Origin of the sequence: Comamonas sp. F1-6, from assembly GCF_039581415.1 — a bacterium.
Lineage (GTDB): Bacteria > Pseudomonadota > Gammaproteobacteria > Burkholderiales > Burkholderiaceae_C > Comamonas > Comamonas thiooxydans.
The window spans coordinates 57,672-112,974 of the sequence record NZ_JBCPWN010000018.1 but is presented as its reverse complement, the minus strand read 5'-3'; the positions used below and the strand labels follow the sequence as shown (position 1 = coordinate 112,974).

The 55,303-nt window shown below is 63.0% G+C and carries 55 protein-coding genes and 1 riboswitch (1 of these 56 running past the window's edge); of the genes, 27 read left to right on the top strand and 28 right to left on the bottom strand.

Annotation, left to right across the window (positions count from 1 at the left end; genetic code table 11):
- Positions 1-815, bottom strand: the 5' portion of a protein-coding gene (locus tag AAIL66_RS17790) for a DMT family transporter (protein WP_122974438.1). It extends 136 nt beyond the left edge of the window; the window shows 815 of its 951 coding nt (coding positions 1-815); it begins with the start codon at positions 813-815; its stop codon lies off the left edge, out of view.
- Between the two features lie 87 nt (positions 816-902).
- Between AAIL66_RS17790 and AAIL66_RS17785 the strand changes: the two genes are divergently transcribed.
- Positions 903-1,847 (top strand): LysR family transcriptional regulator, encoded by a 945-nt coding sequence (locus AAIL66_RS17785; RefSeq protein WP_343497340.1) that lies wholly within the window; start codon positions 903-905, stop codon positions 1,845-1,847.
- Between the two features lie 9 nt (positions 1,848-1,856).
- Here the strand turns inward: AAIL66_RS17785 and AAIL66_RS17780 are convergent, their stop codons facing one another.
- The 3 genes from AAIL66_RS17780 to AAIL66_RS17770 form a co-directional block, all read right to left on the bottom strand.
- Complete coding sequence (locus tag AAIL66_RS17780) at positions 1,857-2,411, bottom strand: hypothetical protein (protein WP_343497339.1); 555 nt, start codon at positions 2,409-2,411, stop codon at positions 1,857-1,859.
- Between the two features lie 294 nt (positions 2,412-2,705).
- On the bottom strand, positions 2,706-3,377 hold the full coding sequence (gene tenA / locus AAIL66_RS17775; RefSeq protein WP_045839930.1) for a thiaminase II: 672 nt from the start codon (positions 3,375-3,377) through the stop codon (positions 2,706-2,708).
- Between the two features lie 126 nt (positions 3,378-3,503).
- Entirely contained in the window at positions 3,504-4,469 is a 966-nt protein-coding gene (locus AAIL66_RS17770; RefSeq protein ID WP_034391379.1) for a LysR family transcriptional regulator, read from the bottom strand.
- A 197-nt stretch (positions 4,470-4,666) separates the two neighbouring features.
- On the opposite strand from AAIL66_RS17770, the gene AAIL66_RS17765 reads away from it, so the two are divergent.
- The 3 genes from AAIL66_RS17765 (at position 4,667) to AAIL66_RS17755 (ending at position 8,446) form a co-directional block, all read left to right on the top strand.
- Positions 4,667-5,860, top strand: a complete 1,194-nt coding sequence (locus tag AAIL66_RS17765) for an acyl-CoA dehydrogenase (protein WP_343497337.1) — start codon at positions 4,667-4,669, stop codon at positions 5,858-5,860.
- A gap of 242 nt (positions 5,861-6,102) precedes the next feature.
- Positions 6,103-7,365: a CaiB/BaiF CoA-transferase family protein gene (locus tag AAIL66_RS17760; protein WP_343497336.1), complete on the top strand. Its 1,263-nt coding sequence runs from the start codon at positions 6,103-6,105 to the stop codon at positions 7,363-7,365.
- Positions 7,366-7,477: 112 nt separating this feature from the next.
- Positions 7,478-8,446, top strand: a complete 969-nt coding sequence (locus AAIL66_RS17755) for a tripartite tricarboxylate transporter substrate binding protein BugE (RefSeq protein ID WP_034380426.1) — start codon at positions 7,478-7,480, stop codon at positions 8,444-8,446.
- Positions 8,447-8,567: 121 nt separating this feature from the next.
- Here AAIL66_RS17755 and AAIL66_RS17750 read toward each other — a convergent pair whose 3' ends face one another.
- The 3 genes from AAIL66_RS17750 to AAIL66_RS17740 form a co-directional block, all read right to left on the bottom strand.
- The gene (locus tag AAIL66_RS17750) at positions 8,568-9,617 is read right to left on the bottom strand and encodes a porin (protein ID WP_034380428.1); all 1,050 of its coding nucleotides are present in this window, start codon (positions 9,615-9,617) and stop codon (positions 8,568-8,570) included.
- Between the two features lie 71 nt (positions 9,618-9,688).
- On the bottom strand, positions 9,689-10,897 hold the full coding sequence (locus AAIL66_RS17745) for a sugar transporter (protein ID WP_059440938.1): 1,209 nt from the start codon (positions 10,895-10,897) through the stop codon (positions 9,689-9,691).
- Between the two features lie 128 nt (positions 10,898-11,025).
- Positions 11,026-11,685: an NAD(P)H-binding protein gene (locus tag AAIL66_RS17740; RefSeq protein WP_343497335.1), complete on the bottom strand. Its 660-nt coding sequence runs from the start codon at positions 11,683-11,685 to the stop codon at positions 11,026-11,028.
- Between the two features lie 108 nt (positions 11,686-11,793).
- Between AAIL66_RS17740 and AAIL66_RS17735 the strand changes: the two genes are divergently transcribed.
- Complete coding sequence (locus AAIL66_RS17735; RefSeq protein ID WP_343497334.1) at positions 11,794-12,705, top strand: LysR family transcriptional regulator; 912 nt, start codon at positions 11,794-11,796, stop codon at positions 12,703-12,705.
- A 144-nt stretch (positions 12,706-12,849) separates the two neighbouring features.
- Here AAIL66_RS17735 and AAIL66_RS17730 read toward each other — a convergent pair whose 3' ends face one another.
- Both AAIL66_RS17730 and AAIL66_RS17725 read right to left on the bottom strand, forming a co-directional pair.
- Positions 12,850-13,986 carry a branched-chain amino acid ABC transporter substrate-binding protein gene (locus tag AAIL66_RS17730; RefSeq protein WP_034353520.1) on the bottom strand — a complete coding sequence of 379 codons (1,137 nt, stop codon included), beginning with the start codon at positions 13,984-13,986 and terminating at the stop codon, positions 12,850-12,852.
- A 239-nt stretch (positions 13,987-14,225) separates the two neighbouring features.
- The gene (locus tag AAIL66_RS17725; protein ID WP_034380434.1) at positions 14,226-14,768 is read right to left on the bottom strand and encodes a 6,7-dimethyl-8-ribityllumazine synthase; all 543 of its coding nucleotides are present in this window, start codon (positions 14,766-14,768) and stop codon (positions 14,226-14,228) included.
- 90 nt (positions 14,769-14,858) lie between these two features.
- Positions 14,859-15,027, bottom strand: a riboswitch (FMN riboswitch).
- 247 nt (positions 15,028-15,274) lie between these two features.
- On the opposite strand from AAIL66_RS17725, the gene AAIL66_RS17720 reads away from it, so the two are divergent.
- Both AAIL66_RS17720 and AAIL66_RS17715 read left to right on the top strand, forming a co-directional pair.
- Positions 15,275-15,886, top strand: coding sequence for a hypothetical protein (locus AAIL66_RS17720; RefSeq protein WP_034380435.1), 612 nt, complete (start codon positions 15,275-15,277; stop codon positions 15,884-15,886).
- A gap of 87 nt (positions 15,887-15,973) precedes the next feature.
- Positions 15,974-16,657 carry a DUF4124 domain-containing protein gene (locus AAIL66_RS17715; protein WP_034380436.1) on the top strand — a complete coding sequence of 228 codons (684 nt, stop codon included), beginning with the start codon at positions 15,974-15,976 and terminating at the stop codon, positions 16,655-16,657.
- A gap of 119 nt (positions 16,658-16,776) precedes the next feature.
- Here the strand turns inward: AAIL66_RS17715 and AAIL66_RS17710 are convergent, their stop codons facing one another.
- Positions 16,777-17,724 carry an SDR family oxidoreductase gene (locus AAIL66_RS17710; protein WP_343497333.1) on the bottom strand — a complete coding sequence of 316 codons (948 nt, stop codon included), beginning with the start codon at positions 17,722-17,724 and terminating at the stop codon, positions 16,777-16,779.
- 109 nt (positions 17,725-17,833) lie between these two features.
- Here AAIL66_RS17710 and AAIL66_RS17705 point away from each other — a divergent pair, with 109 nt between their 5' ends.
- Together AAIL66_RS17705 and AAIL66_RS17700 are read left to right on the top strand one after the other, a co-directional pair.
- A complete protein-coding gene (locus tag AAIL66_RS17705) occupies positions 17,834-18,880 on the top strand; it encodes a CDP-6-deoxy-delta-3,4-glucoseen reductase (RefSeq protein WP_012839448.1) in 1,047 nt (348 codons plus the stop codon).
- Between the two features lie 120 nt (positions 18,881-19,000).
- Complete coding sequence (locus AAIL66_RS17700) at positions 19,001-19,969, top strand: tripartite tricarboxylate transporter substrate binding protein (RefSeq protein ID WP_253233351.1); 969 nt, start codon at positions 19,001-19,003, stop codon at positions 19,967-19,969.
- 114 nt (positions 19,970-20,083) lie between these two features.
- On the opposite strand, the gene folK is transcribed toward AAIL66_RS17700, so the two are convergent.
- Genes folK through hda form a run of 4 tightly spaced genes read right to left on the bottom strand, consistent with a single transcriptional unit; the run spans position 20,084 to position 23,608 of the window.
- Complete coding sequence (gene folK, locus AAIL66_RS17695; RefSeq protein WP_034409546.1) at positions 20,084-20,596, bottom strand: 2-amino-4-hydroxy-6-hydroxymethyldihydropteridine diphosphokinase; 513 nt, start codon at positions 20,594-20,596, stop codon at positions 20,084-20,086.
- Positions 20,589-22,154: a polynucleotide adenylyltransferase PcnB gene (pcnB, locus tag AAIL66_RS17690; protein ID WP_343497332.1), complete on the bottom strand. Its 1,566-nt coding sequence runs from the start codon at positions 22,152-22,154 to the stop codon at positions 20,589-20,591. Before pcnB ends, folK begins: the two co-directional genes overlap by 8 nt.
- Positions 22,151-22,852: an HAD family hydrolase gene (locus AAIL66_RS17685; RefSeq protein WP_012839452.1), complete on the bottom strand. Its 702-nt coding sequence runs from the start codon at positions 22,850-22,852 to the stop codon at positions 22,151-22,153. The genes pcnB and AAIL66_RS17685 overlap by 4 nt, the downstream gene beginning before the upstream one ends.
- Positions 22,853-22,909: 57 nt before the next feature.
- A complete protein-coding gene (gene hda / locus AAIL66_RS17680) occupies positions 22,910-23,608 on the bottom strand; it encodes a DnaA regulatory inactivator Hda (protein WP_003070849.1) in 699 nt (232 codons plus the stop codon).
- Between the two features lie 357 nt (positions 23,609-23,965).
- Between hda and purM the strand changes: the two genes are divergently transcribed.
- A complete protein-coding gene (gene purM, locus AAIL66_RS17675; protein ID WP_034380447.1) occupies positions 23,966-25,018 on the top strand; it encodes a phosphoribosylformylglycinamidine cyclo-ligase in 1,053 nt (350 codons plus the stop codon).
- A gap of 37 nt (positions 25,019-25,055) precedes the next feature.
- A complete protein-coding gene (locus AAIL66_RS17670) occupies positions 25,056-26,114 on the top strand; it encodes an AI-2E family transporter (protein WP_034353554.1) in 1,059 nt (352 codons plus the stop codon).
- A gap of 24 nt (positions 26,115-26,138) precedes the next feature.
- On the opposite strand, the gene AAIL66_RS17665 is transcribed toward AAIL66_RS17670, so the two are convergent.
- Together AAIL66_RS17665 and murJ are read right to left on the bottom strand one after the other, a co-directional pair.
- Positions 26,139-26,987 (bottom strand): transglutaminase-like domain-containing protein, encoded by an 849-nt coding sequence (locus tag AAIL66_RS17665; protein WP_003070846.1) that lies wholly within the window; start codon positions 26,985-26,987, stop codon positions 26,139-26,141.
- Between the two features lie 104 nt (positions 26,988-27,091).
- Positions 27,092-28,657 carry a murein biosynthesis integral membrane protein MurJ gene (gene murJ, locus AAIL66_RS17660; RefSeq protein WP_034353558.1) on the bottom strand — a complete coding sequence of 522 codons (1,566 nt, stop codon included), beginning with the start codon at positions 28,655-28,657 and terminating at the stop codon, positions 27,092-27,094.
- 235 nt (positions 28,658-28,892) lie between these two features.
- Here murJ and rpsT point away from each other — a divergent pair, with 235 nt between their 5' ends.
- The 3 genes from rpsT to AAIL66_RS17645 all read left to right on the top strand — a co-directional run bounded on the left by rpsT (position 28,893) and on the right by AAIL66_RS17645 (position 32,693).
- Positions 28,893-29,186: a 30S ribosomal protein S20 gene (gene rpsT, locus AAIL66_RS17655; RefSeq protein WP_003052598.1), complete on the top strand. Its 294-nt coding sequence runs from the start codon at positions 28,893-28,895 to the stop codon at positions 29,184-29,186.
- A 323-nt stretch (positions 29,187-29,509) separates the two neighbouring features.
- Positions 29,510-31,204, top strand: coding sequence for a malate dehydrogenase (quinone) (gene mqo / locus AAIL66_RS17650; protein WP_343497331.1), 1,695 nt, complete (start codon positions 29,510-29,512; stop codon positions 31,202-31,204).
- A gap of 112 nt (positions 31,205-31,316) precedes the next feature.
- Entirely contained in the window at positions 31,317-32,693 is a 1,377-nt protein-coding gene (locus AAIL66_RS17645; RefSeq protein ID WP_343497330.1) for an MATE family efflux transporter, read from the top strand.
- Between the two features lie 78 nt (positions 32,694-32,771).
- Here the strand turns inward: AAIL66_RS17645 and AAIL66_RS17640 are convergent, their stop codons facing one another.
- On the bottom strand, positions 32,772-33,098 hold the full coding sequence (locus AAIL66_RS17640; protein ID WP_003052588.1) for a DUF3579 domain-containing protein: 327 nt from the start codon (positions 33,096-33,098) through the stop codon (positions 32,772-32,774).
- A 236-nt stretch (positions 33,099-33,334) separates the two neighbouring features.
- Between AAIL66_RS17640 and AAIL66_RS17635 the strand changes: the two genes are divergently transcribed.
- The 4 genes from AAIL66_RS17635 (at position 33,335) to AAIL66_RS17620 (ending at position 36,434) form a co-directional block, all read left to right on the top strand.
- Positions 33,335-34,531 (top strand): aspartate aminotransferase family protein, encoded by a 1,197-nt coding sequence (locus AAIL66_RS17635; RefSeq protein ID WP_343497328.1) that lies wholly within the window; start codon positions 33,335-33,337, stop codon positions 34,529-34,531.
- Positions 34,532-34,549: 18 nt separating this feature from the next.
- Positions 34,550-35,470: an ornithine carbamoyltransferase gene (argF, locus tag AAIL66_RS17630; RefSeq protein ID WP_012839458.1), complete on the top strand. Its 921-nt coding sequence runs from the start codon at positions 34,550-34,552 to the stop codon at positions 35,468-35,470.
- 214 nt (positions 35,471-35,684) lie between these two features.
- Positions 35,685-35,948: a hypothetical protein gene (locus AAIL66_RS17625; RefSeq protein WP_003067103.1), complete on the top strand. Its 264-nt coding sequence runs from the start codon at positions 35,685-35,687 to the stop codon at positions 35,946-35,948.
- 120 nt (positions 35,949-36,068) lie between these two features.
- Positions 36,069-36,434 carry a YkgJ family cysteine cluster protein gene (locus AAIL66_RS17620; RefSeq protein WP_343497327.1) on the top strand — a complete coding sequence of 122 codons (366 nt, stop codon included), beginning with the start codon at positions 36,069-36,071 and terminating at the stop codon, positions 36,432-36,434.
- 146 nt (positions 36,435-36,580) lie between these two features.
- On the opposite strand, the gene AAIL66_RS17615 is transcribed toward AAIL66_RS17620, so the two are convergent.
- The 3 genes from AAIL66_RS17615 to AAIL66_RS17605 are packed head-to-tail and all read right to left on the bottom strand — an operon-like array spanning position 36,581 to position 39,046.
- Complete coding sequence (locus AAIL66_RS17615) at positions 36,581-36,775, bottom strand: hypothetical protein (RefSeq protein ID WP_003067100.1); 195 nt, start codon at positions 36,773-36,775, stop codon at positions 36,581-36,583.
- Positions 36,776-36,788: 13 nt separating this feature from the next.
- Positions 36,789-38,723, bottom strand: a complete 1,935-nt coding sequence (gene feoB, locus AAIL66_RS17610; RefSeq protein ID WP_034380467.1) for a ferrous iron transport protein B — start codon at positions 38,721-38,723, stop codon at positions 36,789-36,791.
- On the bottom strand, positions 38,720-39,046 hold the full coding sequence (locus tag AAIL66_RS17605) for a FeoA family protein (protein ID WP_343484711.1): 327 nt from the start codon (positions 39,044-39,046) through the stop codon (positions 38,720-38,722). The genes feoB and AAIL66_RS17605 overlap by 4 nt, the downstream gene beginning before the upstream one ends.
- 258 nt (positions 39,047-39,304) lie before the next feature.
- Between AAIL66_RS17605 and AAIL66_RS17600 the strand changes: the two genes are divergently transcribed.
- Positions 39,305-39,625, top strand: a complete 321-nt coding sequence (locus AAIL66_RS17600; protein ID WP_045839946.1) for a YkgJ family cysteine cluster protein — start codon at positions 39,305-39,307, stop codon at positions 39,623-39,625.
- 21 nt (positions 39,626-39,646) lie between these two features.
- Here AAIL66_RS17600 and AAIL66_RS17595 read toward each other — a convergent pair whose 3' ends face one another.
- Positions 39,647-40,378: a Stp1/IreP family PP2C-type Ser/Thr phosphatase gene (locus AAIL66_RS17595; protein ID WP_343497345.1), complete on the bottom strand. Its 732-nt coding sequence runs from the start codon at positions 40,376-40,378 to the stop codon at positions 39,647-39,649.
- Positions 40,379-40,604: 226 nt separating this feature from the next.
- Here AAIL66_RS17595 and AAIL66_RS17590 point away from each other — a divergent pair, with 226 nt between their 5' ends.
- The 5 genes from AAIL66_RS17590 to kynU all read left to right on the top strand — a co-directional run bounded on the left by AAIL66_RS17590 (position 40,605) and on the right by kynU (position 45,778).
- Positions 40,605-41,231: a LysE family transporter gene (locus AAIL66_RS17590; RefSeq protein ID WP_224648641.1), complete on the top strand. Its 627-nt coding sequence runs from the start codon at positions 40,605-40,607 to the stop codon at positions 41,229-41,231.
- A 10-nt stretch (positions 41,232-41,241) separates the two neighbouring features.
- Positions 41,242-42,042 (top strand): AraC family transcriptional regulator, encoded by an 801-nt coding sequence (locus tag AAIL66_RS17585; RefSeq protein WP_224648642.1) that lies wholly within the window; start codon positions 41,242-41,244, stop codon positions 42,040-42,042.
- Positions 42,043-42,128: 86 nt separating this feature from the next.
- Complete coding sequence (locus tag AAIL66_RS17580) at positions 42,129-43,508, top strand: amino acid permease (RefSeq protein ID WP_034380481.1); 1,380 nt, start codon at positions 42,129-42,131, stop codon at positions 43,506-43,508.
- A gap of 166 nt (positions 43,509-43,674) precedes the next feature.
- Positions 43,675-44,307: an arylformamidase gene (gene kynB, locus AAIL66_RS17575; protein WP_045839949.1), complete on the top strand. Its 633-nt coding sequence runs from the start codon at positions 43,675-43,677 to the stop codon at positions 44,305-44,307.
- A gap of 163 nt (positions 44,308-44,470) precedes the next feature.
- Complete coding sequence (gene kynU / locus AAIL66_RS17570) at positions 44,471-45,778, top strand: kynureninase (RefSeq protein WP_343497326.1); 1,308 nt, start codon at positions 44,471-44,473, stop codon at positions 45,776-45,778.
- Between the two features lie 34 nt (positions 45,779-45,812).
- On the opposite strand, the gene AAIL66_RS17565 is transcribed toward kynU, so the two are convergent.
- Positions 45,813-47,222: an SLC13 family permease gene (locus AAIL66_RS17565; RefSeq protein WP_343497325.1), complete on the bottom strand. Its 1,410-nt coding sequence runs from the start codon at positions 47,220-47,222 to the stop codon at positions 45,813-45,815.
- 97 nt (positions 47,223-47,319) lie between these two features.
- Here AAIL66_RS17565 and AAIL66_RS17560 point away from each other — a divergent pair, with 97 nt between their 5' ends.
- Entirely contained in the window at positions 47,320-47,895 is a 576-nt protein-coding gene (locus AAIL66_RS17560) for a helix-turn-helix domain-containing protein (RefSeq protein ID WP_343497324.1), read from the top strand.
- 21 nt (positions 47,896-47,916) lie between these two features.
- On the opposite strand, the gene AAIL66_RS17555 is transcribed toward AAIL66_RS17560, so the two are convergent.
- Both AAIL66_RS17555 and ada read right to left on the bottom strand, forming a co-directional pair.
- Positions 47,917-48,918, bottom strand: a complete 1,002-nt coding sequence (locus AAIL66_RS17555; protein WP_343497323.1) for a DNA repair protein — start codon at positions 48,916-48,918, stop codon at positions 47,917-47,919.
- A gap of 80 nt (positions 48,919-48,998) precedes the next feature.
- A complete protein-coding gene (gene ada / locus AAIL66_RS17550; RefSeq protein WP_052052951.1) occupies positions 48,999-49,877 on the bottom strand; it encodes a bifunctional DNA-binding transcriptional regulator/O6-methylguanine-DNA methyltransferase Ada in 879 nt (292 codons plus the stop codon).
- Between the two features lie 155 nt (positions 49,878-50,032).
- Here ada and kynA point away from each other — a divergent pair, with 155 nt between their 5' ends.
- Positions 50,033-50,908, top strand: coding sequence for a tryptophan 2,3-dioxygenase (gene kynA, locus AAIL66_RS17545; protein WP_034380659.1), 876 nt, complete (start codon positions 50,033-50,035; stop codon positions 50,906-50,908).
- Between the two features lie 114 nt (positions 50,909-51,022).
- The gene (locus AAIL66_RS17540) at positions 51,023-52,288 is read left to right on the top strand and encodes an MFS transporter (RefSeq protein ID WP_045839989.1); all 1,266 of its coding nucleotides are present in this window, start codon (positions 51,023-51,025) and stop codon (positions 52,286-52,288) included.
- 61 nt (positions 52,289-52,349) lie between these two features.
- Here AAIL66_RS17540 and AAIL66_RS17535 read toward each other — a convergent pair whose 3' ends face one another.
- The 4 genes from AAIL66_RS17535 to AAIL66_RS17520 all read right to left on the bottom strand — a co-directional run bounded on the left by AAIL66_RS17535 (position 52,350) and on the right by AAIL66_RS17520 (position 55,088).
- Positions 52,350-53,540, bottom strand: coding sequence for an FAD-dependent monooxygenase (locus AAIL66_RS17535; RefSeq protein WP_343497322.1), 1,191 nt, complete (start codon positions 53,538-53,540; stop codon positions 52,350-52,352).
- A 122-nt stretch (positions 53,541-53,662) separates the two neighbouring features.
- Positions 53,663-53,953: an H-NS histone family protein gene (locus tag AAIL66_RS17530; protein ID WP_003052529.1), complete on the bottom strand. Its 291-nt coding sequence runs from the start codon at positions 53,951-53,953 to the stop codon at positions 53,663-53,665.
- A 502-nt stretch (positions 53,954-54,455) separates the two neighbouring features.
- Positions 54,456-54,758, bottom strand: coding sequence for a hypothetical protein (locus tag AAIL66_RS17525; protein ID WP_343497321.1), 303 nt, complete (start codon positions 54,756-54,758; stop codon positions 54,456-54,458).
- A 15-nt stretch (positions 54,759-54,773) separates the two neighbouring features.
- On the bottom strand, positions 54,774-55,088 hold the full coding sequence (locus AAIL66_RS17520) for a hypothetical protein (protein ID WP_343497320.1): 315 nt from the start codon (positions 55,086-55,088) through the stop codon (positions 54,774-54,776).
- Between the last annotated feature and the right edge of the window lie 215 nt (positions 55,089-55,303).

The window sequence follows — 55,303 nt, the reverse complement described above, 5'->3', positions numbered from 1 at the left end:
TAGATAAAGGACAAGCCGGCGATCGCCTGCGCCTGCAGTCTTTGAAATGCCGTGTACATCAGTGTGTACATCCAGGCCGTGTGCACCAGGCCCAGCACCAGCACCGCAGCCCAGACCTTGGGACTGAAGAGTGCCTGGGCGCGCAGCTCCCACACCCAGGGCAGCAAGCTCAGTGCACCAAGCAGCATCTGCAGCATGGCGATCTGCGCCGGCGCAAGCCGCCTGAGCCGCTGGGTGGCCAAGGTGGCCAGGGCATAAAGACTGGCTGCCAGCAGTGCCAGCACAATGCCCAAGGATTGCCCTTGCGACGCCTGCTGGTCAGTCAGCCCGACCAGCCCGCTGCTCAAGCCCACGCCTACCAGCGCCAATACCAGCCAGGGCAGCCGATTGAGCGGCAGAGGCTCGCCCTGCAGCAGGGCCGCCAGCAGCAACAGCAGGAAGGGCTGTACGTGATAGACCACCGTGGCAATGGCAATGCCGCTGTATTCATAGGCACGAAACAGGCACAGCCAATTGACGATGAGCGCCGCAGCCCCCAGCAGCAGCCAGCCGCTCTCGCGCCAGGTCGGTCTGGACCACTGGCCCGACCAAAGCACCCAGGCTGCCAGCCCGAGTCCGCCGAGCAGGCAACGCAACCACACCACCCACAGCACGGGCAGACCGCTCTCCACCACCAGCAGGCCGATGGTTCCGGAAAGCGCCATGGCCAGCACCATGCGCCAGCTACCGCCGGCTGCTGCATTGGGCGGCGAGGTGGCGGCCAAAGCCGGCTTGGAAGCCAGCACTTGCAAAGAGGAAGATGTCTGGGAAGTCATGATGGCATGGTCCCTCAATCACCTCCAAGCATCAATACAGCGCTATTCCACTTACTATTACCCACAGATCAACAATCAAGCTGAACCATGAGCACAGAGCCCGGCCTGCTTCCTGAAATGCTGGTTTTCGCCAAGGTGGTAGAGCTGCGCAGCTTTGCCGCCGCCGCGCGGCAACTGGATCTGACCACCTCGGCCGTCAGCCGCAGCGTGGGCCGGCTCGAAGCCCATTGGGGCGTGCAGCTGCTGCATCGCACGACCCGCTCGCTGTCCCTGACCGAGCTCGGAGCCGAGGTCTATGCAGCCTGCAGCCAGCTGGCACAGACGGCCAGCGATATCCACGCCATTGCCGGCCATTACAGCGGCGTGCCGCGCGGCACGGTGCGACTGACGGCTCCAACCATCTTTGGGGAAATCTGGCTCAGTGCACAGCTGCCTGCGCTGCGCCGCCAATGGCCCGAGCTTGAGGTCGCCGTCAGCCTCAGCGACCAGATGCAGGATCTGGCGCAGCAAGGTCTGGATCTGGCCATCCGCCTGACCCGGCCCGAACAGTTACCACCGCATATGGTGGCGCGCGAGCTGCGCCAGGTGCGCTACATCGCCGTGGCCTCGCCGGCCTACCTCAGGGGTCTGATCAAGCCGCCCGAACATCCACAGGAGCTGGGACGCGAGCATGGCGTGGCATGCATCACGCTGGGCTATGGCGACTTTCAGAGTCGGCTGCAATGGGTGCACGGCCCAATTCGCAGCCCAGAGGCTGTCGTGACCGAAGTCGCCGTTCACTCTCCTTTGTCCATGGACAGCAGCACCGGCATCATTAACTTGGCATTGCAGCATCAGGGCATAGGCCTGGTGGCAGACTTTGCGGCCCAGGCCGTGCTGAGCAGCGGTGCGCTGGTGCAGGTGCTGCCCGACTGGCAGCTGACGGGCAATTACGCGCCGCGCACCGCCTATGCACTGTATATGCCCTCGCGCCACCTGCCGCTCAAGGTACGGGCGCTGATCGACCATCTGGTCGAGGCCGGCAAGCGCTGAGTCCATGACTCAAACCGGCTCAGTTCCAGCAGCCTGAAGGCCAGCCGCATCGACAGTCGCTGCGGCGGTTTGTGGCCAGAAAAGAGCGCGCACTTCAGCGCTGGCATAGGGCAGGATCAGCGCAATCCCGCTCAACATGCCGCCCGCATCGGCAGCAGCGCTGCCCAGACCCGATTGCAAGACAGGGCCGGTAAAACAGGACACCAGCAAGCCGGCAAGCGTTGAGCTCACCGCCAGACTCGGCGCCCAGCTCCTGAAGCTCAGTTGCCCGTAAAAAGAAGCCAGCGTAGTCACAACCACCACCGCCATGGCCAGCAATACTCCGGGCGGATAGCGCTTGATGCCGCCGAATTGCACCATGCTGTCATGCACCGACTTCAGACTCGCCGGGATCAGCGGGAAAAAGGCGTCCAGGCACAGGCCCGCCACAGGGATGAGCATGGAGGCAAGAACAATGGCCCGGTATGCTGATTTCTTCAATGTCCTCTCCCTCGATGCTTTACCGCGCATCGTATCGGGATATCCCCATTCACCCGCTACAAGCTTGTGGACAATACCAACCACTCAACGGGATAAGCGTATCAAGCCATTGTTCTGCAAAGACTTTTCAATGCAAGCTTAATTTTTAAGCAAATCACACTATACGGCTCTTAAAGCCTACAAACTCTGCATTTCATAGCAGCTCACACCTACCAAAATTGGGCTGTAGCCCAGTTTTCCCCACTAAATCACTACAAGCTTGTGGACAAGCCGGAGCAAGCACTTGAATAAGCGACTTAACCCCTTGTCACATTAGAAAAAATGGGGTGCTGATTATTTTTTAATCAGTACCCCGTTCATGCACTAAAACTCAGTCACTCAGCGCAGCGGCCCTTGCCAATCTCCCAGGCGGTAGGCACTGTCCCAGAACATCCATTCCAGCCGGGCCGCATCCTTGTAGGCCGCATGCATGGCCGCGCGCGTGGCCTCGGTGGCCTCCTCGGCCAGGCGATCCACCGTGGCGCAGACGCCGCGCACCGCCGCATGAAACTCCTCGCTGGCATAGGTGTCCACCCAGGCCTGATACGGATTGTCCTTGGCCGAACGCGCATGAATGTCGCGCCCCACCTCGGCATAGATCCAGAAGCAGGGCAGCAGCGCGGCCACGGCCACCGGGTAAGTGGCGCTCCATGCCGTGGCCAGCAGATAGCTGGTGTAGTGATGGCAGGCCGGTGTCAGCGGCGTGGCCGCAAACTGCTCGGGCGTCACGCCGAAGTCACGCATGAAGCCGCCATGCAGAGCGCGCTCCACCACCACGGCCTCATTGGCGGCATTGGCAAACTGCACCACGCCTTCGGCGTTATCGGATTTCGCCGCCGTCACGGCCAGCGCGCGGCCATAGGCGACGAGGTAGTGCGCATCCTGAATCATGTAGTGGCGAAAGCGCTCCCGGCTCAGCGTGCCGGCAGCCAGCTCCTGGTTGAAGGGCAGCTCTAGGGTACTTTGAAACAGTGCCTGGTTGGCGTTCCACAGACTTTGGCTGAAAGACATGATTCGACTCTCCACTACAAGAATTCATAGCAGCCAGCGCTTTACTGGCCGGGCAAGCAATCATTCTTGCCTAGATACCTGCATCGAAGGCCCAAAGCCCGGCGGCCATGCGGTCAAAGCTGTATTTCAAGGATGGCGCTCTGGCTTGCGTCCTGCGGCCTCCTGTGCCTTGTGCTGCAACCACTGGCTGAACACGCGTAGCGCTGGCGACGGTTGTGCCTCGGCCGCCAGCTCGGGCGTGACCAGGTAATAGGCGCGGTTACCGCGCAGCGGCTGGGGACAGGCGACGATGAGATCGCCGCGCGCAATCTCCTGCTCGATCAGCATGGGCGGGATCAGGGCTACGCCCAGACCCTGGCTGGCAGCCACGGCCAGCATGGAAAACAGTTCGAGCCGCATGCCGTCGAGCGCCCGCGGCGCATCGACATGCATCGCGTCGAACCACTGGCGCCAGCCCTGGGGACGCGTGCTTTGCTGCAGCAGCGGCAGGCGCGCAATCACCTCGGGGCCGACCGGCAGCCAGGCACGGCCTGGATCACGCTGCTGGGCCGTGGCCAGCAGTTGCGGGCTGCACACGGGCACGACTTCCTCGTCCATCAGCCACTGCGCCTGCACGCCGGGCCAGCGGACCACCTGCTCGGGCGTGCCCGCGTAGAGAGCGGCATCGAACACCGTGTCGGCAAACAGGAAAGGCCGGGTCTGCACATCGATATGCACAGTGATGTCGGGGTGCTGCTGTGCCAGTTGCGGCAGGCGCGGCAGCAGCCAGCGCGTGGCAAAGGTGGGCACGGCCGCCAGATTGATGGGGCCGCCCTCGCCCTGATGGCTCATCAGATCCAGCGTGTCGCGCTCCAGCCCCTGCAGCCAGCGTCCCACCTGCTTGGCGTAATGCAGTCCCGCATCGGTGAGCAGCACGCCGTGGCGTGTGCGCTTGAACAGCGCCACGCCAACAAACTCCTCCAGCGCAATGATCTGGCGCGAGACGGCACTTTGCGTCAGCGACAGCTCCTGCGCAGCCTTGGTGTAGCTGACATGGCGGGCAGCCGATTCAAAGCAGGCCAGGGCCTGGGTGGAAGGGAGAACTCTGCGCATATCTCTTGTGCTTAGAACGCATCAATCAATCTAAAAACAACGGGGAAACCCTGAATAATTCTTTTATACATGCGTTTTACTCATCCATAGATGATTATTCATCGTTTGCCAGCCCTTGTTCTGCAAACCTAATATGTGTGCAAGCACTCAGGCGGAAATGCGCCTGCAATCCGACACCTTGCATTCAGGAGATGAACATGGCCAATGGCTACCAGTGGGACGACTGCTTCCAACTCGACCAGCAACTGACCGAAGACGAGCGCATGATCCGCGACGCAGCGCGCGAGTACTGCCAGGACAAGCTCAAGCCTCGCGTGCAAGCCATGTTCCGCAACGAGTCCGTGGACGTCAGCATCTTCCGCGAGATGGGCGAGCTGGGCCTGCTGGGCCCCACCATCCCCACGCAATACGGTGGCGCGGGTCTGAACTATGTGAGCTACGGCCTGGTGGCGCGCGAGATCGAGCGTGTTGATTCGGGCTATCGTTCCATGGCCTCCGTGCAATCGTCCCTGGTGATGGTGCCCATCAACGAGTTCGGCACCGAAGCGCAGAAGATGAAATACCTGCCCAAGCTGGCTTCGGGCGAGTTCATCGGCTGCTTCGGCCTGACTGAGCCCGACCACGGCTCCGACCCCGGCTCCATGGCCACACGCGCCTACAAGGTCGACGGCGGCTATCGCCTCAAGGGCAACAAGATGTGGATCACCAACAGCCCCGTGGCCGACGTGTTCGTGGTCTGGGCCAAGGAAGTCTCCGAGGACGGCACCGTGGGCCAGATCCGCGGCTTTGTGCTGGAAAAGGGCATGAAGGGTTTGTCCGCCCCCGCCATCCACGGCAAGGTGGGCCTGCGCGCCTCCATCACTGGTGAAATCGTGATGGACGATGTGTTCTGCCCCGAAGAAAACGCCTTCCCCGACGTGCGCGGCCTCAAGGGCCCGTTCACCTGCCTGAACAGCGCCCGCTTCGGCATTGCCTGGGGTGCGCTGGGTGCGGCAGAAGACTGCTGGCACACCGCCCGCCAGTACACGCTGGACCGCAAGCAGTTCGGCCGTCCCCTGGCCGCCAACCAGCTGATCCAGAAGAAGCTGGCCGATATGCAGACCGAAATCACGCTGGGCCTGCAAGCCGCACTGCGCGTGGGCCGCATGAAGGACGAACACCAGAACGTGATCGAGATCACCTCTCTGGTCAAGCGCAACAACTGCGGCAAGTCGCTGGACGTCGCCCGCATGGCGCGCGACATGCTGGGCGGCAACGGCATCAGCGACGAGTTCGGTGTGGCCCGCCACCTGGTGAACCTGGAAGTGGTGAACACCTACGAAGGCACGCACGATGTGCACGCACTGATTCTGGGTCGCGCCCAGACCGGCATTGCGGCGTTTGCGAACTGATAGCTCCCCCTGAGCGGCTACGCCGCCTCCCCCTCTCTCTTCGGGAGGGGGACGGCAGCTTCGCCGCGAGGCGGCTCTTGCTGGCTGCCCTTACCTCGGGGCAATGCCAACCACCGCTATTCATTTGTTAGCTGGTACCGCTTGATTTGTCTGTGTTTTGGATAGTTTTCATCTCAAAACCCAGACAAATAAAGCGTAAGCAGCTATTTATTTCATTGTTTCGCTTTACGGGGTCATCCGACATGAACGCATCGACAAGCACTTCCACGGGCGCACTGGCAGGCATCAAGGTGCTGGATCTGTCGCGCGTGCTGGCGGGCCCCTGGGCCACTCAGACGCTGGCCGATCTGGGGGCCGACGTGGTCAAGGTGGAGCGCCCGGTTGCCGGCGACGATACGCGCCACTGGGGTCCTCCGTTTCTCAAGGACGATGCAGGCAACGACACGCGCGAAGCCAGTTACTTCACGGCCTGCAACCGCAACAAGCGCAGCCTCACCGTGGACATGGCACACCCCGAGGGCCGGGCCCTGCTGCAGCGCATGGCGCAAGAGGCCGATGTGGTGGTGGAGAACTTCAAGACCGGGGGGCTCGCTCAATACGGTCTGGACTATGAGAGCCTCAAGGCGCTGAACCCGCGCCTGGTGTACTGCTCCATCACGGGTTTCGGCCAGGACGGCCCTTATGCCGAGCGCGCCGGCTATGACCTCATGGTGCAAGCCATGTGCGGCCTGATGAGCATCACCGGCCATGCAGATGGCGAACCCGGCGGAGGCCCTCTCAAGGTTGGCGTGGCCGTGATCGACGTGTTCACGGGGCTCTATGCCAGCAATGCCATCCTGGCCGCGCTCAACGCCCGCGACAATGCGAGAAACGGCACCGGCCAGGGCCAGTACATCGATATGGCGCTGCTGGACGTGGGCATGGCCGTGCTGGCCAACCAGGCTGCAGGGTTTCTGGCCACCGGCCAGGCGCCGGGACGCGCCGGCAACACCCACCCCAGCCTGGCGCCGTATCAGGACTTTCCGACATTGGACGGCAATGTGCTGCTGGCCATAGGCAATGACGGTCAGTTCGCGCGCTTTTGCGCAGCCATCGGCCAGGACGGCTGGGCCCTGGATGCACGCTTTGCCACCAATACCGCCCGTGTACAGAACCGTGCTGCACTGCTGGAGTTGATGAAGCCACAGATGCTTCAGCGCAGCACGGCGGACTGGATTGCGCTGCTCGAAGACAAAGCCGTGCCATGCGGCCCCATCAACACCATTGCCCAGGCCTTTGAAGACCCCCAGGTCAAGGCACGCGGCATTCAGAAAAGCTTGCCGAGAAACGCCTGTGACGGCATTGGCCATATCGCCACCGTCGCCAATCCCATACGTCTGTCGGCCACGCCGGTGACTTACCGCAACGCCCCGCCTGCCCTCGGCCAGCACACCGATGAGGTGCTGCGCGAATTCGGACTTGATGACAACGCCATTGCTGCGTTGCATGAGCAAGGAGTGGTTTGAGGCCTTCACGGCCAAAGCAAGCTCCTGACAACAAAAGAGGGTCCAAGCCCCGAAAACCGCAGGCAATTTCACCAGAGATGCACTGCCAATCACACTTTCCAAGGAGACATTGATGTTCAAGTTCACAGCCACCGTTCTGGCTGCCATGGCTTTTTGCGGCGCTGCACAGGCACAAAGCGCCTATCCCAACAAGCCCATCCGCCTGCTGGTTCCCTTTGCCGCCGGCGGCACGACCGACCTGATCGCCCGCATCATTGCCGAGCCGCTGAGCCGCGAACTGGGCCAGTCCGTGGTGGTGGAAAACAAGGGCGGCGGCGGCGGCAGCATCGGTGCCTCCGAAACCGCCCGCGCTGCGCCCGATGGCTACAACCTCGGCATTGCCACCGTGTCCACTACGGCGACCAACCCGGCCATCAATCCCAAGATTCCCTACAACGTGGCCACCGACTTCACGCCCATCGTGAACATTGCGGCCACGCCCAACATCATTGCGGCCAATCCCAAGTTTGCCGGTAAGGACTACAAAAACTTCCTGACCGAGATCAAGAACAATCCTGCCAAGTACTCCTACGCTTCGCCCGGTCTGGGCTCCATCACCCATCTGATGATGGAAATGTTCAAGCTGGAAACCAAGACCGAGATGACCCACGTGCCCTACCGTGGCTCCGGCCCTGCGCTCAACGACACCGTGGCCGGCCAGGTGCCGCTGATTTTCGACAACCTGCCCTCCACCCTGCCCTTTGTGAAGGAAAAGCGCCTCACGGCTCTGGTCGTCGCCGCCCCCCAGCGCGTTGCCGCCCTGCCTGATGTGCCGACCTTCAAGGAAATCGGCCTGCCCCAGGTCAACCGCATGGCGTACTACGGCATCGTCGGCCCCAAGAACCTGCCCAAGGAGGTGGTGGCCAAGATCAATGCCGCCGTGCGCAAGGCCGTGCAGGACCCCAACGTGAAAAAGCGCATCGAGGAAAGCGGCTCCATCATCATGGCCGACACCCCCGAAGCCTTTGCCAAGCAGATGGCCGAAGAGCTGGCCGTCTACAAGAACGTGGTGCAAAAGCAGAATCTGAAGATGGACGAATAAGCGTCTGCTGAACATGAAAAAAGCCCTCGCCGGCACATACCGGCGAGGGCTTTTTCTTTGCCTTGTCTCATGCACAAGCCAGGTGCCCATGCATGAAACTGGTGCAGCACAAGACCTGTTCTCAGAAACGATGACGGATGCCCACCAGGGCGCTGGTGCCGGACTTGTTGGGAATGTCCATGCTCACGCGGTCATACATGGCCACGGCATAGACGTCGGTGCGCTTTGACAGGAAATGGTCGTAGCCCAGGCTGACGGTGGTGCGTGTGCCGCTGACATTGCCCACTTCCGACTTGGTACGCGCCGCCGCTGCCTTGAAGGTTCCAGGCGTGCCGCTGACTGGAATGTCCAGACCCAGCGAGTAGGTGGTGTTCTCGCGGTCCTGGGCGTTGATCTTGGCCTGGCCGTAAGTGGCATAGAGCTTGGCCACACTGAAGTCATAGCTGCCGCCCACCATCCAGTTGCTCTTGGTCGGCATCACCGCCAGCGATACCGGGTTGCTGATCTGCGCACGCTCGTAGAACGCGGTCAGGCTCAGCGGGCCGCCCGAGTACATCAGGTTCAGGCCCACATTCTTCTTGCCCTTGTTGCCGCTGCTGCTCTGCTCGCCGAACTGGTAATGCACATTGGCCTTGAGGCCGCCAAAGCTGGGTGTGGAATACAGGATCTGATTGCTCCAGCCGGTGTTGGATGCCGTGGTCAGGCTGTCCGCGCCCCAGGCCGCAGTCGTCATATTGGCATGCAGCACCAGCGGCGAGACCGTGAAGGAGTCGCCAAACGGATTGGTCAGCACAGTGGGCAGAAAGTTCGGTGCCATGCCACGACCCAGGCTCACACGACCAAAGCTGCCAGCCAGACCCACATTGGCATCACGCGAGAAAAAGGGGTCGGCATCAAAGCGACCAGGAGTACCGGTGTCGGCACGAAAAAAGCTGGTGATATTGAAGTCGGCCTTGAGACCGCCGCCCAGATCCTCCACGCCTTTCACACCCCACCAGGAAGTGGTCAGACCGCCGGAGCCGACCGAGGCCACGCGTTCTTGCCCTGCCAGCTTCATGGAGCCCGCATAGCTATCGATGGTGCCGGTGAGCTGCACGGAACTCTGGGCCTGAGCCGACAGGCTGGCCACAGCCAGGGCGATGGTGGTGAAGGTAGCGGCAAACGCTTTCATGGATGGTTTCCTCTCTAAAAAGTTTGAGACAAACCACCCATGCAAGAGTCAGGCCAGTTTTGTATACAAAACTAGGACTTCAAACGGAAGCTGTCGGCCAGCTTGAGCATCATGAACAACCAGAGCGCGCCGCCCATGGCAATCAGCAGGCCGCCCACCAGGCCTATATGCGTCATGCTCCATTGCTGGCTGACGATGCTGCCCAGCAGTGCGCCACCGCCAATGCCGATATTGAAAATGCCCGAGAACATGGACATGGCCACATCGGTGGCATCGGGCGCCAGATTCAGCACCTTGGACTGCATGGACAGTGCAAAGCAGATCATGGCAATGCCCCAGACCGAGCTTTGCAGATACAGACTCCAGACATGCGTGCTGCTCATGACCAGCAGCAACAGGCTCAGCGCCAGCACGCCGATGGACGCCAGCAGAAAGCCGCGCGGAAAGCGCAGACCGAACCAGCCGAACAGCACGCTGCCCACAATGCCCATGCCGCCATACAGCAGCAGCACGGCCGTGGTCACATCGCCGGCGTGGCCGGCAATGTCCTGCACAAAGGGCTCGATATAGCTATACGCCGTGAACTGGCCGGTAATCACCACCACCAGCAGCACATAGATGCCGACCAGGGCCGGGCGCCTGAACAGCATGGGCACACTGGACAGGGAGCCTGCGTTCTCGCTGGGCAGCAGAGGCAACAGCTTGCCCAGCACCAGCATCACCGCCGCTGCCACCGCGCCAATGGCCAGAAACGTCATGCGCCAGCCCAGCCATTCACCCACGATGCGGCCCAGCGGAATACCCAGCACCATGGCCACGGAAGTACCCGTGGCCAGCAGGCTCAGCGCCATGGCCTTCTTGCCCGGAGGCGCCACCCGCACGGCCAGAGAGGCCGTGATGGACCAGAACACCGCATGCGACAGCGCAATGCCTATACGGCTGATGACCAGGGATGCATAGCTCCAGGCCACGCCCGATACCAGATGGCTGAGCACAAACACCGCAAACACACCCATCAGCAGCTTGCGCCGCTCCACCTTGCGCGTGAGCAGCATGAAGGGCAGCGAAGCCAGCGCCACCACCCAGGCATAGATGGTGAGCATCAGCCCGACCTGCTCCACCTGCATGTCAAAGCTGGCGCCAATGCTGCTGAGCAGACCGACCGGCACAAACTCGCTGGTGTTGAAGACAAAAGCACCCAGCGCCAGCGCAATCACGCTGAGCCAGGCCTGGGTGGGAGATCGGGTCGATTCGATAGGGGCAGTCAAGGTTTCTGTCATGCAATAAGGCGTGCTGGCGTCTGGCGCCGCAAAACCCGAAATTGTGCGCTTGCAGCATGACAGCAGACAGACGGCCCGGCCTTGCCCCATCAATCAATGGGGTCGGACCGGGCGACGACAGGGCTTGGTCAATACGCGACGGTGAAACGAGCCTTGACGTGTTCGTTCCTGTCCAGGGCATCGATCAACGCCACGGCCAGGTCCTGAACCGAAATATCGCCGGGCTGGCCGTCGGCCTGCACCAAAGGTTCGTCCTTGCCCGTGCGATAGTGACCGGTACGGCCTCTGGACTGCGCATCGGAGCCGCCATGGAAACCCACGGCCGGGCTCAGCATGGTCCAGTCCAGGGCGGCTTCCTTTTGCAGCTCGGCAAACATGTCGCGTGCCGCCGAAGCGCCGGGCTTGATGAAGGCCGGAAAATCGGGCGAATCCACCAGTTGCTGGCCATTCACATACAGGCTGCCGGCTCCACCCACGACCAGATAACGCTTGATGCCCGCGGCCTTGACTCCTTGCACGATGGCACGCGAGCCCTGCATGAAATCGTCATAGATATTGGGATTGCTCCAGCCTGCGTTATAGGCGCTGACCACCGCATCGCAGCCGGCCACGGCGCGCTGCACCTCGTCGGCCTTGAGCACATCGGCCTTGACGAACTGCACATGTTCGCGCGCGGCAGCGGCCTCGGGCTTGCGTACCAGGGCCACGACTTCGTGACCGCGACGCAGCAACTCATCCAGCAACCCGGCACCAACAAAACCCGTGGCGCCAATCAATGCGACTTTCATTGGAAAACTCCTTGTATCTTCAACAGGGCTAAAGATTAATCGCCATTAATCGCGAGAAAAACCCCTTTCAGCCACCATGACCTTGAAGCAGTACTTCAAAATAACCTCATGGAAGATTTCAGACGCATGGCCATTTTTGCCGCCGTGGTGGAGCGCGGCAGCATGAGCGCAGCCGCCCGCCAGCTCGACATGACGCCCTCGGCCGTCAGCCAGCATATCCGTCAGCTGGAGCACGATGCTGGCCTGACGCTGCTGCACCGCTCCACGCGCCAGCTGACGCTGACCGATGCCGGCCAGCGCTTCTACACCCAGTGCGCTGCCATGTGCGAGGCCGCCAGCCGGGCGCGCGCCGAGTTGGCCGCCGAGCATCAGCGGCCCAGCGGCGAGCTGCGTCTGGCTGCTCCGGCCGGCTTTACCCAGCATGCGGCCCCGGCGCTGGGCCAGTGGCTGGCCATGCATCCTGAGCTGCGGTTGCGTCTGCTCATGGATGACGCACCCATAGATCTGATCCAGGCGCGCGTGGATCTGGCGCTGCGCTTCGGCAATCTGCAGGACTCCAGCTGGGTGGCCCGCCACCTGGGACGCAGCGCCACCGTGCTCTGCGCCTCGCCGCATTGGATCAAGGCACACGGCAGCACGCCTCGACACCCTAGCGAGCTGGCACAGCTGCCCTGGCTGGAAATGAGCCGCAGCGACGACGCCCAGGCCGATTTTCTATGGCGCCAGCAGGGCACGGCGCAGGAGTACCGGCTGCAGGTGCGGCCGCTCATGGTAAGCAACCATCGCAGCGCGGTGCAGCAGTTCTGTGAAGCGGGCCTGGGAGTTGCATTGCTCTCGGCCCATGACGTGGCGGCAAGTCTGGAGACGGGCAGCCTGGTGCGCCTGCTGCCTGATTGGGATATGGGCATGCTGGATATCTGGGCCGTCACCGCCAGCCGCGACAGCCTGCCCGCCAAGGTGCGCGAGGCCATCGAGGTGCTGCGCCAGTATTTTGCGCAGCTAGAGGGCATGCAGAACTAGCGCAATCCTTTCGCATGCAACGCCCCAGCCAGCAGCCATCCATGCCTGCCCCCAAAGACCGAAAGCAAAAAAGCCTGCAAATGCGAGGCATCCGCAGGCTTTGCAAAACAGGCCACACCACATGGCCTGGTGCACTCAAGGCAATCAGTTCAGGTCGATAGGCGTCTTGTTGCCGTTCACATAGCGGCTCAGCGTATAGCTGGGGTTCTTCATCTCGCCATTCTTCTCGAACTGGATCTTGGAGGTCACACCCGAATAGTCGGACTTCTGCAGGAAGGGGATATAGACCTTGGGGTCCCATGAATTGGCACGCTTCATGGCGTCGGCCAGCAGCATGGTGCCGTCATAGAAGTAGGGGCTGTAGACCTGGAACTGGCCCGGATACTTGGCGTCATAGCGCTTCTTCCACTCCGTGCCGCCAGGCATCTTGGCAATGGAGGCTCCGCCATCGGCGCAGACCACGTTCTCCAGCGGCTTGGCTCCGGCAGCCACCTTGGCCAGCTCGGTCACGCAAATGCCGTCACCGCCAAACATCTTGACGTCGTTCATGCCCAGCTGGGCCATCTGACGCAGCATGGGGCCGGCCTGACCATACATGCCGCCGTAGAAGATGGCATCGGGTTTCTTGGCCTTGATGGAGGTCAGAATGGCCATGAAGTCCGTGGCCTTGTCGTTGGTGAACTCGTTGGCCACGATCTTGATGCCATGCTTTGCGGCATCCTTCTTGAACACATTGGCCAGGCCCTGGCCATAGGCCGTGCGGTCGTCGATCACGGCCACATTCTTGAGCTTGAGATTCTTGGCCGCATAGCTAGCCAGCGCCGCGCCCAGGGCGTTGTCGTTGGCAATCACGCGGTAGGTGGTGTTCCAGCCGGGTTTGGTCAGATCGGGATTGGTCGCAGCGCCCGTGATCATGGGAATGCCGCAGTCCTGGAACACCTTGGAAGAAGGAATCGCCACGCCGGAGTTCACAAAGGCCACCGCACCGGCCACCTTGTCATCGCACAGTTTTTGCGAAGCCGCCGTGCCCTGCTTGGGATCGGCCACATCGTCCTCGGCCACCAGCACGAACTTGACCTTCTTGCCTCCGATTTCCATGCCCTTGGCGTTCAGGTCCTCGATGGCCATGCGCACGCCGTTTTCATCGTCCTTGCCGAAGTGAGCCTGAGGGCCGGAGGTCGGGCCGATATGGCCGATCTTGATGATCTGCTCCTGGGCCATCACGCCCCCTGCCATACCTGCTACGACTGTCGCGATACACAACTTGCCAAAATTCTTCATTGCGCACTCCACTCGGTTGAGACAAGACGCAACCTTATGCCCCGCGACAGGCAATTGGCAATGAGGCAATCACATAGGTGCAGCGAGTGCTACACCGGCACAACAATCAGTGTTTTCAGGGATCGGCAAGCGCCCCGGGCTGTGCTGGAAAAAACCGCCGCAAGCCCTTGCTCGCGAAATGGCAGCAGCGCCAAAGAAAAACGCCCCAGACTGGGGCGTTTTTCATCAAGGCCCGCTGCTCAGGCAGCCTTGGCCTGCAGCAGAGCATCCACCTTGGCATGCTGGTCCAGCGTGCTCAGGCAGGCATGGGCCACTTCCACGCCCTTCTTCACGAAGTGCTGGCGGAAGAACTCCACATGATCACCATGCTCGTGAAAATCGCGCGGCGTCAGCACGGCGGAGAACACGGGCACTTCGGAGTCCATCTGCACGCGCATCAGGCCGTCGATCACGGCCGTGGTCACGAATTCATGGCGATAGATGCCGCCGTTGACGATCAGTGCCGTGGCGATCACTGCATCGAAACGACCGCTTTGCGCCAGCTTCTTGGCCAGCAGCGGGATTTCAAAGGCGCCGGGCACGCTGAAATGCGTGATATTGCCGGCCTGCACGCCCTGTGCCAGGAGTTCGGCCTGGGCGGCATCGCGGGCCTGATAGACCACTTCGGTGTGCCAGCTGGCGCTGATGATGGCAATGCGGCTGCGGCTGGCGACGGCCTTCCAGGGCGTACCTTCGGAAGTCGCGTGAGTGGCAAAGTTCATGGAGATAGGGGTCTGATTCATGGTGGTATTTCCAGAAAATTCCAATGAATCAGGGCGTGCGCTGATACACCCGCCCATGCGGCAGCGATAGCTGCATCACGGACCGATGCTGCGCGATCTCTTTCATCCGGACTATGACCGTCGGCTCTGGCATCTCACCAGATCTGCTGACCCTGCTGGCTCTGGCGAGACTGCAGGCGCTCGCGGGCTGCTGCAGTCAATGCAAGGCATTGCCACAGATACCGCCGGTGGGGAATTGCACCCCGCCCTGAGAACGCTGCTTTGCGGCGAACCTGGATTCACCACAAGACGAAGTCATTCTAGCGACGCTTTGGCTGCGCTTTTGATAAAAGGGTCACTATGGCGTCAATCTGAAAAATCAAGAAAAAACCACCCTTAATGCTCGTCCACAAAGCGAAACGAGCTCTCATTTGATGAGCATACAGCGTAGCAAAGTCAACCCGGAACAATTGCCGGACGTTAAGAGCACAGGGCATTGCGCCCACCCACACCTCACCAGACACGCCATGAAACCATCCCTGCAGGCATTGATGTCCACCTCCACGCGCTGGGCCAGCATGGGGGCTTTGGCCGTGCTGTGCACTGCCTGCGCGGTTCCCGGCGAGTACGACTCCGGCTATGGCGGCGGCTACGGTGGCAGCTATGGCTCCACCACCATCTACAGCACCCAGCCTGCTTATCCCGCCTACCCGGTCTACCAGGGTCAGGACCGCAATGACTGGGCCTGGCGCGAGCGTGAGCGTCGTCAATGGGAGCGCCAGCGCGAGCTGGAACGTGATCGCGCCCAGAACATGCGCGATCGCGAACAATGGCAACGCCAGATGGAGCGCGACCGCGCTCAGCAGCAGCGCGACCGGGACCAGCAGCGCCGCGAATGGGATCGCCAGCAATCCCAGAATCGCCGCGATCAGGACCAGATGCGCCGCCAGCAGGAGCGCGAGCAGCAACAGCAATCGCAACAGCGCGAGCGTGACCGCATGCAGGCCGAACGCGATCGCCAGCAACAGGCCCGCGACCGCCAACAGCAAGACCGCGAACGTGAGCGCGATCAGCGCCAGCAGCAACGCCAGCGCGAAGGCCAGCAGCAAGGCTTTCCTCCTCGCGGTGACTGGCGCTGACCGGGCGCTGTGGCACGGCACCGCTTCTGCTTTTCCTGCCGCCACTTCATAATTTGCAGGCACTCAAACGCCTTTGAAGGAGCGGTCATGCCAGAGCCCCTATCTCCCACCGTCATCATGCGCAAGCTGCCGCTGGGCTTGCTGCTGGGCTGGGCGCTGATCGCAGGCACGGCCCAGGCTCAGGTCATGCGCTGTGTCGATGCCAAGACCGGCGAGGTGACCTATACCAATGGCCGCTGCATCTCGGGCGAAATGAGCACGCAGATTCAGGCGGCGCAAAGCGCCGAGGAAATTGCGTCCGAGCGTGCCAATGCCAGCCAGGCGCGGGAACGCAGCAAGGCCCAGATGGCGCGCGACGAAGCCCAGCGCCGCCAGCGTGAAGAGCAGGAGCGCAAGGAACGCGAGGCCGCCGAGAGAGCCCAGGCCCGGGCCGTAGCCAATCTGGAAAACACCGCCGCCTGCCGTCAGGCCCGCGAGCGCTACAACGCCATACTGGCCGAAGCCAGCCCCGACCCGGCCACCTGGGGAGAGCGCAGCCAGGCGGCCCAGGCCCAGATGGAGATGAACTGCCTGGGCGCAGCCGCCTACCAGCAACTGCAGCAAAGCCGGGCGCTGCAGCCCAATGCCATCAACCGCCCTCAGTGGGGCTACGGCTATCCCAACCGCTACCCGCCGGCACATCCCACGCCATCGCAGCCGCCCGCCAAGATTGTCAACTGCAATGTCTTCCGCTGCTATGACAACCGAGGCGGCGTGCATCCGATACCGTAATCCCCCTGAGGCGCTGTGCGCCTTCCCCCAAGGGGCGACAGTTTCGCTGCGCGGCGGCGTTTGCTTGCTGCCCAATGCCTGAGCGCGCCAATTTTTGAGGGTCGTGCTCTTTGCTCTGCCTAGCTTTGCAGGCCCTCGGTCACCGTGGGATAGCGCAGCCTGAGCCGCAATTCGCGCTTGAGCCGCTGATTCGACAGCCGCCGCGACTCGCTCATGAAACTCAGCAGACTCGCCGGCAATTCTGTCTGTGCCTGCTCGCGCGAAATGCGCGGCGGGCGGGCCAGGCCGTAGAGATCGGCCGCCAGATCGAAGTAATCCCCCATCTTCAGCTGCGTGTCGTCGCTGGCATGATAGATGCGCTGCGGCTTGCCGCGCCACAGCGCAAGCAGGCAGGCACGCGCCAGATCGTCGGCATGAATATGGTTGGTATAGACATCGTCCTCGGGCTTCAGCACGGCCGTGCCTCGCTGCAGCCGGGCGTGGGGCGTACCGCCCTCACGATCAGGTGCGTAGATGCCGGGAATGCGCAAGATGCTGGCCCGCAGGCCCGAGCGACCGGCAAAGCGCACGGCGAGTTCGGCATTCACACGGCGCTGCGCTCTGGCAGTCGTCGGCGCGACGGACCGGGTTTCGGCCACCCACTGCCCCTCGCAGTCGCCATAAACGCCCGAGGTCGATGCATAGACCAGGCTGCGCGGCAGACTGCGCAGGCGCAGTGCCCGCATGAGAGCCGTGGTGCGGGAGTCCAGCCACGGGCATTCATCCCCGGCAGCCGGTGCCTGAGGCGGCGCCAGGTGCAGCACCCGCGTCGCAATGCCTGCCAGTCTGCGCAGGCTGGCCGGATCATCCAGATCCCCCCACAAGGGCCTCACAGCCTGGGCATGCAGTTGCTCGGCCCGACCTGGGCTGCGGCTCAAGGCCAGTACCTGAATGCCGTGCCTGCCACGGCCTGAAGCGACCAACAATCGGGCCACGCGCTGACCCACATCGCCGTGGCCGACGATCAATAAGCGTTCACGACGAAAGCGCGCTGGCAGCGCGCCCAATGGGCTTTGGTTTGAAGGCAAAATCGGGACCTGCTGCGTACAAGATCTAAGGAGCCGCTGGCGTTGCTGCGACAGCAGCAGCGCCGACAAAAAGGCTGCCGGATACGCCTTCAAGGATAACCAAAACGTCATGACCGAGATTGCCCACGCTTCGTTTGAAATTACCGTCCAGCCCAGCGGACGTGCTTTTGCCACTCAGGGCGCTGAAACCATTCTGGCCGCGGCCATTCGCACCGGCGTCGGCCTGCCCTATGGCTGCAAGGACGGTGCTTGCGGCTCCTGCAAGTGCAAGAAGCTCAGCGGCGAAGTCAGCCACGGTACGCACTCGGACAAGGCTCTGACAGCCGAAGAGGAAGCCGGCGGCTATGTGCTGACCTGCTGCGCCACGCCCCACAGCGATGTGGTGCTGGAGTCGCGCCAGGTCACGGACGCCAGCTCCTTCCCCATCAAGAAGATGCCCGTGCGCGTGGCCGCTCTCGAGAAGAAGTCGCATGACGTGATGCAGGTGCGCCTGCAGTTGCCGGCCAGCGAGAAGTTCCGCTACCACGCCGGCCAGTATGTGGAGTTCATCCTGCGCGACGGTGCCCGCCGAGCCTACTCCATGGCCACCGCGCCCCACGTGCAGGAGACGGCACCCGGCATCGAGCTGCATATCCGTCACATGGAAGGCGGCAAGTTCACCGACCATGTCTTCGGCGGCATGAAGGAAAAGGAAATCCTGCGTGTGGAGGGCCCGTTCGGCAGCTTCTTCCTGCGCGAGGACTCGGACAAGCCCATCATCCTGCTCGCCTCGGGCACGGGCTTTGCCCCTATCAAGGCACTGATCGAGCATATGCGCCACAAGGGCATCAACCGCCCCGTCACGCTGTACTGGGGTGGCCGCCGCCCCACCGACTTGTATGACGCCAGCTGGATTGCCGAACACACGGCCGCCATGCCCCAGTTCAGGTATGTGCCCGTGATCTCCGACGCCCTGGCCGAGGATGCCTGGACGGGCCGCACCGGCTTTGTCCATCAGGCCGTACTGGACGACTTTGCCGACCTGTCCGGCTACCAGGTCTATGCCTGCGGTGCTCCCATCGTCGTGGATTCGGCCCGCGCCGCTTATACCAGCGAACGCGCGCTGCCTGCCGAAGAGTTCTACGCCGACGCATTCACCTCCGAAGCGGACAAGTAAGAGCGCTGTTTTGCGCAAACCCTGATGCATTCCATGGCACATCAGGGTTTACGCGCAATTTTCTTGCACAAGTAACCGCCAGCTCCGGAGCCGATGCAATTTTTTGCACAATAGAGCTCTATGAACCGTAGAAACAGCCTTCTCTCGGTCATGGCGGCCGTTGCTGCCTTGGCCTCTCCCCTCTCCCAGGCCCAAGAACCCATCCGTCTGATCGTGCCCTATGCGCCCGGTGGTCCGCTGGACATCACCTCCCGCGCGCTGGCAGAGCGGGTACGTGATTCTCTGGGCGTCGTCATCATCGACAACAAGGCCGGTGCCGGCGGCAACATTGGCGCCGACGCCATTGCCAAGGCCCAGCCCGACGGCCTGACCATAGGCCTGGCCGCCACGGCCACGCATGCCGTCAACCCTTGGCTCTATACAAAGATGCCTTATGACGCGGGCAAGGACTTTGCCGGCATCACCCAGATGGTGCGCGTGCCCAATGTGCTGGTGATGAATGCCGCCAAGGCCGAGCAGCTCAAGATCCATAGCGTGGCCGATCTGATCACCTACGCCAAGGGCCATCCCGGCAAGCTCAACTACGGCAGCGGCGGCAATGGCTCCGCAGGTCATCTGGCCGGCGAGATGCTCAAGCAAAAGGCCGGCATCTTCGCCCTGCACGTACCCTACCGTGGCGCCAACCCCGCCCAGCTGGCCCTGCTGTCTGGCGAGGTGGACTTCAATATCGACAACCTGGCGGCGGCCGCGCCCAATATCAAGAGCGGCAAGCTGGTGGCACTGGCTGTGACTTCTCTCAATGCCTCGCCGCTGCTGCCCGGCGTGCCCGCGCTGTCCAAGAGCTACCCCGGTTTTGCCATCGACACCTGGTGGGGACTGGTTGCCCCGGCAGGCACCCCCAAGCCCGTGCTGGACAAGCTGAGCAAAGCTTTCAATGATGCCCTGCAAGCACCGGAAACCAAGACCCGCTTCAACGCCCTGATGGCCGAACCCGTGGGCTCCACGCCCGCCGAATTCGACAAGTTCATGGCCGCCGAGCGCGCCAAGTACCAGCCTATCGTCAAGGCCTCCGGCGCCAAGGTCGACTGACGAGTCCTGGCACTGATAAAAAAGCCCCGGCAGCCTGACGGCTCCGGGGCTTTTTTTAGGTGGTTTCAGCCTCAATCACTTGCCAGGCAAGCGTGAGAAGCTATCAAATCTGAACTACGCTGACTGCTCTATCCACCAGCCCCGGGCCAGGCTGCGCTCTATGCCCTGATCTGCCACTGCCTGCAGCTGTTCGGCACTCACGCAGCCAGGCGCAATTTCGGCCAGCGGCAGCAGCACAAAGGCACGCTGCCACATGCGCGGGTGGGGAAGGGTCAGCTCGGTAGCATCCGAGTGCCGGTCACCCCATAGCTCGATATCCAGATCCAGCGTGCGCGGTGCATTGCGGTAGGGACGCTCGCGTCCGGCCTGCAGCTCGATCGCCTGCAGCGCATGCAGCAGATCCAGCGGCTCCTGCCCGGTGCGCAGCAACGCCACCGCATTCAGATAGTCAGGCCCGGAAGAATCAATGGGTTTGCTGCTGTAGAGCGAGGACACGGCCAGCAGCTCGGTCCGGGCCAGCCCGGCCATCGCCGCCACGGCCCAGGACAGGGTCCGGCGTGCATCGCCGAGGTTTGCCCCAAGACCGACCGCAACCGTGTCGGCCGCCAACGCGGCCGGTTTATTCATTACCACCGGCTACAGGAGCAGCGCCAGCGGATGGTTTGCGGCGACGGCGGCGGCGCTTTTTGGGAGCGGCTGCATCGCCTTCTGCAGCCACCTGATCCAGCGGGCTCTCCTGATCGCCTTCGGCTTTCTTCTTGGCCACTCGGTGCACCTTGGGCGCCGTCTGTTGCTGGGCACGCTGGCGGGCGCGCTGCTCGTCGCGAGCCTGGGCAATCAGGTCATCTCGCTGGGCATCGTCGGCCTGCTGGAACTCCTGCCACCAGCTGGCCAGACTTTCCTCGACCTCGCCGATATCGGCACGCAGGCGCATGAAGTCAAAACCGGCGCGGAAGCGCGGCTGCGCCACCATGGAGTGCGGAGTGGCTCCGGTGCGCTTGTCAAAGCGCGGCTGCATGACCCAGATCTCGCGCATATCGGCAGCCAGCTTGCCCCGACCCGAGACATCGCCGATACGCTGATCGAACACCTCGTCGATCGACTCCTGCAGCGCAGGGAAAGGGTGATAGCTCTTGGCCAGACGCTTTTCCCAGCCCTGCTTGACATCCTGCCACAGCACGCAGGCCAGCAAAAAGCTGGGTGCCACGGGCTTGCCTTCGGCCACACGGCGGTCGGTATCCATCAGTGCGGCCTGCACGAAGGGATGGTCGGAGCGCTCCATGACCACGTCCAGCAGCGGATAGATGCCGCGCGAGAGGCCCAGCTCCTTGAGCTGAGCCACCGAGGCCAGCGCGTGACCGGTCTGCAGCAGCTTGAGCATTTCGTCGAACAAGCGGCTTTGCGGCACTTCCTGCAGCAGCGGCTCGCACTCGACCAGGGGCTTGGCGGTCTTGGCTTCGAGCTTGAAGCCCTTGCCGCTGAGCTTGGCGGCAAAGCGCACGGCCCGAATGATGCGCACCGGGTCTTCACGGTAGCGCGTGGCCGGATCGCCGATCATGCGCAGCACCTTCTTCTTGGCGTCCGCAATACCGCCGTGATAGTCGACCACAATCTGTGTCTCGGGGTCGTAGTACATGGCGTTGATGGTGAAGTCGCGGCGCGTGGCATCCTGGTCCTGCGGACCCCAGACGTTGTCACGCAACACGCGGCCGCTGGCATCCACTGCATGTTTCAGCCCTGCGAGCTGATTCTTGCTGGTACGTTCATTGCCGCTGACCTGCTCGGCCGCGCTGTTGTCCAGAAAGGCCCGAAAGGTGGAAACCTCGATGACTTCGTTTTCCCGGCCGCGGCCATAGACCACATGCACGATGCGAAAACGCTTGCCGATGATGAAGGCGCGGCGAAACAGGTTCTTGACTTGCTCGGGCGTGGCATCGGTGGCCACGTCGAAGTCCTTGGGACGCAGGCCCAGCAGCAGGTCGCGCACGGCGCCACCGACGATATAGGCCTCGTAGCCCGAGCGCTTGAGGGTCTGCACCACATCGATGGCGCGACGGTCCACCAGATTCGGGTCTATGCCATGCACCTGAACCGGCACTTCCTCACGCTTGCCGAACTTGGGCTTGCGCGAGCGGGGGGCTGCGGGCGCCTTGCCCAGCAGCTTGTCAATAATGGTCTTGATCATGGTGCTTCGCTAAATAGGTCCACGATGCGCCAGCCGCGTTCCTCGGCCAGGGCACGCAAGCGCGCATCGGGGTTGGTGGCCACCGGGTGATCCACTTTTTCAAGCAGGGGCACATCGTTCATGGAGTCGCTGTAGAAGGTCGCTTCCACATCCTCCCAGCGCAGGCCGCGCTGGGTCAGCCATTCGGTCATGCGCACGACCTTGCCCTCGCGCATATTGGGAATACCGTCAATCTCGCCCGTGAACCAGCCGCTGCCATCACGCACCAGCTCGGTCGCCAGCAGATGCTGCACGCCGAAGGCCTGGGCAATGGGGCGCGTCACAAACTCGTTGGTGGCCGAGGTGATGACCACGGTGTCGCCTGCATCCAGGTGCTGCTGCACCAGGGCCAGGGCGGCAGGCTTGATCGCCGGGCGAATCACCTCGTCCATGAAGCGCTGGTGCGCAGCCGTGGCTGCAGCCTCGCCGCGCTGGACCACGGCAGCCGTGGCAAAGCGCACATAGTCGGGAATGTTGAGACGGCCGGCCAGATAGTCGTCAAAAAAGGCGTCGTTCTGGCGCCCGAACTCCTCGCGGTCGCACCAGCCGATGGCAATGGAGAACTCGCCCCAGCCATGGTCGGAGTCCAGCGGCAGCAGCGTATGGTCCAGGTCAAACAGGGCCAGCCTGGGCTTGATAGCCAATTCAGAAGTCGACATGCAAATCCAACAAAAAGTGCTGTGGCATGGCCAAAGCAGAAAGCGTGAGCAGAGGCCTCACTCGGTTTCCAGCATGGTCTTGAGCAGCGGGATGGTGATGGCGCGCTTGTTGCGCAGGGCAAAACCGTCCAGCATGTCCAGCAGCTGCATCAGCGAGCCCAGATCGCGCGAAAAGCGCCTGAGCATGTAATCCATCACTTCGTCGCTCAGAAACACGCCACGGGCATCGGCTTCCTGACGCAGCACGGCACGCCGTGCCGACTCGTCGAGCAGATGCAGCTGATAGACATGACCCCAGCCAAGGCGGGTGCGCAAGTCCTCGCGCATCTTGAGATCGGCGACTGGCAGCTGGCCTGCAGCCAGCACCCAGCGCGGCAGGCCGGTGGCAGGGCTGGTGGCATTCACAAACCAGTTGAAGGCACGCGCCTGCTGGAACGGGGTGTAGATGTCCACATCGTCCATGAGCACGGCGGCCCAGCGTTCGTCGAACTCAGGCGGGAACGGCGTGGATGCATCCATCCAGCCCACCATGGCTCCTTGCTCGCGCAGGGCTTCACGCACCGCCTTGAGCAAATGACTCTTGCCGGACCCGGCCTCTCCCCAGAGATAGGTGGGCACCGGCGTGCGCGACTGCTGCAGCTGGCCATCGCCCACCCAGTGACGCAGGTGATCGATCAACGCAGCATTGGGGCCGACAAAGAAACGCGCGAGCGTCGGGCCTGGCGCCATGCTGATATCCAGAGCCAGCTGCTTCATCTGCGACATACGCGCAGCGCCCCCTTTCCTGGGCACTCAACAGCCCATGCGGCGAAATCTGGCAGGAGATTCATCAGCATCAATGGTGGAAGATACAAAGGCCCGGACGCGCACTTAGATCAGGCCCTGCAATATGCCCTAGCGTGATCACTCGGTAACAAAAGCACCAATTTTAGTCTGCACTCGCAGCCCCCGAGCGGCTTCGGGCTGATTTTGCCTACTGCCGTTGTTGTAGTCAGGCCATGAATGCTCCAGCAAAACCCTTTGACGCATGTCCGGGCGCCCCCGCTGCACGGGCAAGCGCCGTAGAATCCCGGGGTTTCCGCCCAGCAGGGCGCCCCCGCACCGGATCCATCGATGAGCTCTTCCGCATCCTCCTCTACCCCCATTTCCTACAAAGACGCCGGTGTTGACATCGACGCAGGCGACGCCCTGGTCGAACGCATCAAGCCCCTGGCCAAGAAAACCATGCGCGAAGGCGTGATGGCCGGCATCGGCGGCTTCGGCGCCCTGTTCGAAGTGCCCAAGCGCTACAAGGAACCCGTTCTGGTGTCCGGCACCGACGGCGTTGGCACCAAGCTCAAGCTGGCCTTCGAGTGGAATATGCACGACACCGTGGGCATCGACCTGGTGGCCATGAGCGTGAACGATGTGCTGGTGCAGGGTGCCGAGCCTCTGTTCTTCCTCGACTACTTCGCCTGCGGCAAGCTGCATGTGGACACCGCTGCTGCCGTGGTGGGCGGTATTGCCAAGGGTTGCGAGCTGTCCGGCTGCGCGCTGATCGGCGGTGAAACCGCTGAAATGCCCGGCATGTACCCCGATGGCGAATACGATCTGGCCGGCTTTGCCGTCGGCGCGGTCGAAAAGTCCAAGATCCTCAGCGGTCAGAACGTCAAGCCCGGCGATGTGGTGCTGGGCCTGGCTTCGCACGGCGTGCACTCCAACGGTTTCTCGCTGGTACGCAAGTGCATCGAGCGCGCCGAAGCCCAGGGCAGCGTGCCCGAGACCCTGGACGGCAAGCCCTTCAAGGCCGCCATCATGGAGCCCACCCGTCTGTATGTGAAGAACGTGCTGGCCGCACTGGACAAGCACCCCATCAAGGCCCTGGCCCACATCACCGGCGGCGGCCTGCTGGAGAACATTCCCCGCGTGCTGCCCGAAGGCACCGCAGCCCATCTCAAGGCCGGCAGCTGGCCCCAGACCGAGCTGTTCGCCTGGCTGCAAAAGACCGCCGGCATTGACGATATCGAGATGAACCGCACGTTCAACAACGGTATCGGCATGGTGGTGGTGGTGGCCGCTGAAGACGCAGAAGCCACGGCAGCCACACTGGCCGAGCTGGGCGAGAAGGTCTACAGCATCGGCGCCATCACGGAAATCGGCTCCGGCAAGCCCGTTGAAGTTCGCTAAGCAAATCTTCATCACAGCCCCTCTACCCCGAGCCTGAATGACGCAGCATTTGCCCGCCCCCATCACTACGCAACCGGGCCCTTCGCCCAAGGTCATACTGGCCAGTTACATATTGATGGGAGCAGCATTGCTGCTCGTCATGCATCAGGGAATACTCCCCGGCCTGCTGTGTGTGTGCGTAGGCTTCATGCTTACCCGCTCGCTTTCGCGCCTGCTGTCACGCGCCAACCCTCGCGCCTTTGCCAGCAACCAGCTGCCACGCTGGGCCCAGGTGGTTGCCACCACCATCGTGATTCTGGCGCCACTGGCCCTGCTCAGCGGCGCCCTCTCCCAGACCCGGACCTATATCACCGAAGCCCCCGCCCAGTACAAGGAACTGCTGGACTATCTGGCGGCCACGGTGCTGGAGCTGCGAGAGAAACTGCCCTCGGACATTGCCGATCAGCTGCCTGACGGTGCCCAGGAAATTCAAAGCAAGCTGGCCGGCTATCTGGCCGCCAAGGCCGGTGTGCTGGCCACTGCAGGCAGGGCCTGGCTCACTGGCTTGCTCTATGCCTATGTGGGCCTGATCATCGGCGCGCTGGCAGCCGTTCGCCCCATCGCCACGCGTCACCCGCCGCTGGTGCAGGCCCTGCAGCAGCGCATCGGTCACTTTGCCCTGGCCTTCAAGCAGATCGTGGCCGCCCAGTTCTGGATTGCGGCCTTCAACACGCTGCTGACGTCCATCTTCCTGTTGGCCATATTGCCGATCTGGAAGCTGCAACTGCCTTACACCCCCGCGCTGATCACGCTGACTTTTATCGCCGGGCTGATCCCCATCGTCGGCAACTTGCTGTGCAATGCCGTGCTGACGCTGGTCGGCCTGTCCGTATCGCCCATAGCTGCTGCTGCCTGCCTGGGCTTCCTGATCCTGATTCACAAGGCTGAATACGTGATCAACGCCAAGGTGGTGGGAACACGCACGCATATGGGCGTATGGGAGCTGCTGGCCGTGATGTTTGTGGCCGAGTCCGTCTTCGGTCCAGCAGGTCTGGTGGCAGCGCCGCTGTTCTATGCCTATCTCAAGAAAGAGCTGGAAGCCGCGCAACTGGTGTAAGCAAGCTGCTTGCCACCAAGGCGCTCAACCCGCGCGGCGCAGCCGGGCAATGGTTTTGGCGATGTAATCGGCCTCCTGCCCTTGTGCGGCAGGCGCATAACGCTCCAGATCCGATAGCGCTCTTTCAATCACTCCCCATTGGGCATACGCCATGCCGCGGTCCCGGAACAGCTCCTCGCGGCCAGGCTGCAACAGGATCAGGCGATTGAGCACGGCCACCAGCATGGGCCAGTCTTTCTGGACCTGATGAATCTCCTGCAGATTGCGCAGCATGCGCGCCACAACATCTCGCGGATGAGCGGCCTGCAGATACAGCCCCAGCGGCGGCGCATCATCGGGTGAAATGCCGGCCTGATCGAGAAACGGCTGCAGGCGCTCTGCCAAGGCGCTTGCGGAATAGGAGTCGCCTGTCAACGGATCCTGCACCACCTGCCCCTGCGGCAGCATGACCTTGACCAGAAAATGCCCTGGAAAGCCTATGCCCTCCACCGTCAGACCGATGCCGGCAGCCAGCTCCAGCCAGACCAGTGCCACGCTGATGGGAATGCCGCGCCTTGTCTGCAGCACATGGTGGATATAGCTGTTGGCAGGGTCGTAATAGTTGTTGAGGTTGCCGGCAAAGCCCAGCTCGCCATAGAAGAACTTGTTGAGCGCACCGAGCTTGCGCAAACCGTCCTCCTCGCCTGCCAGACGCTGCACCAAACGCACTTGCAGCCTGTCCAGCTCGGCCAGCACGGCCTGCAGGTCAAGATCAGGTTCGGCATCCTGAGCAATGCTGATGGCGGCTTCCATCAAGGCAAAGTTTTCATCACTCTGCACCAAAGACGCAAAATACTGCAGGGCCGTGGGGTACTCGTCTATCGTCCAGCTCATAGGCTGATTTGTAAGCCGCCTTGGCAGGTCATGCAAGCGAAATCCCCTTGATACGCCTGTAAAACCTGCACTGACCGCTCACTTTTCCATGAGCAGCTCAAGCTTTAACGACGCAGCAATTGACGCAGATTCAGGCCCGACAGCATCAGCACGCCAAAGTAAAGCACGGCGGCACCAACCATCATGGCTGCCAGCAGACCTGCGCGCAGCAAGCCATTGCTGCGCAAGCCCACCCAGTCGAAGTGCTGACTGCCCCAGAGCAGCAGCACCGCCAGCAAGGCACTGGCCGCAATCACCTGCATGATGAACTTCAACCAGCCCGGCCTGGGCTTGTAGGTACCGCGACGCAACAAGCCCGTGAGCAGCCAGCTCGCGTTGACCAGTGCAGCCAGACCGATGGACAGGGCCAGCCCGGTGTGCTTGAGCCAGGGCACCAGCACCAGATTGAGCAACTGCGTAATCACCAGCACCACGATTGCGATCTTCACGGGTGTGCGGATGTCCTGGCTGGCGTAGTAGCCGGGGGCCAGCACCTTGATGGCCACCAGGCCCAGCAGGCCGGCGCCGTAGCCCATCAGCGCCAGGGCAATCTGCCCCACATCGCTGTCATGCAAGGCACCACGATGGAATAGCGTGGCCACCAGCGGCGTGGCAAAGGTCAGCAGGCCCACGGCGCAGGGCACGGCCAGCAGCACGACCAGGCGCAGACCCCAGTCCAGCATATTGGAATAGCGCTCGCCATCACCAGCCGCCTTGGCTGAAGCCAGCTGCGGCGTCAGTACCACTCCCAGAGCCACGCCCAGCAAGGCCGTGGGAAACTCCATCAGACGGTCGGCATAGAACAACCAGGTCACGCTTCCGGGCGCCATATAGGAAGCTATCTGGGTGTTGATCATCAATGAGACCTGGGCCACCCCTACCCCCAGCAGCGCCGGCCCCATCAGTGCCAGGATGCGACGCACACCCGCCTCGTCCCAGGCTGCGCGAATGGCTGCGTACGAGAAGCCGATGCGTGGCATCAGCCTCATGGAGCGCAACGCAGGAATCTGCACCGCCAGTTGCAGCACGCCGCCCAGCATCACGCCGCCAGCCATGGCATAGATGGGTTCTATGCCCTGCTTCTCGAACCAGGGGGCTCCCAGCAGAGCCGCCACGATCATGCTGATATTGAGCAGCACGGGCGTGGCTGCCGACACCGCGAACTTCTTCCAGGTATTGAGAATGCCTGCCGACAGAGCCACCAGCGACATAAAGCCGATATAGGGGAACATCCAGCGCGTCATCACCACGGCTGCGTGATAGCCGTCGGGTGACTGGCGCATGCCGCTGGCCAGCAGCCAGACCAGCAGCGGCGCACCGATCACGCCCAAGACGCAGACCACCAGCAGAGCCCAGAACAGCATGGTCGCGACATGGCTGATCAGGTGGCGCGTGGCCTCCTCGCCATCCCGGGTCTTGCTCGCAGCCAGCACCGGCACAAAGGCCTGGCTGAAAGCCCCTTCGGCGAACAGGCGCCGGAACAGGTTGGGAATTCTGAAGGCGACATTGAACGCGTCTGTGAGGGCATTGGCTCCAAACATGGAGGCCATAAGCAGATCGCGAACCAGCCCCGAAACACGGGAGGCCAGCGTCATCAGGGATACGGTGGAGGCGGCTTTGAACAGTGACACGCAGCGAAGTGTATGCGTTCATGCCAAGCGCTGCAGGCTGATTTGCGGCGCTTTTCACTCTGTAGCAATCCAGCGATCTCAAACCAGACACGGCCCAACACAGAGACATCGAACAAGGGCCGCCCCGCCGCGAGGATGTCGTCCCCCTTAAAGGGGGAAGCGGCAAAGCCGCACAGGGGGTGATACAATCCACGGTTTTGCTGACATCATCCTCAGACACACAAGGAAATAAATCATGGCAACTAAAGCCAAAAAGAACCCCCGCCTGGCTTCTGGCCGCAAGCGCGCCCGCCAGAACGTCAAGCTGAACGCTGCGAACACTTCGCTGCGTTCCAAGTACCGCACTGCTGTCAAGAATGTCGAGAAGGCTGTTGTGGCCGGCGACAAGACCAAGGCAGCCGAACTGTTTGCCAAGGCTCAGTCCGTGATCGACGCGATCGCTGACAAGGGCATCTTCCACAAGAACAAGGCAGCTCGCGACAAGAGCCGCCTGTCCGCCAAGGTCAAGACCCTGGCTCTGGCTGCTTAATACCAGCCTCCCTCAAGCACGGATGACTTCGGTCGTCTGCCGTTTGTAACGGGTGCGCTGTCAGCAAAAACATCAAAACCGCCTCAGGGCGGTTTTTTTGTTGTCTGTGCCCGACATGACTGCCTCATCAAGGCATGCACAGACGCGCCTCACGCCTAGCACAAAGCGCCCTAATACGAATTGATTAGCGTCAGTTTTTGACTTCCCTAGGACAATCCCCAGGTCGGGGAGTCTCATGTCTTTTATAGGACTTGCCCCGTATCTTCGCAAAAAGCCTGCCGCCTGCCTGCAGGCTTTTTTGATAGTCAAGTCTAGAAAAAGTCATGAAAAAGTCGATCAAAGCAGGACTGGGAGCCGTCGCGGCCCTGGTCCTGGCCGCGCTGTTATTTTTGTTTTGGCCAATATTCCCTCGCTCCGTGCCCAAGGCCGAGAACGAGCAGCCCGTCGATGTGGTGATGGTAGGCGCCGGCGTGATGAGCACGACGCTGGCCACCTATCTGCAGGAACTGCAGCCCGACTGGAAGATCGAGGTCTTCGAACGCCTGGACGGCGTGGCCCTGGAAAGCTCCAACGGCTGGAACAACGCCGGCACCGGCCACTCCGGCTTTGCCGAGCTCAACTACACGCCCCAGCTGCCCGACGGCAGCGTGGAAACCAAGCGTGCCGTGAGCATTGCCGAGCAGTTCGAGGTGACGCGCCAGTTCTGGGCCCACCAGGTCGGCCGCGGCCACCTGCAGTCGCCCGAGACTTTCGTGAACGCCACGCCCCATATGAGCTTCGTCTGGGGTGATGACAACATCGCCTTCCTCAAGAAGCGCCAGCAAGCCCTCGTCCAGAACCCCCTGTTCTACGGCATGGAGTACTCCGAAGACCAGGCACAGATCAAGAAGTGGGCCCCGCTGATGATCGAAGGCCGCGACCCGGCCCAGAAGATCGCCGCCACCTATATGCCCCTGGGCACCGACGTGAACCATGGCGTCTGGACCGAGCAGCTGATGGCCTCGCTCCAGAAGAGCCCCAACTTCCAGCTGCACCTGCAAAGCGAAGTCACGGCCCTGCGCCAGAACACCGACAAGACCTGGAACGTGACCGTGGCCGATCTGGCCAAGGGCGGCCAGGAAAAGACCGTCAAGGCCAAGTTCGTCTTCGTCGGTGCCGGCGGTGCCGCACTCAAGCTGCTGCAGGCCTCGGGCATCCCCGAATCCAAGAACTACGCCGGCTTCCCCGTGGGCGGCCAGTTCCTGGCCATCGAGAACCCCGAGCTGGCCAAGCGCCACGACGTCAAGGCCTACGGCATTGCCTCCACCGGCTCGCCTCCCATGTCCGTACCCCATCTGGACGCCCGCCAGCTCGACGGCAAGCCCGTGGTGCTGTTTGGCCCCTTTGCACTGGCCACCACCAAGTTCCTCAAGAACGGCTCCTGGTGGGACCTGTTCTCCTCAGTCACCCATGACAATCTGATGGGCATGCTGCGCGTGGGCATCCACAACCTGGACCTGGTCCAGTACCTGATGCAGCAGGCCGAGCTGACCGACGCAGACCGTCAGGCCATACTGGCCCAGTACTTCCCCGAAGCCAAGCGCGAGGACTGGAAGCTGGTCACCGCCGGCCAGCGTGTGCAGATCATCAAGCGCGACCCTGAAAAAGGCGCCGTGCTGCAGTTCGGCACCGAAATCGTTGGCTCCGAAGACGGCAGCATCGCCGCCCTGCTGGGTGCCTCGCCCGGCGCCTCGACCGCACCCCACATCATGCTGAACCTGCTCAAGAAGTCCTTCCCCGAGCAGATGGCCAGCGCCGGGTGGAAGGCCCAGATCCAGCAGATCGTGCCCTCCTACGGCCGCAAGATCAACGAGGATGCCGCCTATACCAACGAGATCCGCCGCATGACCAGCTCGGCCCTGAAGCTGCCCTATGTGGATGTTCCTGCCGATCTGGGCAAAAAGGCCGAAGCGGCTCCCGCGCCTGCTGCCGCTCCCCAGAACCCCACCCAGCTGAACAAGGAAATGCAGGCGCTCTAAGCCCAGCCCTCCCCGCACCGGCCCCGCCGGTGCCCGCCCCGCCGGCCTGTGCCGCGCGGGGTTTTTTCTTGCAGAGTCCCTCCGCTTAGTGCTCTGCAACTTCCTTTTCCCCATGCACCAGCCACTGACTCACGCACCGATAGGCCGCGCCCTGCTGCGTTTTTCCCTGCCTTTGTGGGGCGGCTATGTGCTGCAGTCGCTCAATACCTCGGTCAATGCCTTCTGGATCGGACGCCATCTGGGCGAGAGTGCGCTGTCTGCAGCCGTGCATGCCAACAATCTGCTGTTTGCGCTGATTGCTCTGGTCTTCGGCATCAGCCAGGCCGCCAATCTGCTGGTGGCTCAGGCCGTGGGTGCGGGCCGCTGGGCCCTGGCCCGCCGCATCACAGGCACCAGTGCCAGCCTGTTTCTGGGCATGTCCCTGCTGATGGCCGCCCTGGGCTGGCCGCTGACCGTCCCCATGCTGGGTGCAATGGGGGCCGAGCCTGCCACCGCCGCACTGGCCGTGGACTATCTGCGCGTGCTCTTTCTCGCGCTGCCGCCCATGCTGCTGCTGATCTTCGTGGCCGCCGTGCTGCGCGGCACAGGCGACAGTCGCACGCCTTTCGTGGCCCTGCTGGGCGTGGCCCTGGGCGATGCCCTGCTCAACCCCTTGTTCATTTTCGGCGCCGGCCCCCTGCCAGGCCTTGGCATGGCGGGCTCGGCCCTGGCCACCCTGGTGGCCAACAGCCTCGGCCTTGCGGGCCTGCTGGCCTGGCTGCGCTGGCAGCGCCTGCCGCTGTGGATAGGCTGGCGCCAGCGCCGCCATTGGCGGCCTGTGCCTGAGCTGCTGCGCTGCCTGGTCATCAAGGGCCTGCCCCTGGGCCTGCAGATGCTGCTGGTCTCGCTCTCCCTGGTGCTGATGCTGACCCTGATCAACGCCCATGGCGCCCAGGTTTCGGCCGCCTACGGCGCGGCCCTGCAGCTGTGGGCCTATGTTCAGATGCCGGCCATTGCCGTGGCCTCGGCCTGCACCACCATCGCCGCCCAGAACGTGGGCGCCGGCCACTGGTCGCGTGTGGCGCGCACGGCGCGTGCCGGCGTGGCCTGCCACCTGTTGCTGACCGGCGCCTGCGTGGCCCTGATTCTGGCCTGCGATCGCTCCGTGCTGGCCCTGTTCCTGCCAGAGGACAGTACAGCCCTGGAGCCTGCACGCCACCTCAACCGCATCGTGCTGGGCTCGTTCATGCTGCTGGGCGTGAGCAGCGTGCTGGCCGGTGTGGTGCGCTCCACGGGTGCGGTGCTGGCGCCCCTGGCCATCCTGGCCCTGACGCTCTGGGGCCTGCGCCTGCCCCTGGCCTGGGGGCTGCAGCCGCTGTGGGGGCAGGATGCGCTGTGGTGGAGCTTTCCGCTCAGCGCGCTGGCATCCATGCTGCTATCCATCGCCCACTACCGCTGGGGCCCATGGCGCCGGTCACGGCTGCTGGACAGCACGACAGCGCAGAGCTAGACCCGCTGCGCACAGATACAAAAAAAGCTTCCCGTGGAAGCCTTTGTCGTTTGCGCGGCGCCTCTTGGCACCTAAAAATCACTTCTTGCCGGCTGGCAGCTTGTCTGGCAGCAGGCAGGCCTCGGCCACTTGCAGATCGTTGTCCTTGGCGAAGTTCAGGCAGAAGTCCCAGGCCATGGGCTCGTAGTCGCGCAGATCCCGGTTGATGACCACGCATTTGGTGCCGTTCATCACCGTAGGCACGCACCAGGGAGAGTAGCTCAGATGGCTTCCGGCGCAGGCACCACCAGGGCGAAACTGACTCATGACCCCGGCCAAGCGCTCGGCCCAGTCGCTGGGTCGAAAGGTTTTTCCGGCATGGGTCATACCCATGATGAACAGTTCTTTGCTGGAAGGGGTAACCATCAAATATTCGCCAAAAAGATCCGGCAACCAGGCGGGATCCCCGCCAACATGCCTAAACAAGCATTCTAACTCTTGTATAAGAGCCATGCTGTCAACCCCACAATGGCGTAGGTTGATTGCATGGCAGCGATGCGCAATCCGCAATGTTGGGGTTATCCGGGCACTCTAGAATCAAAGCTCTCATTTTTCAGGCGCCGCAGTGCGCCGTTGACCTTCCTTCTCAGGAGATTCTTGCAATGACCGCTTTCATCGAGGCAGCTTCGCCCCACGTTATGCCCACTTACGGCCGCGTACCCATCGCGCTGGAGCGCGGCCAGGGCTGCCGCGTTTGGGACGTGAACGGCAAGGAATACCTGGACGCACTGGGCGGCATTGCCGTCAACACCCTGGGGCACAACCACCCCAAGCTGGTGCCGGCCCTGCAAGAGCAGGTGGCCAAGCTGATCCACACCAGCAACTACTATCATGTGCCCGGCCAGGAAACCCTGGCCAAGCTGCTGACCGAGCGCTCGGGCATGACCAATGTGTTCTTCTGCAACACCGGCCTGGAAGCCAACGAAGCCGCCATCAAAATCGCCCGCAAATACGGCGTGGACAAGGGCATTGCCAAGCCCGAAATCGTGGTCTATGACCATGCTTTCCACGGCCGCTCCATCGCCACCATGAGCGCCACGGCCAACCCCAAGGTACGCAACGGCTTTGGCGATCTGCTCGCTGGCTTCACCCGCATCGCACCCAATGATTACGAAGCCCTGATCGACGCGACCGAAGGCAATCCCAACATCGTCGCCATCATGATGGAGCCCATCCAGGGCGAAGGCGGTCTGCACCCCATGCGCGCCGACTATCTGAAGAAGGTGCGCGAGCTGTGCGATGCCAAGGGCTGGCTGCTAATGATGGACGAGGTGCAGGCCGGCATGGGCCGCACCGGCAAATGGTTTGCCCACCAGTGGGCCGGCATCACCCCCGATGTGATGACCCTGGCCAAGGGACTGGGCTCTGGCGTGCCCGTGGGCGCCGTAGTGGCGCACAAGGCAGCTGCCGAAGTGCTCAAAGCAGGCAACCATGGCTCCACCTTTGGCGGCAACCCTCTGTCCATGCGCGCCGGGGTGGAAACCATCCGCATCATGGAAGAAGACGGCCTGCTGGCTCATACCACTGAAGTGGGTGAATATCTGAAAGCTAAACTGCAGGCTGAACTGGGCAGCCTCGAAGGCTTCGTCGAAGTGCGCGGCCAGGGCCTGATGATTGGCGTGGAGCTGACCAAGCCCTGTGGCGAGCTGATTGGCCAGGCCGCAGAAGCCGGCCTGCTGCTGAGCGTGACCGCCGACACCGTGATTCGCCTGGTGCCGCCGCTGATCCTGAGCAAGGCCGAAGCCGACGAAATCGTCGCCAAGCTCAAGCCCCTGGTTCAAGCTATTTTGGCTGCCTGATCCTCCAAGGAATTCCGCATGAAGCATTACCTGCAATTTAGCGACTTCACGGCAGATGAATACGACTACCTGCTGGAACGTGCCGCCCTGATCAAGAAAAAGTTCAAGGGCTACGAAAAGCACCACACGCTGATCGACCGCACCATGGCCATGATCTTCGAGAAGGCCAGCACGCGCACCCGCGTCAGCTTCGAAGCCGGTATGTATCAGCTCGGCGGCTCCGTGGTCCACCTGACCACGGGCGACAGCCAGCTGGGCCGCTCCGAGCCGATTGAAGATAGCGCACGCGTCATCAGCCGCATGACCGACCTGGTCATGATCCGCACCTTCGGTCAGGACAAGATAGAGCGCTTTGCCCAGTACTCGCGCGTGCCCGTCATCAACGGACTGACCAACGAGTTCCACCCCTGCCAGATCCTGGCCGACATCTTCACCTTCATCGAGCACCGCGGCTCGATCAAGGGCAAGGTGGTGGCCTGGGTGGGCGACGGCAACAACATGGCCAACACCTGGCTGCAGGCCGCCGATCTGCTGGGCTTCACGGTCCATGTCAGCACGCCCGGCGGCTACGAGGTGGACGAACAGCTGGCCTTCAACGGCAAGCCCGTCAACCCCGGCTGCTACAAGGTGTTCAAGGACCCTCTCGAAGCCTGCAAGGGTGCCGATCTGGTCACCACCGATGTCTGGACCAGCATGGGCTACGAGGCCGAGAACGAAGCGCGCAAGAAGGCTTTTGCCGACTGGTGCGTGGATGCCGAGATGATGGCCTCGGCCAAGGCCGATGCCCTGTTCATGCACTGCCTGCCCGCCCACCGCGGCGAGGAAGTGGAAGCCGAAGTCATAGACGGCCCTCAATCCGTGGTCTGGGACGAGGCAGAAAATCGCATGCATGTGCAAAAGGCGCTCATGGAGTACCTTTTGCTGGGTCGCGTGGACTGATGGCGAAGACATCGGTGCACGCGACGGCTCGCCAGAGCCAGCATGCGATTCGGGCGCAGGCTCATACCCGCTTCGCGGGTGTGAAGCGGCAGCATGCCGCGTGCCAAAGCCAAAATCGCATGCATGTGCAAAAGGCGCTCATGGAGTACCTGCTGCTGGGCCGCCAGCCAGGCTGATTCAGCACGTCCGGGCTCATCTGCATACCACCACACCCATGCACCTGAGCCACATCACATCCCCACACCGCCAGCGGGCCCTGCGCCAGCTGGCGGTGTTTCTGTTTCCGCTGCGCCCCACCCAGGGCGACGCCCGCTACGGCCAGCGCGGCGGCCTGCTGGCGCTGCGCCAGCCCCATATGGCACGCCACACGCGCGTGCCCTCCTTCTTCGGCCCGCGCAAATCCTTTGCCGCGCGCGTGCGTGCACTTTATGTACGCATCCACACCTTCTATCTGAAGTTTCTTCAAGGCCATACCTAGTGGCTCGGCACCGGAAGCCGCAGACAGCCCTGTGCGCCGGCTTCCCTCTGTTCCCTAGAAAGCCGTCCTTCCCGGAGGAGGACGGCGCGACCCCGATGCCTGAATCCTTGAAGAAACACGATGTCCGAATCCATCCACCCCTGCCTGAACTGTGGCGCCTGCTGCCAGAACTACCGCGTGGAGTTTTCCATTTACGAGCTGCAATCCATGGGCGGCAGCGTCCCCGATGAGCTGGCCCATGAAGTGCCCGGCAAGGGCAACCGCGCGCGCATGAACGGCACAGAGCGCCACCCGGTGCGCTGCGTGGCGCTGCGCGAACTGCCCGAGGTCGGCGAGGGCTGCATAGGCTGCGGCATTTACGAACAGCGCTCGCGCCCCTGCCGCGACTTTCCGTTTGCCTCCTACGGCTGCCATGACACACGCCAGAAGTTCGGCCTGTCGGCACTGAGCGAGGAAGAAGTCCAGCCCTGGCTGGAAGCCGCCTGAGCTTTCGGCAAGCCCGCAAGCACTATCGCTACCAAATAAAAAGCTGCCTGCGCTTGCCAATCAATCATTTCAGATACAAAAGTATCTGAAATGATTGATTGGCAAGCGCAGGCAGCTATGTTTTTACAGGGAGGACTGTGTCCGCTTCAGGCCTTGCGCGTATCCGAGCAGCTGTCGCCACCACAGGCGCTGCAACCGCCGCAGCTACCGCTCTTGCCCGCAGGCGCCAGCGAAGGATGAACCCGAGTCAGCTTGCTGCGCAGACCGGCGGGCATGAAACGCCAGGCCAGCGACACGGCGGCCACCAGCACGATGGCGCCCACTATCAGTTCCTGCCACATAGACAATCCTTTCTCAGCCCCAGCCCAGAGCCACGGCGACGCGATAGGTCACAAAGCTGGCCAGATAGGCCAGAGCAAACAGATAGCCGGCCATCAGCAGCGGATAGCGCCAGCCATTGGTTTCGCGCTTGACCATGGCCAGCGTGGAGATGCACTGGGGGGCAAACACAAACCAGACCAGCAGCGACAGCGCGGTCGCCATCGACCAGCTGCTGGCGATCAGCGGGCTCAGCTGCTGGGCCATGGCGTCATCGCCCACGGCCGACAGCGCATACACCGTACCGAGCGCACCCACGGCCACCTCGCGTGCGGCCATGCCGGGCACCAGCGCAATGGCGATCTGCCAGTTGAAGCCGATGGGCGCCAGCACCACTTCCAGCGCACGGCCGATCTGGCCCGCGAAGCTGTAGCGAATCGCGCCTTCGGTCACGCCCTCGGGAGCGCCGGGGTAGCTGGAGAGGAACCACAGCACGATGCTGACGGTCAGGATGATGCCGCCGACGCGGCGCAGGAAGATCATGGCCCGCTCATACAGGCCCAGCACCAGACTGCGCAGGCTGGGGATGCGGTAGGAAGGCAGTTCCATCAGCAGCGGCGTGCGGGTCTTGACCTTGGCGGCCAGCTTGCCCACCCAGGCCACGGCCATGGCACTGACGATGCCGCCCACATAGAGGGCAAACAGCACCAGGCCCTGCAGATTGAAGAAGCCGGCCACGGTCTGCTCAGGGATGAAGGCACCGATCAGCAGCGTGTACACGGGCAGGCGTGCCGAGCAGGTCATCAGCGGCGCGATCATGATGGTCAGCAGACGGTCACGCCAGCTGGAGATCGAACGCGTGGCCATGATGCCGGGCACGGCACAGGCAAAGCTGGACAGCAGCGGGATGAAGGAGCGTCCGGACAGGCCCACGCTGCCCATGATGCGGTCCAGCAAAAAGGCGGCGCGCGGCAGATAGCCCGAGTCTTCCAGCACCAGGATGAAGAAGAACAAAATCAGAATCTGCGGCAGAAAGACCACCACCGAGCCGGTGCCGGCAATCACGCCGTCCACCAGCAGGCTGCGCAGCACGCCATCGGGCATCACGCCATGCACCCACTGGCCGAAGTCGCTGACCAGCCCTTCGATGCCGTCCATCAGGGGCTCGGCCCAGCTGAACACGGCCTGGAACATCAGGAACAGCGTCACCACCAGCAGCAGCGTGCCCCACAGCGGGTGCAGCACCACGGAGTCGATGCGATCGTCACGCTGCGTGGGAGCCGCGGGCTCCTGCACGGCCAGGCGCATGATCTCGGCCACCTGCTGGTGCAGGGCCAGCAGCTGGGCACGCGAATTGCTGCCCGTCACGGGCTTGAACTGGCCTTCGAGCGTCGGCGCCTTGAGCTGCCTGGCCTGATCGCTGTCCAGCCAGGCCAGCAAATCCTTGGCGCCGGACAGATGCACGCCCACGCTCTCCACCACGGGCACGCCCAGCAGCTCGCTGAGCTTGGCCTTGTCGATGACCAGTCCCTGACGGCGTGCCATATCGCTCATATTGAGCACCACCACCATGGGCAGGCCCAGGGCGCGTGCCTCCAGCACCAGACGCAGGTTCAGACGCAGATGGGTGGCATCGGTCACGCAGACCAGCAACTCGGGCGGCGCTTCGCGCGGGTGCTGGCCCTTGACGATGTCACGCGTGATGCGCTCGTCTTCGCTGTGCGCATCGAGGCTGTAGGTGCCGGGCAGGTCCAGCACGCGCACGCGGCGCTTGCCTGGCGTGCTCAGCCAGCCTTCCTTGCGCTCCACGGTCACGCCCGCGTAGTTGGCCACCTTCTGGCGGGCGCCGGTCAGCAGATTGAACAGCGCCGTCTTGCCGCAATTCGGGTTGCCCAGCAGCGCAGCGCGCAGGGGCGCCTGCTCCGCGGCTTGAGGGCTCATCATGGTGATCTGGGATTCGCGCGCGTTCATGCTGCGGCCTCCAGCTGCACCAGCACCTGGGACGCCTCGTGGCGGCGCAGCGCAAACGTCGCCTGGCCTATGCGCACGGCCAGCGGATCGGGGCCGGGAAAGCCGGTGGCGACGACGCGCACGGACTCGCCGGGCAGAAAGCCGATTTCCATGAGTCTGAGCAGCAGGCTTTCATCCTCGCCTTCGGAGGAAGCCAGATCCACCACCCGGGCTGGCTGATTCACCACCAGCTGATCCAGGCCCATGATGGGCCCGGTGGCTGTGGCTGCAGCGCTGGAAGATGGCACGCCGGATTCAGACGCTTGAACAGGAAAAGCATTCATGGACGAAGTAACTGACACTGCCTCAGACCTCGCCGAAGGGGACTGCAAAGAACTCATAGCGCATTATTAATTGATTTTGATTCTCATTTTCCATTTACTGTAGGCGATTGGTGCACAACGGTGGCGAATTGGCACCAGCAGCATGGACTTTTGGGCGGGTATTGAGCGGCGCGGTTGACAAATCTGCGGCCCGGCACAACCCAAGGATTTGCACAGCTGCGAAAATCGCCGCCCCACCGGAAAAGTTCCGCCTCTCCAATGACTCATCCCTGCCTTAGCTGCGGCGCCTGTTGCGCGTCCTTTCGTGTCGATTTTTCCGTGCATGAGTCCCAGGAGCATGGGGGCAGTGTCCCCGCAGGACTGGTTGAGGAAGTTACCGACTACACCTGCCGCATGCGCGGCACGGACTGGGCCAGGCCACGCTGTGCAGCTCTGGTGGGCAAGGTGGGAGAAAAGGCGTACTGCGGCATTTATGAATGGCGCCCCTCCCCTTGCCGGGAGTTCGCCGCGGGCTCGGACGCCTGCAACCGCGTGCGCCAGCGCCACAATCTGCCTCAGCTGGAAAGCGGTCTGATCTAAGAGTCCCGCAAGATACCGGGATCAGGCGTCCTGCTCGATCAGCACCACGCCTATATTGTCCTTGCCGCCTGCGGCATTGGCCGCCTCGATCAATGCCTCCTGCAACCGCGCCAGCGGCAGGTTTTCATCGAACAGGGAGGCAAGGCTGGCGTCGCTCAGCATATCGGTCAGGCCGTCCGAGCACAGCAGGATGCGGTCACCCTGCTGCAGCGGCCAGTGGTTCAGCTCCGGCTCCACCTGGGGCATCACGCCCAGCGCTCTGGTCACCAGATGGCCGTAGCGCGAGGTCCTGGCATCGGCCTCGCTGATCAGGCCGGCATCGATATCCTGCTGCACCAGCGAATGGTCGCGCGTCAGGCGCTGCAGCCGGCCGGCGCGCCAGGCATAGGCCCTGGAGTCGCCCAGATGGGCAATCAGCACCTCGCTCGCCAGCACCATGGCGGCCACCACCGTGGTGCCCATGCCGCTGCAGCCGGGCGTGGACTGCGCGGCTGCATAGATGGCCGTATTGGCCATGTGCAGGGCGTCCGTCAGCTCGCACTGTGCTGCCAGCATGGATTCATCGGCTGCCGGACCGTGCTGCACGCTGGTCGTGATCAGCTCCACGGCCATGACGCTGGCCACCTCGCCCGCGTTATAGCCGCCCATGCCGTCGGCCAGCACGGCAACCGGCCAGGGCCTGGCCTGCGGCTCCAGCCCCACCGAGTCTTCGTTATTGCTGCGCTGGCGCCCCATGTCGGCACGCCCCACCATGCGTACGGCCGGCCAGACTCGGGATGGGCTAGAAGCTGCTGCGGATGGCATGGAAGATGGGAAGGGGGTCAGGTTCGCGAAAGCATTCAAGCGTAACGCAAGTCACCTTCTTGTGTCGGTCGAAAAGAGCCGTTTTTCACTTGTTAACCAAGCAAAGGCGCAATTTTGTTCAATACCTGGAAAAGCCAAGGACTCAGACTGGCGACCTCTTGTTTCAGGTTTGTCCATGCTTTCTTCTGTTCTGGCCATGGCCGGATTTGCACTCGCCGGCGCCATCACACCAGGGCCGGTGAACGTGCTGGCCCTGCGCCATGGCAACGGCCGCGCTGGCGCCGCCTTCTGCTATGTACTGGGAGCCAGCGTCAGCTACGCCGTCATCGTCTGGCTGATGGGCCAGAGCGGGCAATGGCTGCTCAAGCAGCCAGAGCTGCTGCACTGGGCGCCGCGTGTCTGTGCTCTCTATCTGCTCTGGCTGGCCTGGCAGCTGGCCAATGCCCCCGGGACCCATGGCCGGGCGGCCAGGGAGAGCGCCCCCGCATCACTGCCGGCCGGTCCAGGCGGAGCGTTCGTGCAAGGCATTGCCATTCAGAGCCTCAACCCCAAGGCCTGGCTGGTGGCGCTTTCGGGCATCGGCATGTTTGTCGCCCCGCTGGCCGCGCAGCAGGTCTCGCTGCCAACCGCCTTGCTGCTGTTTTGCAGCGTCTCCTTGCTGGCCTGCCTGCTCGGCGTTGGCTGCTGGGCCGCGCTGGGCCATGCACTGACCCAGTGGCTGAGCACGCCCCTGCGCCAACGGCGGCTGAACCAGGCCCTAGCCATGGTGCTGGTGGCAAGCGTGGTCAGCATGCTGGCATGATGAGGCCGTCATGCCAGCCCCCAGTCACCATTTCCACCGCCACCCGGCCCTGCCCTGGGCCGAGCTGCGCATCAGCCGCCAGTCCTGCTACAGCTACCGGCTGCATGCGCACGCGCAGTACTCCATAGGCATCGTGGATGAGGGCGAGACCCTGTTTCTGCATGACGATGGCCCCGAAACATTGAGTGCTGGCAGCGTGGTGCTGATCGAGCCCGGCCACTGGCATGCCTGCAACCCCGAGACATTGCAGCCCTGGTCCTACCGCATGCTGTTCGTGCAGGCCGACTGGGTTCATGAGCGGCTCGGCGTCGGCGGCCTGCGCTTTGCACGGCGCGCGCTGCATGAGCCGGAAATCTCGCGCTGGGCCGACAGTCTCTGCCAGCCGCTTGCCGGCAGCGCCACGGATGCGCAGCTGCGGCAGCACGAGCAATCGCTGGCGGATTTCCTGCAGCTGCTGGGCAGTCCCGACCACGCTCATGCCGCAAAGCCCCAGCCGCCCGATGCCGTGCTGCCTGCGCTGCAGCACATGCACCGCAGCCCCGAAGACGAAACCAGCGTCCAGGCCCTGGCCCTGCGCTGCGGCATGAGCCCCAGCCGTTTCATCCGCCGCTTCAGGGCCGTCACCGGCGTTACGCCCGGGGCCTACCGCCTCAACCTGCGCCTCAATGGCGTGCGCCACCTGCTGGCACAGGGCGAGCCCCTGGCCTCGGTCGCTCAACAGATGGGCTTTGCCGACCAGGCCCACATGCAGCGCGCCTTCAAGGCCCATCATGCGCTGACGCCCGGCAACTACGCCGGCACGCAGCGCTGAGCCGGCCGGGTCAGGGACATTCGCCGCCGCAGCCGGTCATTCGCGGGATACTTGCCGCTTCGATTTTTCGCACGCGCAAGTCAGCAATGGCCAACTTTGACAGTATTCAGCAACGCGAGACAGGCCTGCAGCAGCACCTGAACTCGGCCCAGATGACCATGATCGCCATCGGTGGCGCCATCGGTACCGGTCTCTTCATGGGCAGCGCCTTTGCCATCGGCTTTGCCGGCCCCAGCGTGCTCATCAGCTACGCCATCGGCGCCTTCATCGGCCTGCTGCTCATGGGATGCCTGGCCGAGATGACCGTGGCCCACCCCACCTCGGGCTCCTTCGGCGCCTACGCCGAGCACTACATTAGCCCGCTGGCCGGCTTTGTAGTGCGCTATGCCTACTGGGGAGCCGTGGTGCTGGCCGTGGGCATGGAGGTCACAGCCGTGGGCAAGTACATGGCCTACTGGTTCCCCAACGTGGAGCAATGGGTATGGGTGGCGCTGTTCTCGGCCCTGCTGGCCGCCGTCAATGCCACCAGCGTCAAGGCCTTCGGCCAGGTCGAGTACTGGTTCTCCATGGTCAAGGTGATTGCCATCGTGGCCTTCATCCTGATCGCTGCCTATGTGGTCTTCGGCACCCGACCCGAGGGCGTGGGCTTCGACAACTACTTTGTCGATGGCGGCTTCTTTCCTAACGGCTGGTGGGGCACCTGGGTGGGCGTGATCGTGGCCATCTTCAGCTATCTGAGCCTGGAGTCCATTGCCATTGCTGCCGGCGAAGCCCAGAACCCCAAGCAGGCCGTGACCCGCGCCTTCCGCACCACGGTGCTGCGCCTGGTGCTGTTCTATCTCTTGTCGCTGGCACTGATGCTGGCCGTCGTACCCTGGAGCCATGCGGGCACGGACAAGAGCCCGTTCGTCAAGGTGATGGAGATTTTGCAGATCCCCGGCGCGGCCGCGGCCCTCAACTTCGTGGTGCTGCTGGCCTCGCTGTCGGCCATGAACAGCCAGCTCTACGTCACCTCGCGCATGATGTTCAGCCTCTCGCGCGGCGGCTATGCCCCCAAGGGTCTGAGCAAGCTCAGCAAAAGCGGAGTGCCGCTGGGCGCGATTGCCGTCTCCTGCCTGGGCATGGCCGTGGCCATGGTGCTCAACGTGCTCAAGCCCGAGCAGTCGCTGGAGCTGATGATGTCGATCGCCATGTTCGGCGCCATGTTTGCCTGGTTCATGGTGTTCGTGACCCATCTGTTCTTCCGCCCGCGCTGGCAGCGCGAGCATCCGGGCCAGAAGCTGGAGTTCCGCATGTGGGGCTTTCCCGTGCTGACCCTGGTAGGCGCCTTGCTGATGGCGGGCGTGATCGTCACCACGCTGTTTACCAAGGAGTTCCACACCACCGTGCTGGTGGGCGTGCCGTTTCTGATCGTGCTCGTCACCGTCTATGCTCTCTGGTATAGGAAAAAGAAGGTCACCCCCTGAGCGGCTTTGCCTAGGCGGCCCCGCCGCTTCCCCCTCTCTCTGCGCGCTGCGCGCTACGGGAGGGGGACGACACCATCGCTGCGGGGCGGCCCTTGCTCGGTGTCTTTGACATAGGCTGCGCTACTTGTCACGCTCCCGCTGAAATACACATATTGCTAGTTGCACCATGACACGCCAGATCTGGGATATTTCTCCTGCCATCCATCCTGCCGCCCCGGTGTTTCCGGGCGACACGCCCTATAGCCAGGAATGGGTAGCCAGCATTGGCCCGGGCTGCCCGGTCAATGTCAGTGCCATTCATCTCTCGCCCCATGTGGGCGCGCATGCCGATGCGCCGCTGCACTACGATCCGCAGGGCGCAGCCATCGGCGCCGTCGATCTGGACGCCTTTCTGGGCCCCTGCCGCGTGATCCACGCCATGGGCTGCGGGCCGCTGATCGAATGGCGTCACATAGCGCACGCCATCGATGCCGGCCTGCCCGCGCGCGTGCTGGTGCGCACCTACGAGAAAGCACCCACCGGCTGGGATGCCGAGTTGGCCGCCTATGCCCCCGAGACCGTGCAAAAGCTGGCCGACCTCGGCGTTAAGCTGATCGGCATAGACACTGCCAGCATAGACCCTGCCAGCAGCAAGAGCCTGGACAGCCATATGGTGATCCGCCAGCGCGGCCTGCGCGTGCTCGAGAACCTGGTGCTCGATGAAGTGAGCGAAGGCGACTATGAGCTGATCGCCTTGCCGCTCAAGCTCACCGAAGCCGATGCCTCGCCAGTGCGCGCCGTGCTGCGCAGCCTGCTCTGAAGCGCTTGGCGCAAAGAAACCGATGTCCTCGTTGCAAGGCGGCCGGGCCGACCCGGTCTCGGACACAATGGGCGAATTCGAGTCCAGCCATATTTGAATCAGAACCGGCTCTGACGTAGACACAATCATCGTCAGTAGCTATCAAAATGAGAGAAGGAAGACAATGACCACTTTGCAAGACTGCCAGGCTCTGGATGCCCAGGAGCCGCTGCGCGCGCTGCGCGAGCGCTTTGCCCTGCCCCAGGGCGTGATCTACCTGGACGGCAATTCCCTGGGCGCCCAGCCCAAGGCCGCCGCCGCGCACGCGGCCGAAGTGGTGGCGCAGGAATGGGGCCAGGACCTCATCACTTCCTGGAACAAGGCGGGCTGGATCACGCTGCCCGAGCGCCTGGGCAACCAGTTCGCCCCCTGGCTGGGCGTGGGCCAGGGCGAGCTGGTGTTCACCGACACCACCTCCATCAATCTCTACAAGGTGCTGAGCGCTGCCGCGCGCATCGCCCGCGAAGATGCGCCCGGCCGCAAAAAGCTGATCAGCGAGCGCAGCAACTTCCCGACCGATCTCTATATCGCCCAGTCCGTCTGCCAGGAATACGGCCTGGAACTGGTGCTGCTCGAACCCGAGGAAATCGCCGGCGCGCTGCAGACCGATGTGGCGATCTCCATGCTCACCCATGTCAACTACCGCACGGGTGCCATGCACGATATGGCAGCCGTCACGGCCGCCGCCCATGCCAAAGGCATTCTCTGCGTCTGGGATCTGTGCCACAGCGCAGGTGCCGTGCCCGTGGACCTCAAGGGCGCTGATGCCGACTTTGCCGTGGGCTGCAGCTACAAATACCTCAACGGCGGCCCCGGCGCGCCGGCCTTTGTCTGGGCGCATCCGCGCCTGATCAACCGTTTCTGGCAACCGCTGTCGGGCTGGTTCGGCCACGCCGAGCCCTTCAAGTTCGTGCCCGACTACCACCCCGCCCAGGGCATACAGCGCTATCTCTGCGGCACCCAGCCCATGATCAGCATGAGCGTGCTGCAATGCGGTATCGACATCTACACCGAAGCCGAGGCTTTCGGCGGCATGGCCGCGCTGCGCAAGAAATCGCTGGCGCTGACCGATCTGTTCATCCAGCTCGTGGAAGAGCGCTGCCAGGGCCACGGCCTGGGTCTGGCGACACCGCGCGAGCATGCGGCACGCGGCTCCCAGGTCTGCCTGACCCGGGAAGAAGGCCTGGGCGTGAACGGCCAGGGCAGCGGCGCCTACGCCATTGTCCAGGCGCTGATTGCACGCGGCGTGATCGGTGATTTCCGCAAGGGCGACGGCGGCACGGGCAGGCACAAGGACATTCTGCGCTTCGGCTTCACGCCGCTGTATGTGGGCTTTGCCGATGTCTGGAATGCCGTCGAGCATCTGCGCCAGGTGCTGGAATCGGGCGAATGGCAACGACCCGAGTTCAATACCGTACACGCCGTGACCTGAAGCAGGCACCGGGGGCGGGCCGGGCGAGCTCCGATCAGGCCCGCGCCCAGCTCCAATTGAGCACGCCCATCAGCGCCACGGCGACCAGGGCCAGCATCAGCACGCTTTGCTGCACCCAGCGCCGCTGGGCAGCGCCTTGCGCCAGCAACTGCACGGCCATCTCCACCTTGCCGGGCGAAGCCATGAGCAGCAGCGAGGCACTGACGTTGTGCACCGCCATGAATGGCAGCAGCGGCACGCCCAGCGCATGGGCGATCTCGGCCTGCGTGGCCGCGAACATGGCATTGGCCCCGGTGTTGGAGCCGGTCACGAAGCCGCCCAGCGCGCCCACAAATGGTGCGGCCAGCAGATACAGCGGCCCGCTGCGGGCCAGCGCCTGCGCCAGTTGCGCGGCCATGCCCGAAACCGCCATCAGCACGCCCAGCACAATGAACAGCGCCGTGACCGGCGCCACCTGCAGCCAGGAACGCCAGACCTTTGCCAACGATGGGCGCGCCGGCCGGCCTCGCGTGAAAAAAACCGCAGCTACCAGCAGCCACAGTCCCGGCGAAGCCAGCCCATGCAAGGCAGCGGGCAGATCCAGGGTGCGCAGCAGCGCTGCCGCCGCCAGCACGCCGCCCAGCAGCAACGCATAGGCCGCCAGCGCTCGCCGTCCCGGTGCACTCAGGGGCGGCTTGTCCGCGTCCGCTCGCGACACGCGCAGGCGCAGCAGATGCCAGCCCACCACCAGCAACGCCCCCAGCGCCCCCGCGGGTGCCGTGCCGGCCAGGGTATTCATCAGAGCCACGGCCGCCGTCAGCAACAGACCCGACAGCAGGCCCTGCAGCAGAGCCGGCCAGCGACGGCCCGGCGCACTCGCCAGAGCCGCCGCCGCCATGCCGGTGATGACAAACGGAATCACGCTGACCAGAGCCGAAGCCTGACCCAGCTCCTTGAACGGCAGACCCGCCATGGTGGCAGCCACCAGCGTCCCCGGCCCCATGGAGCCCCAGGGCACGGCGCAAAGGCCCAGCAGGCCGATGAGCACCACCTTGCGCGGCGGCAAGCCGAAGTGCGCGAGCAGCGGTATGCCTATGGTCACGCCCACGCCAAAGCCGGTGACCGACTCGGCAAACGGCGTGATGCCATGCACCACCAGCAGCACGGCGCCCGTGCCGCTGCCGGCCCTGGCCAGCAGCCAGTCGGCCAGAGCCTTCTGCGCTCCCGACGCGCGCAGCACCTCGGACAGCAGCAGCCCACCTGCCACGATCAGCAACACTTCCAGCAGCACCGGCGCCCAGTGCATGCCGGCGGCCAGCCATGTTGAAGCGGGCTGCGCAAAGGCTGCGGCAATCACCAGCAGCGCCACCGCCACGCCCAGCGCTGCGGCATGCAGCGAGCGCCAGCCCGCCAGCAGGACGGCGATGACGGTGGCCACGGGCAAGGCACTGATAAACATGTACATTGCATTCATCCTCGAAAAATAATTTCCTATACGCAAAATTATTTTCTCATAGGAAAATTTCCAACACAAGAACAGACGCCATGACAAGGAGCCAGACTTGAACTCCACCACCGCATCGCAGGCATCGGAGCAGGATGCTCTTTTCGGCGCCGCCGTCCGCGCGCGCCGCGCCCAGCTGGGCATCACACTGGATCAGCTGGCCCAGGCCAGCGGTGTTTCGCCGGGTGCGCTGTCGCGCGTGGAGCGCGGCCTGCTGGCCACCAGCCTGCGCAATGCCATGGCAATTGCGCAGGGCCTGGGCTGCGAGCTGGGCGAGCTGGTGCAAAGCGCGCCCAGCGCGCAGATCACGCGCGCCGGCGAGAATCTGCGCTTTGTCGACGAGGCCAGCGGCGTGGAGCGCCTGGCCCTGGCCAGCCCCAGCGCGGGTGTGAACCTCGTGCATTACCACTTTCCGCCGCATGCGATCTCCAGCCATTTCGCGGCCCATCGCGCAGGCACGCGCGAGGTCTTTCACGTGCTTGAAGGCAGCATCGAAGTCTTCACCGCCCAGGAGCAGGTGCTGCTGCACTCGGGCGACACGGCCACGCTGGTGGTGGACAGCGAGCACCGGCTGGCCAACGCCTCGGGCCAGCCCGCACGCCTGCTGCTGCTGGTGCTGTCGCCGCCGCTCTGAAGCGCTGTCGCCTGTCGCCTCTCAATAGGCGCTGTCGGCCAGCGAGGCCCAGAGGTGCGCGGCCACCAGCGCGCGCCAGGGCTTGAACTGTTCCAGCCAGTCGCTGGCGGCACGCGCATCGGGTTTGTCGCCACCCGTGAGCAAGCCTATGGCCCGGCGCACCGCCACATCGCCGTGCAAGCTGCCGTCGGGCCAGCCATAGCCGCGCAGCAAGGTGTAGTTCACCGTCCACAGCCCTATGCCCTTGACCTCCAACAATTGCGCCGAGGCAGCGGCCACATCCTCCTCGCTCCAGCGCCCGGCGGCGCTGCGGGCGGCCCAGTCGTCCAGCGGCAGCCGGCCTTCGGCAACGGCCTGGGCCACGGCCAGCAGGGTCTGGGCCTTGGCCTGGGAAAAGCCCGCGCCGCGCAGCGCGTCCAGCCCCAAGGCCGCCACGCGCTGTGCATTGGGATAGGCGTGCAGGGCCGGCATGTCCCCGTCTTGCGCCAGCGGCTCGCCCGCCAGCGCGATCAGCTTGCGCCGTAGCGAAACGGCCACGGCCACCGTGATCTGCTGGCCGGTGATGGCCCAGGTCAGCGCCTCGAAGGGTGTGGGCGAGCCGGGCACATGCAGGCCGGCCTGGCGCGACAGCAGCGCGCCCAGCTCGGGGTGGTCGCCATGCGCCAACTCCAGCTGGTCGGGCGCGTAAATCAGCCCCAGCATGCGTTTCACCATGGCCTGCAGCGCGGCCAGGTCTGCCTCGGCCGGCTCTGCGTGCGGCGCATGCAGGCTGGCCTGCACCTGTCCGGTCTGCCATTGCAGCTGCAGCAAGGCGGGACTGCGCTTCCACATGATGGCCTTGTGCAGGCTGTGCGCACCGGCATCGACCCGCTCAGCCAGTTGCTGCTCGTCGCGATCATGGAAATGCACGAATTCATCGAAGCGGTAACGCGCGGGCAGGACAATGGAGACTTCAAGCAGCATGCGGTTTTCTATCACAGGGGCAACGTCGGAGCGTGCCCGCGCTTCATTCATTAAATTCATAGCTGCTATCGCCCATCAATCAACGATTTCAGATAAATATCCATCCAAAAATGCTGATTAGCATGCGATAGCAGCTCTCTTTAAGAGAGCTTGAGTTGGGCCTGCTGGGCCTCGCGCAACAGCAGCGCACGCTTGCGCTCCACACCCCAGCGATAGCCCGAGATGCTGCCATCGTTGCGCAGCACACGGTGACAGGGCACTGCCACTGCAATCGGATTGGCCGCCACCGCGCTGGCCACGGCCCGCGTTGCGCTGGGCTGGCCCAGTTGCCGGGCCAGTTCGCTGTAGCTGACGGTCTGCCCGGCCGGAATGCTCTGCAGCGCCTGCCAGACGCGCTGCTGAAACGCCGTGCCCTGAATATCCAGCGGCAGGGCCAGCCCCAGTCGGGGCTGCTCCATCAGGGCCACCACCTGGGCCACGGTCTGCTCATACTGGGCGTCGGCCCCGATCAGTTGCGCCGCCGCAAAACGCTGCTGCAGATCGTCCACCAGCGCATGGGGATCATCGCCCAGCAGCACGCAGCACACGCCCTTGTCGGTGCTGGCCACCAGCAGGCTGCCCAGCGAGCATTCGGCCAGGGCAAAGCGGATACGCTGGTCCTGGCCGCGCCTGCGATAGGACTGCGGCGCCATGCCCAGCATGGCCGGTGCATCCTTGTAGAAGCTGCTGCTGGCTTCATAGCCGCTCAGATAGGCCGCATCGGTGACCGACTCGCTGGCCTCCTGCGCCAGCGCGGCACGCACATGCCTGCCACGATGGGCCTTGGCATAGGCCTTGGGCGTGAGCCCCGTGGCGCGCTTGAAGTTTCGGTGCAACTGCCAGGGACTGAGCCCGAGGCGCTGCGCCAGCTCCTCCAGCGCGGGCATGGGCTCTTCGCTCTCCAGCCAGCGGCAGCACTGGATCATGCGCTCATCTGTTTGCGAATTTGCAGTGGCGGCGAAAGGCAGAGGACTGGGCATGGCGTGAATCTCGGCTGAGTGCGTTTTCTGTCATCGGTCTGTGACTGTCCCGACTTTACGCAAAGCCATGGCAGCATGCATCCACGTTCTTGCAGGCTTTGTGTGCCCGGATTCGGTTACGCTGCGCGCACTGACCTATCAAAGATGATTTGACCATGACGAATGAATCCTCCGGTTGCCCCCTGCATGGCGGCGCAGCCATCGTCCGCGACGAGAAAGCACAGCTCGACTTCAGCCGTGACATGAGCTATGGCGACTATCTGCATCTGGACCAGATTCTCACGGCCCAGCATCCGCTGTCGCCCGCCCATGACGAGATGCTGTTCATCGTGCAGCACCAGACCAGCGAGCTGTGGATGAAGCTGATGCTGCACGAGGTGCGCGCGGCTACGGCAGCCATTGCCAATGCATCGGGCGAGACCAAGCCCGATGCCTTCAAGATGCTGGCGCGCGTCTCGCGCATCATGGAGCAGCTGGTCAGCGCCTGGACCGTGCTGTCCACCATGACACCGCCTGAGTACTCGGCCATGCGCCCCTATCTGGCCAACTCCAGCGGCTTCCAGAGCTACCAGTACCGCTGCATCGAGTTTGCGCTGGGCAACAAGAACGCGGCCATGCTCCAGCCCCACGCCCACCGCAGCGATCTGCTGGCCCAGGTGCAGGCCGCCTACGAATCGCCATCGTTGTACGACGTGGCCCTGCAGCTGCTGGCCCGCGAAGGCATCGCCGTGCCTGCCGACCGCCTGCAGCGCGACTGGACCCAGCCCTATGAGGCCAGCGAGGGCGTGAAACAGGCATGGATCACCGTCTACCGCGATCCGCACAAGCACTGGGATCTGTACCAGCTGGGAGAAAAGCTGGCCGATATCGAGGATGCCTTCCGCCTCTGGCGCTTCCGCCACCTGACCACGGTGGAGCGCGTCATCGGCTTCAAGCGCGGCACGGGCGGCACCGGCGGCGTGAGCTACCTCAAGAAGATGCTGGACGTGGTGCTGTTCCCCGAGATCTGGAGCCTGCGCACCGAGCTGTAGGCCGGTCATCAAGGCCATCGCCATTCAGGCTGCCCCTGCTGCTCTTTCGTGACAGCGCGGGCAGCCTGAATTCTTTAGGCTCCGTGCAAAACCTAACATCGCAACAAACTGCCCATGCCCTCCGATCACAGCGCCGCCGAGGCTGCGCCGAACACCGGCCCCAAGCCCGACTCTTCCGCCTGGGCCATGCTGGTCTGCCTGCTCACTGGCTTTGCTCTGAGCCAGGCCTTCAGAACCGTCACCTCCATCATCGCCGACGGTCTGCGCACGGACTTCGGCCTGTCCGCGCAGTCGCTGGGATCGTTTGCCGGGCTGTTTGCGCTGTCCTTCGGCGTGGCCCAGCTGCTCATGGGCATAGGCATGGATATCTATGGGCTGCGCCGCACCGTGCTGCTGGCCTTTCCGCTGTCGATTGCGGGCGCCGCGCTGTCCGCACTGGCACCCAGCTATTCCTGGCTGATGCTGGGTCAGCTGCTGATCGGCGTGGGCTGCTCGCCCGCCTTTCTGGCCAGCACCATGTTCATCGCGCGCCACTTTCCGGCCGATAAATTTGCCTACCTCTCGGGCATAGGCCTTGGCCTGGGCGGGCTGGGCCTGCTGTTTACCGGCACACCCATGGCCTGGCTGGTGCAGCACATGGGCTGGCGCGCCGGCTTTGCGCTGCTGGCGGTGCTGAGTGCGCTGTCCTGGCTGCTGATTTTCTTCAAGGTGCACGAGCCCGAGCTTCCTGGGGACTCCCAGCCCAAGCCCGGCTTCATGCAGGCGCTGCAGGGTTTTGGCAGCCTGCTGCTGCTGCCCCATACCTGGGGCATTGTGCTGCTGGGCATGGTCAGCTATGCCTCGTTTCTCACCGTGCGCGGCCTCTGGCTCAGTCCCATGCTGATGGATCGCTACCAGTTTTCATTGGTCACGACCGGCAATGTGGCCCTGGCCTGCTCCGTCATTTCGCTGTTTGTGCCTTCCATGTTCGGCCGGCTGGACCCCGGTCCGGCCAGGCGTCGCCAGCGCATTGCACGCTTTGCGCTGCTCATGGCAGCCGTTTTTGTAGCACTGGCCCTGCTCCACCAATCCGTAGGCAGCGTGCTGCTGCTGCTGGTCATGAGCGTGCTGTCGGGCTACGGCACGCTGATCTATGCCGATGTGCGCTCCTCCTACCCACCGGCCACGACGGGACGCGCACTGTCCATCTTCACCATGGCCATGTTTCTCGGAGCCGCGCTCATGCAGTGGCTGTCCGGTCTGGTCGCAGGCGTTGCGGAACGCCAGAATGCCGACATCTATCAAGCCGTGATGCTGATGATTGCCGCCATGCTGGGCAGCGGCGTGCTGGCTTACCAGCTCATCAAACCTTCGCCGCTGCTGCACAAGGCCAGCAATTGAAGCTGTCTATCTGCCAAGCAGGCAGCGGCGCAAAAACCATTCCGGTTATGGCAACCGGTTGCTAGAGCGCGCCCTCATAGAGCCAGGGAACATCCATGATGCGCCCGCCCAGGGCGCGCAGCGACAGATCGCGCCCCCAACGCATAGGCCCTGTCGCATGGAAGATCCGGCCATTGCGCAGCGAGCGTTCCTGCACCCTGGCATTGCGCTGCCAGCGATTCAGTGCATAGCGGCGCAGCCGCAGGCTGACATCCAGATCATGCATGGACAGAGCACTCTGCAACTCGGCTGCATCCTCGATGGCCATGCCCGCACCCTGCGCCAGATAGGGACGCATGGGATGGGCCGCATCGCCCAGCAGGGCTACAAGGCCCTGCGCCATCTGGGCCTCTGACGACACCGGCGGCCGGTCGGCCACCGGCCACAAACGCCATTCACCGCCCACATCGGGAACATGTTGAACCAGATCCTGCAGGTAAGCGCATGCGCCCTGAAGATGCTGCAGCAGATCGGGCAGATTGGCCGAGTGATCCCAGCTGTCCAGATCCTCGGGGGCCGGCCCCTGCACAATGACCACCAGATTCTGCAGCTCGCCCCGGCGCACGGGATACTGAATGGCGTGCAATTGCGGCCCCAACCAGGCCGTGACCTCGCTGGTGCGCAAGCGCTTGGGCAGATTGGCCTGATGCACCAGGGCACGGTAAGCCAGGTGCCCGGTCACACGCGGCGGGCCATCACCCAGCATCTGTGCACGCACTGCACTGCGCACGCCATCAGCGCCGATCAGGGCATCGCCCTCGATGAGCTTGCCGGTACTGGTGCGAATGGTGACCACGCCGTCCTGCTGGCTATAGCTGCTGACGAACTGGTCGAGGTTGAGGTGAGCCTCTGGCAGAGCCTGCAAGGCCTCCAGCAGAATCTGGTGCAGGTCGGCGCGATGAATGGTGAGGTAGCTGGCTCCATAGCGCTGCACCATATCTGCGCCCAGGGGCAATCGCCCCAGCTCTTGTCCCGTCACGGCACTGCAGGCTCGCAAGGACAAAGGACAGGCCACGACCTGCTGCAACGATCGCTGCAGCCCCCATGCCTGAAGACAGCGCACCACATTGGGTCCCAGCTGAATACCGGCTCCGACTTCGGAAAACTGCGCTGCGCGCTCGAACAGGCGCACATCCCAGTCAGCCCGCACCGCCGCAATGGCTGCTGCCAGACCGCCAATACCGCCCCCCGCAATCAACACCTGCTTGTTCATGGACTCTTATTGTGCCGCTTAGTCATCAGCATCGAAGAGAACTCTTGTTTGCGCTGCCGCAAACCTTGCAGCCATGAAAAAAGCCCGCCAAGGCGGGCTCTTTCAACGTGCGCAAAAGCAGATCAAATGGCGAACTTTTCGCGATCCTGGTCTGCAATCCACTTTGGTGGCTTGCCGCGGCCGGTCCAGGTCTGACCCGTTGCAGGATCACGATACTTGGGAGCCACCTTGGCGCCAGCATTGGCGGAAGAGCGCGCGCGAGCGGGAGGGAAAACATCTTCAGCAGTCAAGCCGTACTCGGCAATCAGGCCGCGAACCTTGCTCACGGCTTCGGCCAGTTCACGCGAACGGGCTTCGTTGATTTGCTGTTCCAGCTCTTCTCTCTGCTTCAGGAGTTCCTTGTAAGTGCTCATGATTTGCGCTTCTTGGTTGATTAAAGTGGATTCATTATAAATGCCGGAATTTCAAATTCATAATTTTCTGAGTAAGCAAAAACCACAATTCAGAATATTTATAAAATGCAACTACGTGTTAATAAATAGCTATTCAGCCTCCGGAGCTGCCAATATCTTGTCGATACGCTTTCATCCAAATCACTCCAGACCGGGCCAATGGCTGCTGTGGCAGGGAATAACCCGGCCGGCGTTTTATGGTGCTCCCAGCCTTCGCCTGGCAATACTCAAATAGTCAGCCTGGCCTTCAATTCTGAATAGGCACCAGCACCTTGAGCAGTCAGAATCCGTCTTCTCTGCGAGTTGCCCAGACCTCAGCCTCCTCCAAGGAGCAAAGCTCTCTGGCACTGACTTAGAGCCAACCATGCGGTGTCGTGATGCCCTGCTCCGCCCCATATTCCTCGACGACAAACACCCCGCTCCCTGCATTGGCACGCAGTTGATCCTGCAGCCTCATCTCACATCAAGTCTCAGGCAAAAATTTCAAAGCCAGCGCCTGCTCTCCTTGCAAGTCTTGTGATTTCTCAGCAACTACCGACCTATTGGGCACGCCGATGATGCCTTGCATCTCATCCAGCGGGCTGCGGCATGCAGTAACCAGGAATGTCTTCCCAGCTCTCCATCCGGGCAACAGCCAGGCACAGGCCTGCAGAACCCGATGCATCGCCATTTCGGCATCAATACAATACATATCGGCGTAAATAACATTGAATACGTCAAATAAATATCGTCTAAATGAAATACGCTTACGCCGCCTGATGTTCATACACCTCCATCAAACCTAGCTGAAGCCCTGCTCCAAACCAGTTGCGATTTCTTCCTCGGTCATTGCTGCACAGGCGAACTCACTAATCCGCAGCAAAGTCAATATGACATGCGTTGAAAATGACAACAAACGCACAAAGGACTTTGCGATAGATGCAACCCAGGCCATGGAGCGCCTTGCCATGCCGAAACCAGCTCTGAATAGGGCTGCCCGATACGCTTTTAAGCCAGCTCTCCAAAGATAATCGTTATAAATGTAATAGCAGTTACGACGATAGTCGTTGCCGAAATGGTTGCTCTCTTTTCCGATATTCCCGGAGATATCAGCCAAACGGCCAATCCATCGCTGATCGCAACCCCACCCCAATACCGTTGAGCGTCCGATGGAGGTAATTCCAAGCTGCACGAAAGACAGAAACTGCGTGGACTCTCAAGCAACTCCAGCGCAGCTTGGGCGTCCCTGCTCACGAGCTTTGCCAAAGCCGGCAATCCTGCCCTGCAATCGGAAGGCCAATGCCAGTTTCGACATTACAAACACCCCGTTAA

Coding starts and splice junctions, on each gene's coding strand:
- mqo (WP_343497331.1), top strand. CDS start 29,510: ATGAAAAAGTCGATCAAAGCAGGACTGGGAGCCGTCGCGGCCCTGGTC.
- tenA (WP_045839930.1), bottom strand. CDS start 3,377: ATGTCTTTCAGCCAAAGTCTGTGGAACGCCAACCAGGCACTGTTTCAA.
- argF (WP_012839458.1), top strand. CDS start 34,550: ATGAAGCATTACCTGCAATTTAGCGACTTCACGGCAGATGAATACGAC.
- folK (WP_034409546.1), bottom strand. CDS start 20,596: ATGAATAAACCGGCCGCGTTGGCGGCCGACACGGTTGCGGTCGGTCTT.
- AAIL66_RS17580 (WP_034380481.1), top strand. CDS start 42,129: ATGGCCAACTTTGACAGTATTCAGCAACGCGAGACAGGCCTGCAGCAG.
- kynU (WP_343497326.1), top strand. CDS start 44,471: ATGACCACTTTGCAAGACTGCCAGGCTCTGGATGCCCAGGAGCCGCTG.
- hda (WP_003070849.1), bottom strand. CDS start 23,608: ATGAAGCAGCTGGCTCTGGATATCAGCATGGCGCCAGGCCCGACGCTC.
- AAIL66_RS17700 (WP_253233351.1), top strand. CDS start 19,001: ATGAACCGTAGAAACAGCCTTCTCTCGGTCATGGCGGCCGTTGCTGCC.
- kynB (WP_045839949.1), top strand. CDS start 43,675: ATGACACGCCAGATCTGGGATATTTCTCCTGCCATCCATCCTGCCGCC.
- AAIL66_RS17730 (WP_034353520.1), bottom strand. CDS start 13,986: ATGAAGAATTTTGGCAAGTTGTGTATCGCGACAGTCGTAGCAGGTATG.
- AAIL66_RS17530 (WP_003052529.1), bottom strand. CDS start 53,953: ATGAGCACTTACAAGGAACTCCTGAAGCAGAGAGAAGAGCTGGAACAG.
- AAIL66_RS17600 (WP_045839946.1), top strand. CDS start 39,305: ATGACTCATCCCTGCCTTAGCTGCGGCGCCTGTTGCGCGTCCTTTCGT.
- AAIL66_RS17770 (WP_034391379.1), bottom strand. CDS start 4,469: ATGCGCAGAGTTCTCCCTTCCACCCAGGCCCTGGCCTGCTTTGAATCG.
- ada (WP_052052951.1), bottom strand. CDS start 49,877: ATGCCCAGTCCTCTGCCTTTCGCCGCCACTGCAAATTCGCAAACAGAT.
- AAIL66_RS17525 (WP_343497321.1), bottom strand. CDS start 54,758: ATGAACATCAGGCGGCGTAAGCGTATTTCATTTAGACGATATTTATTT.
- AAIL66_RS17620 (WP_343497327.1), top strand. CDS start 36,069: ATGTCCGAATCCATCCACCCCTGCCTGAACTGTGGCGCCTGCTGCCAG.
- pcnB (WP_343497332.1), bottom strand. CDS start 22,154: ATGATCAAGACCATTATTGACAAGCTGCTGGGCAAGGCGCCCGCAGCC.
- AAIL66_RS17735 (WP_343497334.1), top strand. CDS start 11,794: ATGGAAGATTTCAGACGCATGGCCATTTTTGCCGCCGTGGTGGAGCGC.
- AAIL66_RS17590 (WP_224648641.1), top strand. CDS start 40,605: ATGCTTTCTTCTGTTCTGGCCATGGCCGGATTTGCACTCGCCGGCGCC.
- AAIL66_RS17605 (WP_343484711.1), bottom strand. CDS start 39,046: ATGAATGCTTTTCCTGTTCAAGCGTCTGAATCCGGCGTGCCATCTTCC.
- purM (WP_034380447.1), top strand. CDS start 23,966: ATGAGCTCTTCCGCATCCTCCTCTACCCCCATTTCCTACAAAGACGCC.
- AAIL66_RS17625 (WP_003067103.1), top strand. CDS start 35,685: ATGCACCTGAGCCACATCACATCCCCACACCGCCAGCGGGCCCTGCGC.
- AAIL66_RS17640 (WP_003052588.1), bottom strand. CDS start 33,098: ATGGTTACCCCTTCCAGCAAAGAACTGTTCATCATGGGTATGACCCAT.
- AAIL66_RS17670 (WP_034353554.1), top strand. CDS start 25,056: ATGACGCAGCATTTGCCCGCCCCCATCACTACGCAACCGGGCCCTTCG.
- AAIL66_RS17720 (WP_034380435.1), top strand. CDS start 15,275: ATGAAACCATCCCTGCAGGCATTGATGTCCACCTCCACGCGCTGGGCC.
- AAIL66_RS17535 (WP_343497322.1), bottom strand. CDS start 53,540: ATGAACAAGCAGGTGTTGATTGCGGGGGGCGGTATTGGCGGTCTGGCA.
- AAIL66_RS17750 (WP_034380428.1), bottom strand. CDS start 9,617: ATGAAAGCGTTTGCCGCTACCTTCACCACCATCGCCCTGGCTGTGGCC.
- AAIL66_RS17755 (WP_034380426.1), top strand. CDS start 7,478: ATGTTCAAGTTCACAGCCACCGTTCTGGCTGCCATGGCTTTTTGCGGC.
- AAIL66_RS17705 (WP_012839448.1), top strand. CDS start 17,834: ATGACCGAGATTGCCCACGCTTCGTTTGAAATTACCGTCCAGCCCAGC.
- rpsT (WP_003052598.1), top strand. CDS start 28,893: ATGGCAACTAAAGCCAAAAAGAACCCCCGCCTGGCTTCTGGCCGCAAG.
- AAIL66_RS17715 (WP_034380436.1), top strand. CDS start 15,974: ATGCCAGAGCCCCTATCTCCCACCGTCATCATGCGCAAGCTGCCGCTG.
- kynA (WP_034380659.1), top strand. CDS start 50,033: ATGACGAATGAATCCTCCGGTTGCCCCCTGCATGGCGGCGCAGCCATC.
- AAIL66_RS17555 (WP_343497323.1), bottom strand. CDS start 48,918: ATGAATTTAATGAATGAAGCGCGGGCACGCTCCGACGTTGCCCCTGTG.
- AAIL66_RS17645 (WP_343497330.1), top strand. CDS start 31,317: ATGCACCAGCCACTGACTCACGCACCGATAGGCCGCGCCCTGCTGCGT.
- AAIL66_RS17665 (WP_003070846.1), bottom strand. CDS start 26,987: ATGAGCTGGACGATAGACGAGTACCCCACGGCCCTGCAGTATTTTGCG.
- AAIL66_RS17760 (WP_343497336.1), top strand. CDS start 6,103: ATGAACGCATCGACAAGCACTTCCACGGGCGCACTGGCAGGCATCAAG.
- AAIL66_RS17565 (WP_343497325.1), bottom strand. CDS start 47,222: ATGTACATGTTTATCAGTGCCTTGCCCGTGGCCACCGTCATCGCCGTC.
- AAIL66_RS17725 (WP_034380434.1), bottom strand. CDS start 14,768: ATGAATCAGACCCCTATCTCCATGAACTTTGCCACTCACGCGACTTCC.
- AAIL66_RS17765 (WP_343497337.1), top strand. CDS start 4,667: ATGGCCAATGGCTACCAGTGGGACGACTGCTTCCAACTCGACCAGCAA.
- AAIL66_RS17585 (WP_224648642.1), top strand. CDS start 41,242: ATGCCAGCCCCCAGTCACCATTTCCACCGCCACCCGGCCCTGCCCTGG.
- AAIL66_RS17540 (WP_045839989.1), top strand. CDS start 51,023: ATGCCCTCCGATCACAGCGCCGCCGAGGCTGCGCCGAACACCGGCCCC.
- feoB (WP_034380467.1), bottom strand. CDS start 38,723: ATGAACGCGCGCGAATCCCAGATCACCATGATGAGCCCTCAAGCCGCG.
- AAIL66_RS17595 (WP_343497345.1), bottom strand. CDS start 40,378: ATGGTGGGGCGTGCCGACATGGGGCGCCAGCGCAGCAATAACGAAGAC.
- AAIL66_RS17635 (WP_343497328.1), top strand. CDS start 33,335: ATGACCGCTTTCATCGAGGCAGCTTCGCCCCACGTTATGCCCACTTAC.
- AAIL66_RS17785 (WP_343497340.1), top strand. CDS start 903: ATGAGCACAGAGCCCGGCCTGCTTCCTGAAATGCTGGTTTTCGCCAAG.
- AAIL66_RS17740 (WP_343497335.1), bottom strand. CDS start 11,685: ATGAAAGTCGCATTGATTGGCGCCACGGGTTTTGTTGGTGCCGGGTTG.
- AAIL66_RS17615 (WP_003067100.1), bottom strand. CDS start 36,775: ATGTGGCAGGAACTGATAGTGGGCGCCATCGTGCTGGTGGCCGCCGTG.
- AAIL66_RS17685 (WP_012839452.1), bottom strand. CDS start 22,852: ATGTCGACTTCTGAATTGGCTATCAAGCCCAGGCTGGCCCTGTTTGAC.
- AAIL66_RS17745 (WP_059440938.1), bottom strand. CDS start 10,897: ATGACAGAAACCTTGACTGCCCCTATCGAATCGACCCGATCTCCCACC.